This window comes from Ensifer sp. ENS07, assembly GCF_014852185.1.
Taxonomy (GTDB): domain Bacteria; phylum Pseudomonadota; class Alphaproteobacteria; order Rhizobiales; family Rhizobiaceae; genus Ensifer; species Ensifer adhaerens.
In genome coordinates, this window is record NZ_JACVBE010000005.1 from 170728 (window position 1) to 226900 (window position 56173).

The 56173-nt window shown below is 63.0% G+C and carries 53 protein-coding genes and 1 tRNA gene (2 of these 54 running past the window's edge); 23 read left to right on the forward strand and 31 right to left on the reverse strand.

Going from position 1 to position 56173, the window contains the following annotated elements:
* From IB277_RS18075 to IB277_RS18090, 4 genes are all read left to right on the forward strand, one after another.
* Positions 1–166, forward strand: partial view of a hypothetical protein gene (locus IB277_RS18075; protein ID WP_034786821.1) — the end only. Its footprint begins 326 nt before the window's first position; 166 of the gene's 492 nt are visible here — the last part of the coding sequence; its start codon lies beyond the left edge, outside the window; its stop codon occupies positions 164–166.
* A gap of 11 nt (positions 167–177) precedes the next feature.
* A complete protein-coding gene (gene dapA, locus IB277_RS18080; RefSeq protein WP_034786819.1) occupies positions 178–1116 on the forward strand; it encodes a 4-hydroxy-tetrahydrodipicolinate synthase in 939 nt (312 codons plus the stop codon).
* Between the two features lie 85 nt (positions 1117–1201).
* Positions 1202–1393, forward strand: coding sequence for a hypothetical protein (locus IB277_RS18085; RefSeq protein WP_060517608.1), 192 nt, complete (start codon positions 1202–1204; stop codon positions 1391–1393).
* Between the two features lie 33 nt (positions 1394–1426).
* Positions 1427–1702, forward strand: a complete 276-nt coding sequence (locus tag IB277_RS18090) for a hypothetical protein (RefSeq protein ID WP_051659088.1) — start codon at positions 1427–1429, stop codon at positions 1700–1702.
* Positions 1703–1793: 91 nt separating this feature from the next.
* On the opposite strand, the gene IB277_RS18095 is transcribed toward IB277_RS18090, so the two are convergent.
* From IB277_RS18095 to cpdR1, 3 genes are all read right to left on the reverse strand, one after another.
* A complete protein-coding gene (locus IB277_RS18095; RefSeq protein ID WP_090297888.1) occupies positions 1794–2486 on the reverse strand; it encodes an alpha/beta fold hydrolase in 693 nt (230 codons plus the stop codon).
* A 576-nt stretch (positions 2487–3062) separates the two neighbouring features.
* Positions 3063–3137, reverse strand: a tRNA-Val gene (locus IB277_RS18100).
* Between the two features lie 260 nt (positions 3138–3397).
* Positions 3398–3763, reverse strand: coding sequence for a response regulator CpdR1 (cpdR1, locus tag IB277_RS18105; protein WP_034786813.1), 366 nt, complete (start codon positions 3761–3763; stop codon positions 3398–3400).
* A 200-nt stretch (positions 3764–3963) separates the two neighbouring features.
* Between cpdR1 and IB277_RS18110 the strand changes: the two genes are divergently transcribed.
* A complete protein-coding gene (locus IB277_RS18110; protein WP_060517614.1) occupies positions 3964–4845 on the forward strand; it encodes an N-formylglutamate amidohydrolase in 882 nt (293 codons plus the stop codon).
* Between the two features lie 439 nt (positions 4846–5284).
* The gene (hisN, locus tag IB277_RS18115) at positions 5285–6058 is read left to right on the forward strand and encodes a histidinol-phosphatase (RefSeq protein ID WP_060581316.1); all 774 of its coding nucleotides are present in this window, start codon (positions 5285–5287) and stop codon (positions 6056–6058) included.
* A gap of 110 nt (positions 6059–6168) precedes the next feature.
* Here hisN and IB277_RS18120 read toward each other — a convergent pair whose 3' ends face one another.
* Positions 6169–7134 (reverse strand): alpha/beta fold hydrolase, encoded by a 966-nt coding sequence (locus IB277_RS18120; RefSeq protein ID WP_090297884.1) that lies wholly within the window; start codon positions 7132–7134, stop codon positions 6169–6171.
* 389 nt (positions 7135–7523) lie between these two features.
* Between IB277_RS18120 and IB277_RS18125 the strand changes: the two genes are divergently transcribed.
* Complete coding sequence (locus IB277_RS18125; protein WP_034786801.1) at positions 7524–7985, forward strand: Hsp20 family protein; 462 nt, start codon at positions 7524–7526, stop codon at positions 7983–7985.
* Positions 7986–8069: 84 nt separating this feature from the next.
* Here the strand turns inward: IB277_RS18125 and IB277_RS18130 are convergent, their stop codons facing one another.
* Positions 8070–9062 carry a bile acid:sodium symporter family protein gene (locus IB277_RS18130; RefSeq protein ID WP_090297881.1) on the reverse strand — a complete coding sequence of 331 codons (993 nt, stop codon included), beginning with the start codon at positions 9060–9062 and terminating at the stop codon, positions 8070–8072.
* Positions 9063–9157: 95 nt separating this feature from the next.
* On the opposite strand from IB277_RS18130, the gene IB277_RS18135 reads away from it, so the two are divergent.
* On the forward strand, positions 9158–10015 hold the full coding sequence (locus tag IB277_RS18135) for a LysR family transcriptional regulator (protein ID WP_034786796.1): 858 nt from the start codon (positions 9158–9160) through the stop codon (positions 10013–10015).
* Positions 10016–10039: 24 nt separating this feature from the next.
* Here the strand turns inward: IB277_RS18135 and IB277_RS18140 are convergent, their stop codons facing one another.
* Positions 10040–11086 (reverse strand): low specificity L-threonine aldolase, encoded by a 1047-nt coding sequence (locus IB277_RS18140; RefSeq protein WP_090297876.1) that lies wholly within the window; start codon positions 11084–11086, stop codon positions 10040–10042.
* 554 nt (positions 11087–11640) lie between these two features.
* Here IB277_RS18140 and gltB point away from each other — a divergent pair.
* The gene (gene gltB, locus IB277_RS18145) at positions 11641–16365 is read left to right on the forward strand and encodes a glutamate synthase large subunit (RefSeq protein WP_090297873.1); all 4725 of its coding nucleotides are present in this window, start codon (positions 11641–11643) and stop codon (positions 16363–16365) included.
* 108 nt (positions 16366–16473) lie between these two features.
* The gene (locus IB277_RS18150) at positions 16474–17931 is read left to right on the forward strand and encodes a glutamate synthase subunit beta (RefSeq protein ID WP_034786787.1); all 1458 of its coding nucleotides are present in this window, start codon (positions 16474–16476) and stop codon (positions 17929–17931) included.
* Positions 17932–18018: 87 nt separating this feature from the next.
* Here the strand turns inward: IB277_RS18150 and IB277_RS18155 are convergent, their stop codons facing one another.
* Together IB277_RS18155 and IB277_RS18160 are read right to left on the reverse strand one after the other, a co-directional pair.
* Positions 18019–19269, reverse strand: coding sequence for a DUF459 domain-containing protein (locus tag IB277_RS18155; RefSeq protein WP_090297870.1), 1251 nt, complete (start codon positions 19267–19269; stop codon positions 18019–18021).
* Positions 19270–19403: 134 nt separating this feature from the next.
* Positions 19404–20624, reverse strand: coding sequence for a lytic murein transglycosylase (locus IB277_RS18160; protein ID WP_060581304.1), 1221 nt, complete (start codon positions 20622–20624; stop codon positions 19404–19406).
* A 398-nt stretch (positions 20625–21022) separates the two neighbouring features.
* Here IB277_RS18160 and galU point away from each other — a divergent pair, with 398 nt between their 5' ends.
* Positions 21023–21910 carry a UTP--glucose-1-phosphate uridylyltransferase GalU gene (gene galU / locus IB277_RS18165; protein ID WP_034786782.1) on the forward strand — a complete coding sequence of 296 codons (888 nt, stop codon included), beginning with the start codon at positions 21023–21025 and terminating at the stop codon, positions 21908–21910.
* A gap of 78 nt (positions 21911–21988) precedes the next feature.
* Here the strand turns inward: galU and IB277_RS18170 are convergent, their stop codons facing one another.
* From IB277_RS18170 to IB277_RS18205, 8 genes are all read right to left on the reverse strand, one after another.
* Positions 21989–23452, reverse strand: coding sequence for an outer membrane beta-barrel protein (locus IB277_RS18170; protein WP_089044971.1), 1464 nt, complete (start codon positions 23450–23452; stop codon positions 21989–21991).
* A 94-nt stretch (positions 23453–23546) separates the two neighbouring features.
* Positions 23547–24017, reverse strand: a complete 471-nt coding sequence (locus IB277_RS18175; RefSeq protein ID WP_060581306.1) for an NfeD family protein — start codon at positions 24015–24017, stop codon at positions 23547–23549.
* Between the two features lie 3 nt (positions 24018–24020).
* Positions 24021–25019: an SPFH domain-containing protein gene (locus IB277_RS18180; protein ID WP_089044972.1), complete on the reverse strand. Its 999-nt coding sequence runs from the start codon at positions 25017–25019 to the stop codon at positions 24021–24023.
* Positions 25020–25213: 194 nt separating this feature from the next.
* Complete coding sequence (hemH, locus tag IB277_RS18185; protein WP_192371330.1) at positions 25214–26251, reverse strand: ferrochelatase; 1038 nt, start codon at positions 26249–26251, stop codon at positions 25214–25216.
* Between the two features lie 122 nt (positions 26252–26373).
* A complete protein-coding gene (locus tag IB277_RS18190) occupies positions 26374–28248 on the reverse strand; it encodes a 5'-nucleotidase C-terminal domain-containing protein (protein WP_110819203.1) in 1875 nt (624 codons plus the stop codon).
* Between the two features lie 230 nt (positions 28249–28478).
* Entirely contained in the window at positions 28479–28850 is a 372-nt protein-coding gene (gene omp10 / locus IB277_RS18195) for an outer membrane lipoprotein Omp10 (protein ID WP_090299699.1), read from the reverse strand.
* A gap of 173 nt (positions 28851–29023) precedes the next feature.
* A complete protein-coding gene (locus IB277_RS18200) occupies positions 29024–30475 on the reverse strand; it encodes a homospermidine synthase (RefSeq protein ID WP_090299701.1) in 1452 nt (483 codons plus the stop codon).
* Between the two features lie 191 nt (positions 30476–30666).
* Positions 30667–31545, reverse strand: coding sequence for a DUF3445 domain-containing protein (locus IB277_RS18205; protein WP_060581091.1), 879 nt, complete (start codon positions 31543–31545; stop codon positions 30667–30669).
* Positions 31546–31693: 148 nt separating this feature from the next.
* Here IB277_RS18205 and IB277_RS18210 point away from each other — a divergent pair, with 148 nt between their 5' ends.
* Entirely contained in the window at positions 31694–32644 is a 951-nt protein-coding gene (locus tag IB277_RS18210) for a sensor domain-containing diguanylate cyclase (protein ID WP_034806098.1), read from the forward strand.
* Here the strand turns inward: IB277_RS18210 and IB277_RS18215 are convergent.
* The 3 genes from IB277_RS18215 to IB277_RS18225 are packed head-to-tail and all read right to left on the reverse strand — an operon-like array spanning position 32609 to position 36342.
* Complete coding sequence (locus IB277_RS18215; protein ID WP_060518639.1) at positions 32609–33241, reverse strand: aminotransferase class IV family protein; 633 nt, start codon at positions 33239–33241, stop codon at positions 32609–32611. The genes IB277_RS18210 and IB277_RS18215 overlap by 36 nt on opposite strands.
* Positions 33238–34437, reverse strand: a complete 1200-nt coding sequence (locus IB277_RS18220; RefSeq protein ID WP_110819204.1) for an aminodeoxychorismate synthase component I — start codon at positions 34435–34437, stop codon at positions 33238–33240. Before IB277_RS18220 ends, IB277_RS18215 begins: the two co-directional genes overlap by 4 nt.
* Positions 34438–34482: 45 nt before the next feature.
* Positions 34483–36342, reverse strand: coding sequence for a M3 family oligoendopeptidase (locus tag IB277_RS18225; RefSeq protein WP_192371331.1), 1860 nt, complete (start codon positions 36340–36342; stop codon positions 34483–34485).
* 187 nt (positions 36343–36529) lie between these two features.
* On the opposite strand from IB277_RS18225, the gene IB277_RS18230 reads away from it, so the two are divergent.
* A complete protein-coding gene (locus IB277_RS18230) occupies positions 36530–38074 on the forward strand; it encodes a sigma-54 dependent transcriptional regulator (RefSeq protein ID WP_034806104.1) in 1545 nt (514 codons plus the stop codon).
* A gap of 180 nt (positions 38075–38254) precedes the next feature.
* The gene (locus tag IB277_RS18235) at positions 38255–40111 is read left to right on the forward strand and encodes a DUF882 domain-containing protein (protein ID WP_090299705.1); all 1857 of its coding nucleotides are present in this window, start codon (positions 38255–38257) and stop codon (positions 40109–40111) included.
* Between the two features lie 168 nt (positions 40112–40279).
* Here IB277_RS18235 and IB277_RS18240 read toward each other — a convergent pair whose 3' ends face one another.
* From IB277_RS18240 to IB277_RS18250, 3 genes are all read right to left on the reverse strand, one after another.
* Positions 40280–40543, reverse strand: coding sequence for a DUF2312 domain-containing protein (locus tag IB277_RS18240; RefSeq protein ID WP_034806111.1), 264 nt, complete (start codon positions 40541–40543; stop codon positions 40280–40282).
* 231 nt (positions 40544–40774) lie between these two features.
* Complete coding sequence (locus tag IB277_RS18245; protein ID WP_090299706.1) at positions 40775–41083, reverse strand: DUF1244 domain-containing protein; 309 nt, start codon at positions 41081–41083, stop codon at positions 40775–40777.
* Complete coding sequence (locus tag IB277_RS18250; RefSeq protein ID WP_090299708.1) at positions 41080–41889, reverse strand: N-formylglutamate amidohydrolase; 810 nt, start codon at positions 41887–41889, stop codon at positions 41080–41082. Before IB277_RS18250 ends, IB277_RS18245 begins: the two co-directional genes overlap by 4 nt.
* Before the next feature lie 192 nt (positions 41890–42081).
* Here IB277_RS18250 and IB277_RS18255 point away from each other — a divergent pair, with 192 nt between their 5' ends.
* Positions 42082–42558, forward strand: coding sequence for a DUF1036 domain-containing protein (locus IB277_RS18255; protein WP_051659725.1), 477 nt, complete (start codon positions 42082–42084; stop codon positions 42556–42558).
* Complete coding sequence (gene pyk / locus IB277_RS18260; RefSeq protein ID WP_060518631.1) at positions 42558–43997, forward strand: pyruvate kinase; 1440 nt, start codon at positions 42558–42560, stop codon at positions 43995–43997. The genes IB277_RS18255 and pyk overlap by 1 nt, the downstream gene beginning before the upstream one ends.
* A gap of 154 nt (positions 43998–44151) precedes the next feature.
* On the opposite strand, the gene IB277_RS18265 is transcribed toward pyk, so the two are convergent.
* The 7 genes from IB277_RS18265 to IB277_RS18295 form a co-directional block, all read right to left on the reverse strand.
* Complete coding sequence (locus IB277_RS18265) at positions 44152–45156, reverse strand: alpha/beta fold hydrolase (RefSeq protein WP_090299710.1); 1005 nt, start codon at positions 45154–45156, stop codon at positions 44152–44154.
* A gap of 30 nt (positions 45157–45186) precedes the next feature.
* Complete coding sequence (locus IB277_RS18270) at positions 45187–45522, reverse strand: hypothetical protein (protein ID WP_143034267.1); 336 nt, start codon at positions 45520–45522, stop codon at positions 45187–45189.
* Positions 45523–45721: 199 nt separating this feature from the next.
* Positions 45722–46336 (reverse strand): tetratricopeptide repeat protein, encoded by a 615-nt coding sequence (locus IB277_RS18275; RefSeq protein WP_034806119.1) that lies wholly within the window; start codon positions 46334–46336, stop codon positions 45722–45724.
* Positions 46337–46414: 78 nt separating this feature from the next.
* Entirely contained in the window at positions 46415–46540 is a 126-nt protein-coding gene (ykgO, locus tag IB277_RS18280) for a type B 50S ribosomal protein L36 (protein WP_034806120.1), read from the reverse strand.
* 171 nt (positions 46541–46711) lie between these two features.
* Positions 46712–47767 carry a 5-(carboxyamino)imidazole ribonucleotide synthase gene (locus IB277_RS18285; RefSeq protein ID WP_090299712.1) on the reverse strand — a complete coding sequence of 352 codons (1056 nt, stop codon included), beginning with the start codon at positions 47765–47767 and terminating at the stop codon, positions 46712–46714.
* Positions 47764–48228: a 5-(carboxyamino)imidazole ribonucleotide mutase gene (purE, locus tag IB277_RS18290; RefSeq protein WP_034806641.1), complete on the reverse strand. Its 465-nt coding sequence runs from the start codon at positions 48226–48228 to the stop codon at positions 47764–47766. Before purE ends, IB277_RS18285 begins: the two co-directional genes overlap by 4 nt.
* Before the next feature lie 54 nt (positions 48229–48282).
* On the reverse strand, positions 48283–48486 hold the full coding sequence (locus tag IB277_RS18295) for a YdcH family protein (RefSeq protein WP_034806122.1): 204 nt from the start codon (positions 48484–48486) through the stop codon (positions 48283–48285).
* Between the two features lie 213 nt (positions 48487–48699).
* Here IB277_RS18295 and IB277_RS18300 point away from each other — a divergent pair, with 213 nt between their 5' ends.
* Entirely contained in the window at positions 48700–48873 is a 174-nt protein-coding gene (locus tag IB277_RS18300) for a YdcH family protein (RefSeq protein WP_034806123.1), read from the forward strand.
* Between the two features lie 156 nt (positions 48874–49029).
* Here the strand turns inward: IB277_RS18300 and IB277_RS18305 are convergent, their stop codons facing one another.
* The gene (locus IB277_RS18305; RefSeq protein WP_090299717.1) at positions 49030–49290 is read right to left on the reverse strand and encodes a helix-turn-helix transcriptional regulator; all 261 of its coding nucleotides are present in this window, start codon (positions 49288–49290) and stop codon (positions 49030–49032) included.
* Between the two features lie 100 nt (positions 49291–49390).
* Positions 49391–50170: a sulfite exporter TauE/SafE family protein gene (locus IB277_RS18310; RefSeq protein ID WP_034806126.1), complete on the reverse strand. Its 780-nt coding sequence runs from the start codon at positions 50168–50170 to the stop codon at positions 49391–49393.
* 106 nt (positions 50171–50276) lie between these two features.
* Between IB277_RS18310 and IB277_RS18315 the strand changes: the two genes are divergently transcribed.
* The 6 genes from IB277_RS18315 to IB277_RS18340 all read left to right on the forward strand — a co-directional run.
* A complete protein-coding gene (locus IB277_RS18315) occupies positions 50277–50924 on the forward strand; it encodes a thiamine phosphate synthase (RefSeq protein WP_060605949.1) in 648 nt (215 codons plus the stop codon).
* A 9-nt stretch (positions 50925–50933) separates the two neighbouring features.
* Positions 50934–52073 carry a tetratricopeptide repeat protein gene (locus tag IB277_RS18320; RefSeq protein WP_034806130.1) on the forward strand — a complete coding sequence of 380 codons (1140 nt, stop codon included), beginning with the start codon at positions 50934–50936 and terminating at the stop codon, positions 52071–52073.
* A gap of 271 nt (positions 52074–52344) precedes the next feature.
* A complete protein-coding gene (locus IB277_RS18325) occupies positions 52345–53145 on the forward strand; it encodes an inositol monophosphatase family protein (RefSeq protein ID WP_034806132.1) in 801 nt (266 codons plus the stop codon).
* 253 nt (positions 53146–53398) lie between these two features.
* Positions 53399–54496: a MotA/TolQ/ExbB proton channel family protein gene (locus IB277_RS18330; protein WP_034806134.1), complete on the forward strand. Its 1098-nt coding sequence runs from the start codon at positions 53399–53401 to the stop codon at positions 54494–54496.
* A gap of 3 nt (positions 54497–54499) precedes the next feature.
* The gene (locus IB277_RS18335) at positions 54500–55531 is read left to right on the forward strand and encodes a peptidoglycan -binding protein (protein ID WP_034806136.1); all 1032 of its coding nucleotides are present in this window, start codon (positions 54500–54502) and stop codon (positions 55529–55531) included.
* A 159-nt stretch (positions 55532–55690) separates the two neighbouring features.
* On the forward strand, positions 55691–56173 hold the 5' end (the start) of the coding sequence (locus tag IB277_RS18340) for an FAD-binding dehydrogenase (protein WP_034806137.1). 1164 nt of this gene lie beyond the right edge of the window; the window shows 483 of its 1647 coding nt (coding positions 1–483); it begins with the start codon at positions 55691–55693; the stop codon falls past the right edge of the window.

The window sequence follows — 56173 nt, forward strand, 5'->3', positions numbered from 1 at the left end:
CGGGCTGTGGACCTGCGCGCTGCGCTATCAACCAACCGGAGCCGGCCGCATCACCTTCAAGGCACGGCATGCCGACCTTGCCGCGGCGATCCTTGGCGCCTTCCTGCGCTCCTGCCGCGGCCATCAGCTTGCGGCTGCTGCCGGCCGTGGCCAACTTCCCACCTGAAGGATATTTCCATGAACATGCATTCGCTGCGCCTCGAAGGCGCGATCACGGCGCTCGTCACGCCGTTCCGGGACGGCAAGGTTGATGTCGTCGGCCTGATGTCGCTCGTGGAATGGCAGATCCGACACGGCATTTCCGGCGTCGTCGCCTGCGGCACCACCGGCGAGGCGCCGACGCTGTCGCGGGCGGAACGGGCCATGGTGATCGAACGCTGCGTCGAGGTGGCGGAACGCAAGATCCCGGTTATCGCCGGAACCGGCACCAACAGTACTGCGACGACGATCGAACTGACGGCGGAAGCCAGAACGCTCGGCGCCGACGCGGCGCTCGTCGTTGCGCCCTATTACAGCAAGCCGTCGCAGGAGGGGCTTTATCGCCACTTCGAGGCGGTCGCCCGGGCGGTGGATCTTCCCGTCATCATCTACAATGTGCCCTCGCGCACTGGGGTCGATCTCGCCGCGCGGACGATCGAGCGGCTGGCGGAGCTTCAAAATGTCGTCGGCATCAAGGACGCCACCGGCGACGTCGGTCGCTTCCTGTCTTCGTCGCCAGCCCTCAAGGCCAGGCTCATGCAGCTCTCGGGTCACGACCAGACGGCGCTGCCGTTCAATCTCTGCGGCGGTCACGGCACCATCTCGGTGGCGTCCAATGTCGTGCCGCGGCTGGTGGTCGCCATGCACCAGGCTGTCACGACCGGAAATGTCGCAGCGGCGCTCGCCCTTCATGAGCGGCTCCGCCCGCTGCTCACGGCGCTCGAGCGCGAGACCAATCCGGGGCCGGTGAAATACGCGTTGCACCTGGTGCGGGCGCTCAGCCCGGAGGTGCGTCTGCCGCTGACGCAGGTGGCGCCGGAGACGGCGGCCGAGATCCGCGCGGCGCTCGAACCGCTGACCGAGCTTCCAGCCTCCACTCAGATCGGCCGCGGGGTGCGCATCGCGCTTGCTGGCTGACGGTTCGTCATCGCACGGATCTGTCGTGCCCGATTGCCGCGGCGGTTCCCGCCGTCCGCATCCATCTCACCCGAAAGGAAAGACCATGTCCCGTTTCCCCCATCTTGCCGCGCGCGCCGCTGAGCGCCGGCGCATCGAAAGCAGCGAGCGCGCCGAGCGCATTCCGCCCAGGGACAGCGCCGTTCGCGATGCCTTTCTCGGCATCGGCATCAGGCTCGCCGTCGTCCTCGGCCTTGCCTACGGCATCCAGGCCGCACTTCCGTGGATTGCCGGCTAAGGCTTCGCTTTCGTCAACAAGGATTGTTCGATCATGGGCAGTATGCAGCAGATCCGTCGTGGTTTCCTGGCGCGCGCGCGTTTCGTCGTCGGCCGCGACCGGCACGGCTGGTGGGTCGTATCCGACCGCAAGGGTCTCGTCGGCGGCCTCTTTACCAATGAGAGCGCCGCAATCCATTTCGCCGTCGAAGCGAGCGACCGGCATCCGGAGGAGGTGTGTCGCGCGCCGGAAGGGGCGGCCATCGATCTTGATACGTTTTCGCGCCGGCCGAGGGCCATGCGACAGCGCCGGCGCGGCGCCTATGCCTGACGCCGCATCCTGATGCAGGCGTAAGGAAGAAACCCCACCAGCTCGGCGCTGGCGGGGTTTTCTCTTGTCGGGGTGCTGCGCTGGCGGACGCTCAGCCGAGCGAAGCGATCGCCTCGTCGATCAGCGCCACGATCTCCTTGGCGTGCGAGGCAAGGGAGGCGTGGCTGGCATCGAGCGTGATGATCTTCTTCGCCTTGATGCGCTCGGCCATCCATTGTTCGGTTTCCGGCGGGATCATGTGGTCGTGGCGCGAGACCTGGTACCAACTGGGCTTCGTCTTCCAGGCGGGAGCCCCGGCCCTGTCCTCGAAGCAACGCCCGGCGATCGGTTTCTGTGCGACCGCCATGACCAATGCTTCGGTCTCGCTCAGGTCCTGGCCGAAACTCTCACGGAACGTATCCTGCGCCAGCCAGAGGAAGCCGTCCTTGTCGGGACGGATGCTGGCGGCGCCGGATGGCGGCTCGCGCCTTGCAAAGATGCTGCCGAGGCTGTCGCCTTCATCCGGCGCGAAGGCCGCGACATAGACGAGCCCGACGACGTTGGCCGCATGACCGGCGCCGCTGATAACAGCACCACCATAGGAGTGGCCGACGAGCAGGGTCGGGCCCTCGAGCGATTCGGCCAGCTTGCGGGTGCGCTCGACGTCGTCGGCAAGCGAGGTCAGCGGGTTCTGAACCGCGGCAATTCTGTAGCCCTTGGCGTGGAGCGGCGGAATGACATGGCGCCAATGGGAGGCATCGCCCCAGGCGCCGTGCACAAGCACGATGTTCTTGACTGCCGGCATGATCAGTTCCTTTCGCTCGAATGGAGAGGTGCTCGGTTCGGCATCACACCCGCTCGTGGTGAGGCGAGGCATACTGCCCGTCGTCGGTTTTGGTGGGTTCCCTTGCTTTGCGCCTGGCGCGTGGCAAGGCGTTGAGATTGCAGACGTAAATTAGGGCGGGAAGGCGTGCGTTCCATGACGCAAACCACAAATTTTCGTGACGGAAGACCAACCCGGCGCGTCCCCGCAGGCGGTGGCCGCGATAGCAGGCCGATGGCGACAGGATGAGGAGGAGACGGGGTCCCAGAGCGGCGTATTGGGGCTACGGGGCATCGCTCTGGGACCGGTTGCGCCCAGGAGGCGGGCTGTGCTTCCGGGCGCATCGGCATCAAGCCACCGCGAAGCCGATTCGACAATGCGCCCCGGACCTTTGCCGGCCCCCGTCGGACCAAAGTCTGAGCGTTGGCTGTGGGCAACTTGGCGCACAGCGTTTTGATCAAGGCCGCGGCGAGCGGGCCGTTCGTCTGTTGCTGCCAGGAAGAAATCGAGGGAAACGAAAAAGGCCTTTCAATTTCTCGAAAGGCCTTTGAATTCGAATGGTGGGCGTGACAAGGATCGAACTTGTGACCCCTACGATGTCAACGTAGTGCTCTCCCGCTGAGCTACACGCCCATCCGATGTGGCGCATAGACCACAAAAGCCGTTGTCGCGTCAATAGGGTTTTCGAAGGTTTTTTGACAGAAATTTAGAGGCGGTGATTTTCCCCATGGGGGCGGCGTCGATGAGACACCGGCAAGACGCCGGATTTGCTGGGTTTCTGCTAAGGTATTGAAACGAAAAGACCGCCGGAGATCCCTGTGGATCGCGGCGGTCGGTTCTAAGTCGCATTCTTTACAGTCGCGGGACGTCGCGCCTGTGGAAAACTGCCTTGATCAGGCAGCAGCCAGCATCTTGTTGACCTCGTCGACGAGGTCACGCAGGTGGAAGGGCTTGGACAGCACCTTGGCATCCTTCGGCGCCTTGCTGTCGGGGTTGAGCGCAACGGCGGCAAAGCCGGTGATGAACATGACCTTGAGGTCCGGGTCGAGTTCCGTCGCGCGCCGCGCCAGTTCGATGCCGTCCATCTCAGGCATGACGATGTCGGTCAAAAGGAGCGAGAACGGTTCTTCGCGAAGCCGGTCGTAAGCGCTGGCGCCGTTGTCATAGGACATGACCTTGTAGCCGGCCTTTTCCAGCGCCTTCACCAGGAACCGGCGCATGTCGTTGTCGTCTTCGGCAAGAAGGATTTTCGCAGTCATGAATTGGGCCGTGCTTCTCTTTATTCAGTTCATTGCGCGTAGATTGCGGCGTTTTATCCAAACCGCAACGCGGTAAATATCTCGTGAACGCGGGACGTCAATTCCCCGGGATGCTGTGATTGGCCACTATGGACACAGAGCGGGCCAACTGGCAACATGATGACAATTGCAAGTACCGCATATGGTAAAAAAGGGTTCAGATGGGGGAAATTGCGGAGAGGGAACTGTTCGAGGTCCTTGAACCTCCAATCCAGCGCATTCCCTTTGTGTTCAATTCGCCGCACAGCGGCCGCTCCTATCCCCAGAGTTTTCTCGACCAGTCCAGGCTCGACGCGCTTTCGATTCGCCGGTCGGAAGACCACTATGTCGATGAGCTGTTCCAGAACGCGACGTTCCTCGGCGCGCCGATGCTGCTTGCGCATTTCCCGCGCGCCTTCCTCGACGTCAACCGCGAGCCATACGAACTCGATCCGCGCATGTTCGACGGGCCGCTACCGCCGCATGCCAACATCAGCTCGATGCGCGTCGCAGGCGGGCTCGGAACGATCCCGCGGCTGGTGGCCGAGAACATGGAAATCTATCGTGGACGGTTCCCGGTCGAGGACGCGCTGACGCGGATCGAGACGATCTACAAGCCCTATCACGCCACCTTGCGCAAGCTGATCGCGCGCACACACGTGCAGTTCGGCCTCTCGGTGCTGATCGACTGCCATTCGATGCCGGGCAACGTGCATTTGCCGGGCAGCGCCCAGCGGCCCGACTTCATCATCGGCGATCGTTACGGTACCAGTGCTGCCGGTGAGCTTTCGCGCGCTGCGGTCGATCTGCTGCAGCAGCTCGGCTACAGCGTCGTGCGCAACAAGCCCTATGCCGGCGGCTTCATCACCGAGCACTACGGCCGGCCGACGCGCGGGCTGCATGCGCTGCAGATCGAGATCAACCGGGCGCTCTATGTCGACGAGGCGACGCTGGTGCGCAAACCTGGCTTCGGTGCGCTGGTTGCCGATCTCACGACCTTCATCGGCTCGCTTGCCCGCCACGTCGAGGACTACGGCGCTTACCTGCCGCTGGCGGCCGAGTAGCCTTTCCCAAAAATCAGGAAGAACCGGCAAAGCGGGATGGCGTCCAGCAAGGTACTGGCGACGCTTGGTATTTTGCTGTCGGGGAGGTTCAAAAAAAACCGCGCCAACGGCGCGGTCAAGTCTAGGGAGGAAACACCCAAGGAGGGTATTTACAGTCACAGGTGACTGTAGGAAAACCATAATATTGCACTGCACAAATGTCAAGTTTGCCGGTGAAAACTTTTGCGTCGCGTCAAAAGTTTTTCAGCCGGAAATGGCGAATCAACCGATTGAATTCTCCAAAGTCGCGTTTGAAGTGCGAAGCGGTCGTGGTGCAGTGCGAAATGCTTCGGCCCTGACGCCGACGACGCCCGCAGGTGGGCGTGCTCGGTCGTTTGCCTTTCGACAAATTTCGTCTATGCAGGACGTACCTTCCTCCATGTTTTCCTGAGAGATCGCCATGTTGCCTGACCGCGCCTTCTTCGATCGTCTTGCAGATGCCGCCAAGGCGGAAACCCTGCCGCGCTTTCGGATCGGGACCAGCGTGGTCAACAAGCTGGAGAGCGGCTTCGATCCGGTAACGGAAGCGGACCAATCGGCGGAAGCGGCGATCCGCGCGCTGATCGAGGCGCATTTCCCGGACCATGGCATTCTTGGCGAAGAGCACGGCAATATCGGCCTCGACCGCGAGTATGTCTGGGTCATCGACCCGATCGACGGCACGCGCGCCTTCATTTCCGGCTTGCCGGTCTGGGGCACGCTGGTCGGCCTCTATCGCAATGGCGAGGCGGTCATGGGCCTGATGGACCAGCCTTTCACCGGCGAGCGCTATTTCGCCGACGGCACGAAATCGGTCTACCGCGGGCCGGGTGGCGAGCAGGTGCTTTCGACGCGCGCCTGCAGATCGCTTGACGACGCGGTGCTTTTCACCACCTCGCCGCATCTCTATTCCGGCGATCTCAAGACCCGCTATGAGACGGTGCAAAGCAAGGTGCGGCTGTTCCGCTACGGCTGCGATTGCTACGCATTCGCGCTTCTGGCCGCCGGCCATGTCGATCTGGTAATCGAATGCGGGCTGAAGCCCTATGATGTCGGCGGGCTCATCCCTCTGATCGAGCAGGCCGGCGGCATCGTCACCAACTGGCAGGGCGGTCCGGCGGAAATGGGCGGCGAAGTTATTGCTGCCGGCAATGCCGAACTGCACGCGCAGGCGCTGGAAATCCTGAAGGGCTGATCCGCCCTGCGCCTCGCGCGGCAGGTGCAGATATCCGTAAAATCAACGTGTTACAGTGACCTTTGCGCGTCTGATAGGACGTGCGGCGCTGTCGCGAGCGATCGCTTGCTTCAGGCGGCGCTGGTTTCGCGCGCGTCGCCTTCTTCGGGGATGACGAAGGCGAGGATCGCTGCCATCGCCTGGGCGCGGTAGCGGTCCGCCTCGTGCAGCAGCTCGTGTCGGGCGCCGTCGATCGGGATCATCTGGGCGGCGCGGAAATTGCGCGCCAGCCATTCGACGGCGATATGGGGTACCAGCCGATCGGCCGTCGGTGCCAGGATGATCGTCGGCAGGGTGATGCGGGTCAGATGCTCGCGGCGGATGACCCGGCGCATGGCGTGGAAAGCCTCGCTCAGCCAGCGCGCCGTCGGGGGCCCGAGCCTAAGTTCCGGATGCGCATCGGTTAGCGTGATGTTGCGGGCGTAGCGGCGGCGATCGGCCGTCAGCACGTTGTTTTCGAAGGGGCGGTTGCCCTTGTCGGGGTGTGCCGGCAGGGCGCCGAGGCCGACCAGCCGCATGAAGGTCGCAACCGTCGCGATGCTCTTTTCGCCGAGCGCCTGGCCGCCAAGGCCGACGAAGGGTGCGAGCACTACAAGCCGATCGATGCGGCTTGCCAGCATCGGGGCGAGGGAGAGGGCAACGAGAGCGCCCATGGAATGGGCGACGATCGAGAAGGGCAGGCGGGTATCGGGCAGCACGATCTGTTCGAGGAAGGTGCTGAGGTCGCGCTCATAGTCGGAAAAGTGGTCGACATAACCGCGTCCGGGGTGCGCCAGCAGCCGCTCGGAGCCGGCCTGGCCGCGCCAGTCGAAGGTGGCGACCCAGAGGCCGGCCGCAGTCAGATCGGCAATCGTCTCGAAGTACTTCTCGATCGATTCGTTGCGGCCCTGCAGCAGAACGACCGTGCCGCGCGCCACCGGCTGCTTCGTCTTGAAGATCGCATAGCGGATCTTGCGGCCGCCGATGCCATCGAAAAAGCCAGCGACATGATTGTCCGGGATCGGATTGTCCGGTGTCGCGTGGAGGATCGAGGTCATGGGGTCGTGGCCGGAGGTGAAAGCGTGTTGATCGGTAGCATCAAGGGATAGGCGGCAGGGTCTTCGCCGTCAAAGAAAAAAGCCGGAAACGGTGGGTGAAATCCGGACGATCACCGTTTCCGGCCGCTGAAGGGGAAGGGACATGTCGCTTCAGCCTGGGCGTTGCGGCCCAGGATTTTGTTTTAGTCCCGTCGGGCTGAACGGAAGCCGAAGCCGGCGTTCATGTCGGGTTCACGGAAAAATCGTCGGCGGGGGCGTCTTGAAGTCGTCAAATCGCCTCCCCAAATCAGGGTCACGGGCGCCGAAGACGGGTCCGTTCACCGGTCCTGCCACTGCCAGAATGGGGTGGCCGACCAGACATCGCAAAAAGTTGCTCCAAGGAGGACACCATGCGTCACTTCGATTTCTCTCCCCTTTACCGCTCCACCGTCGGATTCGACCGCCTGTTCACCATGCTCGACAGCCTCGGCCAGCCGGGTGAAGCCCAGACCTATCCGCCCTACAACATCGAGCGCACCGGCGAAAACGCCTACCGCATTACCATGGCCGTTGCCGGTTTCGACGAGAGCGAGCTTTCGATCGAGGCGCGTGAACACACGCTGACGGTCAAGGGCGAAAAGGCCGAGGACAAGGGCGAAGAAAGCCAGTTTCTCCATCGCGGCATTGCCAAGCGCGCCTTCGAGCGCCGCTTCCAGCTCGCCGATCACGTGGAGATCAAGTCCGCTTCGCTGAAGAATGGCTTGCTGCACATCGATCTTACCCGCGAGATCCCGGAAGCCGCCAAGCCCCGCCGGATCGAGATCGCGTCGGTCGCATCGCAGCCGAAGCAGATCGAGGCTCAGACCCTCTGAACATCACGCCCGAACAGGGCATGAAACAGACCTCCCACAAAGAACGGCGTCCTCTACGGGCGCCGTTTTTTGTTGCCGGATCAATCAGGGCTGGGCCGGTACCGGCATGGCGGAAGCCGCCGCTTTCCTTGCTGCATAACGCTGGGCAATCACCGCGCAGGCCATCAGCTGGATCTGGTGGAACAGCATGACGGGCAGCACGATCGCGCCGATGTTCTGGCCGGCGAAGATGGCGCTTGCCATCGGGACGCCGCTCGCAAGGCTCTTCTTCGAGCCGCAGAAGGTGATGGCGATCTCGTCGGCCTTGTCGAAACCGAGCAGGCGGCTGCCGTACATGGTGACAGCAAGCACGAGTGCCAGCATGACGATTTCGATGACGACGAGCACGCCGAGATCGGTCAGAGAAAACGTCTGCCACAGGCCGGAGGTGACCGCCTGGCTGAAGGCGAGGTAGACGACCATCAGGATCGAGCCGCGATCGACCGGCGCCAACAGTCCCTTGCGGGCGCGGATCCAGTTGCCGATCACGGGCTGCAGCATCTGGCCGACGACGAAGGGGGCAAGCAACTGCAGCAGGATCTGCTTGACCGCATCGAGCGTGACGGTGCCATGGCCGCCGGCGGAAAACAGCAACCCGACGAGCAGCGGCGTCAGGAACATGCCGAAAATGTTGGAGGCCGACGCGGAGCAGATCGCGGCCGGCACATTGCCACCGGCCATGGAGGTGAATGCGATCGACGACTGCACCGTCGAGGGCAGCACGCAGAGGAAGAGGATGCCGGTATAGAGCGATTGCGGCAGGATCGAATCCGGCACGAAGCCGACCGCAAGGCCGATGAGCGGGAAGAGCACGAAGGTCGAGGCAAGGATGGTCAGGTGCAGGCGCCAATGCAGGATGCCGGCGATCACCACGTCGCGCGACAGGCGCGCCCCGTGCAGGAAGAAGACCATTCCGACAGCCACCTTCGTCGCCAATCCGAACCATTCGGTTGCCTCGCCATGGATCGGCAGGACGGATGCAAGCAGCACCGTCGCCAGAAGCAGGATCGTGAAGGTATCGGGAAGGTAGCGGCGCATATCAGCTCACTTGCTCGTTATCGAACGTCTTGCGGGGATCGCTCATTGTGAAGCAGGATGCAAGGAATAACAGTTATCACGAAATGAGATGAGCTATGTTGGATCTCGTGCAGTTGCGCAGTTTCGTCGCCCTCGAACAGATGGGCAGCTTCACGCTTGCAGCGGAAAAACTATCGCTCGGGCAATCGACGGTCAGCCAGCATATCCAGCGGCTCGAAGCCTCGCTCGGACGCACGCTCGTCGACCGCGATACGCACCGCGTTTCGCTGACGGCAGACGGGCAGGCGCTGCTTGCCCACGCGCGCTCGATGCTGGCGATCGACGGCGAGGTCCGGGCGCTGTTTGCCGAAAGCAGTTTGCGCGGTCGTCTCCGCCTCGGGGTCTCCGAGGACTTCGTCATGAGCCGGCTGCCGGCGGTGCTGGAAGACTTCGTCCGCGCCCATCCGTCGGTCGATCTGGAACTCACGGTGGCCTTGAGCGGCGTGCTCTACCAGATGCAGGACAATGGCGAGATCGATCTGGTGCTTGCCAAGCGCAGGCTCGGCGACCTCAGAGGCGAGCTCGTCTATCGCGAACCGCTGGTTTGGCTGGCGCGCGATCCCGAGAGGATCAAGCGCGACAAGGTGCTGCCGCTGATCGCCTTTCCGCCGCCGAGCATCACCCGCAGCGTCGCGCTCGAAGTGCTCGACCGCCACCGCCTGCCGTGGCGGATCGTATGCACCTGTGGCAGCCTCAGCGGCCTGACGGCGGCGGCCCGTGCCGGCATGGGCGTGCTCGTGCAGCCGCGCAGCATGGTGCCCTCGGGGCTGAAGGAAATCCCGGCCGGGCTCCTGCCGCCGCTCGAAGACGTGGAATTCGTGCTGGTGCCGAGCAAGGGCGTCGACCGAAAGCTGAGTGCGGCGCTCTCGGTCGAAATCCTCGCCAATCTGAGGACCCTGCAAGGGCAGTCTTGAAGGCAGGGCTGATACCGATACCGCTCAGCAGCCGGCGACGAAGCGGTCGACGTCCTCGGCCTTGGTCGCAAAGCTGGTGACGAGGCGATAGAGGCCCTCGTTCTCAGCAAGCTTGCCCTCGAGGTCGTGCGGCACTGGCCAGTCGTAGAAGACGGCGCCATCCTGCCTGAGCTTCGTCGCCACATCCTTGCTGATGATGGCGAAGACCTCGTTGGCATCGGCCTGCCAGGCAAGCCGGCTCGTCTTTGCGGCGGCAATGCCCTCGGCCAGGCGTGTGGCCATGGCGTTGGCGTGACGGGCGAGGTTCAGCCAGAGATCGCCGGCGAAATAGGCGTCGAACTGCGCCGAGACGAAACGCGACTTGGAGAAAAGCTGGGCGGAGCGCTTGCGCAGGAAGTGCATCTCGTGGGCCTTGGAGAGGTCGAACAGCACCAGCGCCTCGGCGCACCAGCAGCCGTTCTTGGTGCCGCCGAAGGAGACGAGGTCGACGCCGCGCTTCCAGGTCATTTCGGCGGGCGTTACGTCGAGGCTGACCAGCGCGTTGGCGAAGCGCGCACCATCCATGTGCAGCGGCAGCTTGTGTCCCTTGGCGACGGCCGCGATCGCTTCGATTTCGGCGAGCGAATAGACCGTGCCGCTTTCCGTCGCCTGCGTCAGCGATACCGCACTGGGCTGGCCGCCATGGACGTTATCGAGCGGGAAGCGCCGGATCTCGGCTTCAAGGCGGGAGGCCTCCATCTTGCCCCGCGGTCCGTCGACGGGTTTCAGTCGGGCGCCATGCGAAAAGAATTCGGGCGCGCCGCATTCGTCGGCGATGACATGGGCCTCGCGATGGCAGAAGGCGACGCCGCCGGCGCGGTTGGCTGTTGCCAGTGCCAGCGAATTGGCGGCTGTTCCGGTGCCGACGAAGAAGACGGCGACGTCCCTTTCGAAGATGTCCGCGAACTTCTTTTCCACCTTCCGGTCAAGCTCGCTGGTGCCATAGGCCGACGCGTAGCCGCCGGCATGGGCCATCAGGCTTTCGGCAATCGCGGGATGGGCGCCAGCCCAGTTATCAGACGAAAAAATCATCACTTCTCACCCTGTTTCACCGTCAATTCGACGGCTTTTTCCGACCTTAGCCGAGTTTATAGCCGGATCAATCACGGTCAGCGGGCGAAAGGCCAACAGGAGACCAGTTTGAAACCAAAATGAAGAAAACGACGATATGTCGTAATTAAATTATAAAAGCCGGAAATTTCCGGCAATGTTCGGCAAAATCTTCTCCATTATTTGCTGATATGCCTCTTGCAGAGGGGGGTGGTTTCTGGCATAGAGCACATGAAATAGGACAGGTTTGCTGTCCTATTTCGGTCTAGGGACCGGAACAATCGCCGTGAGTGCCTAAAAAAGTGGCATCCGGCGTGCGAAGCGGGAGGATTGGCCGGATTTCATCCGGTTGTTATCGCCTGCCGTCAGGATGGTCGCAGACATCAGTGCCTGATGATGCCGTGCTTATTTGCGACCTGATCAGGATCATGAGACGATGAGTGCCCCGGCTTTTCGGCGTGTCTTTGCACGCAACGAAGAGTCATGCGCGGGCGGTGCCATGCCCGGCGGTGCCGGGTTCAACAGGAGGGAAAACGATGACGGATCATTCGCCATCACAGCAATCTGGGCTCAACCTCGCACACAGCGTTGCGACGGCTGAAAAAACGCCCGCATTCCCGACTGGCCTGCCGCGAAAACAGGGGCTCTACGATCCGCGCAACGAACATGACGCCTGCGGTGTCGGCTTCGTCGCCCATATGAAGGGTCAGAAGTCGCACCAGATCGTGCGCGATGGTCTCTTCATGCTCGAAAACCTGACGCACCGTGGTGCCGTCGGCGCCGACCCGCTGATGGGAGATGGCGCGGGCATCCTCGTGCAGATTCCCGACCGTTTCTTCCGGGAGGAGATGGCCAAGCAGGGCATCACCCTGCCGAAGGCGGGCGAATATGCCGTCGGCCACATCTTCATGCCGCAGGACGATGCGCTCGTCGAACACTTCAAGCAGGTGATCAAGGACGTCGTCACCGAAGAGGGCCAGGTGCTCATCGGCTACCGCGACGTGCCCGTCGACAACGCGTCGCTGTCGAAGGCGCCGGAAATCGCCGCGACCGAGCCGCGCCATGTCCAGATCTTCATCGGTGCCGGCCGTGACGCCGCCACGAACCCGGAGTTCGAGCGCCGTCTCTTCACGCTGCGCAAGGTGATCTCCAACCGTATCTATGACGAATACAAGGGCGAGGAGAGCAACTTCTACCCCGTGTCGCTGTCGTCCTCGACGATCGTCTACAAGGGCATGTTCCTCGCTTACCAGGTCGGCGCCTATTACAAGGATCTGTCCGACCCGCGCTTCGAAAGTGCGGTGGCGCTCGTTCACCAGCGCTTCTCGACCAACACGTTTCCGTCGTGGAAGCTCGCCCATCCCTACCGCATGGTCGCCCATAACGGCGAAATCAACACGCTGCGCGGCAACGTCAACTGGATGGCGGCGCGCCAGGCGTCGGTTTCCTCGCCGCTCTTCGGCGACGACATCTCCAAGCTCTGGCCGATCTCCTACGAAGGCCAGTCGGACACCGCCTGCTTCGACAACGCACTCGAGTTCCTGGTGCAGGGCGGCTATTCGCTGTCGCACGCCGTCATGATGCTGATCCCCGAGGCGTGGGCCGGCAACCAGTTGATGTCGCCTGAGCGAAAGGCGTTCTACGAATACCACGCAGCGCTGATGGAGCCGTGGGACGGTCCGGCAGCTGTCGCCTTTACCGACGGTCGCCAGGTCGGCGCGACGCTCGACCGCAACGGTTTGCGTCCGGCCCGCTACATCGTCACCTCGGACGATCGCGTCATTCTCGCGTCGGAAGCCGGCGTGCTGCCGGTCGACGAAGACAAGATCGTCAAGAAGTGGCGCCTGCAGCCGGGCAAGATGCTCCTGATCGATATGGAACAAGGCCGCATCATCTCCGACGAGGAGGTGAAGTCCTCGCTCGCGCAAAAGCACCCCTACAGCAAGTGGCTCGAAGACACGCAGCTCATCCTTGAAGAGTTGAAGCCGGTGGAGCCGCGTGCGCTCCGTCGCGACGTTTCCCTGATCGATCGTCAGCAGGCCTTTGGCTACACGCTCGAAGACACCAAGATCCTGATGTCGCCGATGGCGACGACCGGCCAGGAAGCGATCGGCTCGATGGGCACCGACACGCCGATCTCGGCGATGTCGGACAAGCGCAAGCTGCTTTACACCTATTTCAAGCAGAACTTTGCGCAAGTCACCAACCCGCCGATCGACCCGATCCGCGAAGAGCTGGTGATGAGCCTCGTCTCCTTCATCGGTCCGCGTCCGAACATCCTCGACCACGAGGGCATGGCGCATGCCAAGCGGCTCGAGGTGCGCCAGCCGATCCTGACCAACGGCGATCTCGAAAAGATCCGCTCGATCGGTCACACCGAGGATCGTTTCGACACCAAGACGCTCGACTTTACCTATGACATTTCGCGCGGCGCCGAAGGCATGCCCGAAATGCTCGATCGGCTCTGCGAGCGTGCCGAAGCGGCGGTAAAGGGTGGCTACAACATCATCGTGCTCTCCGACCGTCAGGTTGGTCCGGACCGCGTGGCGATCCCGGCGCTGCTCGCGACCGCCGCCGTGCACCACCACCTGATCCGCAAGGGTCTGCGCACGTCGGTCGGCATCGTGCTTGAATCCGGCGAACCGCGCGAAGTGCATCAGTTCTGCCTGCTCGCCGGCTACGGCGCCGAGGCGATCAACCCCTATCTCGCCTTCGATACGCTCACCGACATGCACAAGCGTGGCGAGTTCCCCAAGGAAGTCGACGGCAGCGAAGTGGTCTACCGCTACATCAAGGCCGTCGGTAAGGGCATCCTCAAGGTCATGTCCAAGATGGGCATCTCGACCTACCAGTCCTATTGTGGCGCGCAGATCTTCGACGCCGTCGGCCTGTCGTCGAAGCTTGTCGACCAGTTCTTCTTCGGCACGGCGACGACGATCGAAGGCATCGGCCTCGAAGAGATCGCCGCCGAAACCGTCGCCCGCCACAAGGCGGCCTTCGGCGCCGACCCGGTTCTCGCCAACTCGCTCGATATCGGTGGCGAATATGCCTTCCGCATGCGCGGCGAAAGCCATGCCTGGACGCCGGACGCAATCGCCTCGCTGCAGCACGCAGTTCGTGGCAACGCAGAGGACCGCTACCGCGAGTTCGCTGAGATGGTGAACAACTCGGCGCTGCGCATGAACACCATCCGTGGCCTGTTCACGATCAAGAGCGCCGACGCCCTTGGCCGCAAGCCGATCTCGGTCGACGAGGTCGAACCGGCCGTCGATATCGTCAAGCGCTTCTCGACCGGGGCCATGTCCTTCGGCTCGATCAGCCGCGAGGCGCATACGACGCTGGCGATTGCCATGAACCGGATCGGCGGTAAGTCGAACACCGGCGAAGGGGGCGAGGAAAGCGATCGCTACCTGCCGCTGCCCGATGGTTCGATGAACCCGGAACGTTCGGCGATCAAGCAGATCGCGTCCGGCCGCTTCGGCGTGACCACCGAGTACCTGGTCAATGCCGACATGCTGCAGATCAAGGTGGCGCAAGGGGCCAAGCCCGGCGAAGGCGGGCAGCTGCCCGGCCACAAGGTCGATGCAACGGTTGCCAAGACCAGGCATTCGACCCCGGGCGTCGGCCTGATTTCGCCGCCGCCGCACCATGACATCTACTCGATCGAAGACTTGGCGCAGCTGATCTACGATCTGAAGAACGTCAATCCGGAAGCCGACGTTTCGGTCAAACTCGTCTCGGAAGTTGGCGTCGGCACGGTTGCCGCCGGCGTTGCCAAGGCGCGTGCCGACCATATCACTGTCGCCGGCTTCGACGGCGGTACCGGCGCTTCGCCACTCACCTCGCTGAAGCACGCCGGCAGCCCTTGGGAAATCGGTCTGGCCGAGACCCAGCAGACGCTGGTGCTGAACGGCCTGCGTTCGCGCGTCGCCCTTCAGGTCGATGGTGGTCTGAAGACCGGTCGCGACGTCATCATCGGCGCGCTGCTCGGTGCCGACGAATTCGGCTTCGCCACCGCACCGCTGATCGCCGCCGGCTGCATCATGATGCGCAAGTGCCACCTCAACACCTGTCCCGTCGGCGTTGCGACCCAGGATCCGGTGCTGCGCAAGCGCTTCAAGGGCACGGCCGAGCACGTCATCAACTACTTCTTCTTCGTGGCCGAAGAAGTGCGCGAGATCCTGGCGTCGCTCGGCGTCAGGAAGCTCAACGACATCGTCGGCGCTTCGGAACTGCTCGAAAAGGACAGTGCGCTTGCGCACTGGAAGGCCAACGGCCTCGACTTCTCGAAGATCTTCCACAAGGTGGAAGCCAAGAAGGAAGAGACCTACTGGACCACGCGCCAGCAGCACCCGATCGACGATGTTCTCGATCGCAAGCTGATCAAGGAAGCGGCGGTCGCGCTCGAAACCAAGGCTCCGGTCAAGATCGAAGCCGAGATCAAGAACGTCGACCGTTCGGCCGGCGCGATGCTTGCCGGTGCTCTTGCCAAGCGCTGGGGCCACAAGGGCCTGAAGGACGACACCATCCACGTGACCCTCAAGGGCACGGCTGGCCAGTCCTTCGGCGCGTTCCTCGCACGCGGCATCACCTTCGATCTCGTGGGTGACGGTAACGACTATGTCGGCAAGGGTCTTTCGGGCGGTCGCATCATTGTCCGGCCGCCGGAAAATGCGACGATCGTTCCGCAAGAATCGATCATCGTCGGCAACACCGTGCTTTACGGCGCGATCTCGGGCGAGTGCTACTTCAACGGCGTTGCCGGCGAACGTTTCGCCGTGCGCAACTCCGGCGCGGTCGCGGTCGTCGAGGGCGTGGGTGACCACGGCTGCGAATACATGACCGGCGGCGTCGTCGTCGTGCTCGGCGGAACGGGGCGCAACTTTGCGGCCGGCATGTCGGGCGGTGTCGCCTATGTGCTCGACGAGGAAGGCGATTTCGCCCGTCGCTGCAACATGGCGATGGTCGAGCTGCAACCGGTTCCGGAAGAGGACGACATGCTGGAGAAGCTGCACCACCACGGCGGCGACATCATGCACAAGGGCATGGTCGACGTGTCGGGCGACATGACGCGCCACGACGAGGAGCGGCTTTATCAGCTCATCTCCAACCACCTTCACCACACGGGTTCGCCCCGGGCGAAGGAGATCCTCGATCACTGGACGGATTATCGGCCGAAGTTCCGCAAGGTCATGCCGGTCGAGTACCGCCGTGCGCTCGAGGATATGGAACGCATGAAAATGGCAGAGGCGGCCGAATAGGAGGCCCCGGTGACCAAGGCTCCCGGTTCATCACAGATCGGTTCGGGGGCCCCTCACGCGCGCTCGCAAAAAGCGCCTGTTCAGACGCACAGCTTTCAGGATGAAACGATGGGTAAGGTAACTGGATTTCTCGAGATCGACCGGCAAGTGGCAAAGTACCAGCCGGCGTCCGACCGCATCCGCCATTTTCGCGAATTCACCATTCCGATGTCAGAACCGGAAGTGCAGAAGCAGGCTGCTCGCTGCATGGACTGTGGCATCCCCTATTGCCACGGCCCGACCGGCTGCCCGGTGCACAACCAGATCCCGGACTGGAACGATCTCGTCTACAACGGCAACTGGGACGAGGCGATCCGCAACCTGCATTCGACCAACAACTTCCCGGAATTCACCGGCCGCGTCTGCCCGGCGCCGTGCGAGGAAGCCTGCACGTTGAACCTCGAAGACACCCCGGTCGCGATCAAGACCGTCGAACAGGCGATCGCCGACAAGGCCTATGAAATGGGCTATATCGTGCCGCAGCCGGCCGTCACCAAGACCGGCAAGAAGGTCGCGATCATCGGCTCGGGACCTGCCGGTATGGCCGCGGCCCAGCAGCTTGCCCGCGCCGGCCACGAGGTGCACGTCTACGAGCGCGAAACCAAGCCCGGCGGCCTGCTGCGCTACGGCATCCCGGACTTCAAGATGGAGAAGAACTTCATCGATCGCCGCGTCGACCAGATGCGCGGCGAAGGCGTCACTTTCCACTGCGGCATCAATGTCGGCGTCGACGTTCCGATGCAGCGCCTGCTCGACGAGCATGACGCCGTGCTCTACTGCGGCGGCTCCGAGACCCCGCGCGACGCGGGAATCCCCGGCGTCCAGTTCGCCGGCGTGCATGACGCGATGCCCTATCTCGTCCAGCAGAACCGCCGCGTCGGCCGCGAGAACATCGACAGCGTCGGCTGGCCGTCGCAGCCGATCCTTGCCGGCGGCAAGCATATCGTCGTCGTCGGCGGTGGTGATACCGCGTCCGACTGTGTCGGCACCGCTTTCCGCCAGGGCGCCGTCAAGGTGACCCAGCTCGACATCCGTCCGCAGCCGCCGGAAAAGGAAGACAAGCTTGCCGTCTGGCCGTTTTGGGCGACGAAGATGCGCACCTCTTCGAGCCAGGCCGAAGGCGCCATCCGCGAGTTCCAGGTGGCGACCCTTGAGTTCATCGGCGACGAGGACGGCAACCTGACCGGCGTGAAGTGCTGCCAGGTGGATGATCGCCGCAAGCCGGTCGCCGGCACGGAGTTCATCATCAAGGCGGATCTTGCCTTCATCGCCATCGGTTTCAGTGGTCCCTTCACCAACAGCGTGATCAAGGACCTCGGCGACAAGCTGACGCTCAACACCGACCGCCGCGGCTCGACCAACGTCGTCGCCAACGAGCGCGACTACAAGACCTCGGTCGACAAGCTCTGGACGGCCGGCGACGTGCGCCGCGGCCAGTCGCTCGTCGTCTGGGCGATCCGCGAAGGCCGCCAGGCGGCGCGTGCGATCGACGAGGCGCTGATGGGTTCGACCACGCTGCCGCGCTAAGGCATTACTCCCAAGCATGAAAAAAGCCCCGCAGCGATGCGGGGCTTTTTTCATGGTGTGCCAGAAGGCTGAATGGGGATCGTCGGCCTAGTTGCGGATCACCGGGTTGCTGATGACCGTGTTTGGCTTCGAGAGGCGGAAGTCATCGACGCGGCCGGCCGGAGCGGCGGCGACGTCACCCTTGCCAACCAGCAGGTCGCGTGGGCTCTTGCCGTTGCCCTTGTCCGGTGCGGCGCTGCCGAGCAGGGACGCGGCGCCATCCAGCGCCGGATCGGTCAGCCCGATCGGCTGGGTCTTGACGATATCCTCGTTGCCGAGCGGTGCGGTCACCACCAGGTCCTTGAGCTCGTCGGCGCCCGGCACGTTCTTGTCGGTGGCGGCGGCATCGCCGAGCAGCCGACGGATGTCCTTCTCGACGTAGAAGGCAAGCTTGCGCTTGCCGGCCTTGGTGAGGTTGACGCCGTCGGCGCCGCGCAGGCGCACCTGCTGGCCGTTGATATCGGAGCCGGTCAGAACGAACTTGCCGCCCTCATCGACGAAGCCGTCCCAGATGTCGACGAACTGTCCGCCGACCTTCTCGATCTCCTCGCGATAGATGCCGTTGAAGGTGACCATGTCGGCGGTCATCGCGGCCGACTGGAACGGCGGCATGCCGACCCAGAGAACCGGCAGCTTTTCCTTGCGCGCAAGGGCTGCCAGCGCGTTGACACGCTTGCGATATTCTTCCGTCCAAAGGTCGGAGCGGAACTTCTCCTTGGTGCTGCCGATCTGCATCTGCTGGCGATCGTTGGCGCCGAGGCTGATGATGATGACCGACGGCTTCACGTCGCCGACATAGCCCGGCAGCGTGCCCGGCCAATTGAAATAGTCTTCGCGCACGAGACCGGACGAACCGTTCGCCCGCGTCTCGATGGTGATGCCGGGCGTCATCTCGAAGGCCGTCTTCAGGCCGTCGCCAAGGCTTCCGGCCATGAAGTCGCCGACGACGAGCACCTTCTTGGCATCCGGCGCCTTCTCCACCACTATCGGCGCCGGGGCAGGGGTGTCGGCAACCTTTGGCTTCTGCTTCTGCTGCCCCTGGCCCTTCTGCCGCTGTTGCGGCTGGCGCTGGCGCTTCGGGCGCGGCTGTTCGGGATAATAGTCGCGATCCTGGTAGGTCGGCCGTTCGCGGGTCAAGCCGCCGAAGAGCATCTGAAACAAGGTGCGGCGTTGAACGCGCTCCTGCGCCTCGGCAAAGCTCGCAAAAAGGCTGACGGTGAGCATCGCCACAACGGCAATGCAGATCGTCGCAATCCCGAACGGCGTACGGCTATCGTGCCTGCGGCGCCTGCTGATCATCTGCTTTCTGCCCCGTTCATCGCGTATTCGGGCGGCCTTGCCGCACCAAAGTTTCAGCGCGCCGCACGGGGGTGCAGCGCGCTTGCCCTATTGTATCTCACGGATACTCAGATCGTGAAACCGTTTCGAACCTGCTAGTTGCGGAGCGCCCGCAGCAGCATCTGCGTCGGCTCACCATCCGGCGCCAGTCCGTTCTTCGACTGGAATGCCTGGATCGCGGCCTTGGAGCCGGAGCCGAAGTTGCCGTCGACTTCGCCACTGTAGTAGCCAAGCTCCTTCAGCCGGTTCTGCAGCTCGAACTTCTCGCTGATGTCAAGCGAACCGTCCGGACGCGGCCAGCGCTGCTGCATGCCCTGGTAGCCGGCGATCTGGTCTGCGAGCAGGCCGACGCCGAGCGCGTAGCTGTCCGACGCGTTGTAGCGCTTGATGACGAAGAAGTTCTTGGTCATCAGGAAGCCGGGGCCGTTGCCACCGCTCGGCAGCTTGAGCTCGGCGCGCGTGCTGCCGTTGCGGAAGCCCTTGCCGTTCGGCCGGGCAAAACCGAGCGACGCCCATTCCTTGAGCGTCTTCGTCTGGCCCGAATACTTCGCGGCGTTGGCCGGCGGGGCGACTTCGTAGCCCCAGGTCTCGCCCGGCTGCCAGCCATTTTTCTTCAGAAGGTTGGCGGCGGTCGCCAGCGCGTCTGGCACCGAGTTCCAGATGTCGCGGTGACCGTTTCCGTCTGCGTCGACCGCATAGAGCAGGTAGCTCGTGGGGATGAACTGGGTGTGGCCCATGGCGCCCGCCCAGGAGCCCGTCAGCTCACGTGGGGTGATATCGCCCTTCTGCAGGATTTTCAGCGCGGCGATTAGCTGCTTCTTGGCATAGTTCGACCGCTTCGGATCCGCGTAGGCAAGGGTTGCGAGCGCGCGCGGGACGTAGTGCAGGCGGTCATCCTTCTCCAGCACGGCGCCGTAGTTGGACTCCATCGACCAGATGGCCAGCAGGATGGTCTTGTCGACGCCGAAGTGTTTCTCCAGCGCGTTCAGCGTGCGGGCGTGCTTGGTCGCCATCTCCTGGCCGACGCGCTTGGTGTAGGGGTTCACGCGGGAATCGATATATTCCCAGATCTTGTGCTTGAACTCCGGCTGGTAGTTGGCCTTGTCGATCACCGTCTGGTCGGGCGACTTCACGCCGGCAAAGGCCTGGCGATAGGTTGCCTTGGTGATGCCGGCCTGGGCGGCGGTCGCGTAAAACTCGTTGATCCAGTTCTGGAACCCGGTATCGGCGCGCGCGGGGGAGGTGCCGAGCGTGGCGGCGGATAGGACGAGGGCGGCTGCGATATGACGGAAAAACGTCCTGCGGTTTCTGATCATCAGCTGTCGGTTCCGTTTCTCTGCGGAGCTTCGGCCGTCATGGCCCGAATCACTCCGCAAGGTGGCAGTCTGGGGCCAGCCTGGACGGTGGGGGCAGTCGTCGGCGGCTCCTGTTTCGGATCCGGCCGCGCTTGTTGCATTGCCGGATTGCAACGAATCTACAGAAACGTGGTCAACAAACCCTTTACCATGAAAATGTGGTGGCGTCTTCGGCCACAGAAAATGTCAAGCCTTGGTCGTGGAGTTCGCATATGCATTTGTTTCGTCGGTTCATGCTGTGTTCAGCTGACGGCATAGAGATTGCGGCTCCATTACGGAGCGCTGTATGGTTAGGGACGGATTGACGTCCAGGACCATTCGGCAAGAGTTATGAGTGAAATCCTTTCAAGGAGGTATCGATGACCGACAAGCGTAAAGTCCGCAAAGCCGTGTTCCCGGTCGCAGGACTGGGCACCCGTTTCCTGCCGGCGACCAAGGCCGTGCCGAAGGAAATGCTGACGGTGGTGGACAAGCCGGTCATTCAATATGTGGTCGACGAAGCGCTGGAAGCCGGTATCGAGCATCTGATCTTCGTGACCGGCCGCAGCAAGGCTGTCATCGAGGACTATTTCGACATTCAGGTCGAGCTCGACCAGACGCTGCGCGAGCGCAACAAGAAGGCCGAGATCGCGCTGCTCGACGGCATCCTGCCGAAGGCCGGCACCACCAGCTTCACCCGCCAGCAGGCGCCGCTCGGCCTTGGCCACGCGGTCTGGTGCGCCCGTGAACTCGTCGGCAACGAGCCCTTCGCGCTGCTCCTGCCCGACATGATCATGAAGGGTGAGAAGGGCTGCCTGAAGGGCATGGTGGAGCTCTATGAGCAGAGCGGCGGCAACGTCATCGCGGTTGAGGAATGCGCGCCGGACCAGGCGCACAAATACGGCATCGTCGGCGTCGGCGACAAGGTCGGCGAAGGTTTCAAGATCACCAAGATGGTCGAGAAGCCAGCACCGGGCACTGCCCCCTCCAACTTCTTCATCAACGGCCGCTACATCCTGCAGCCGGAGATCTTCCCGATTCTCGAAAAGCAGGAGCGCGGCGCCGGCAACGAGATCCAGCTGACCGACGGCATGCTCAAGCTTTCCGACAACCAGCAGTTCGCCGCTTACCACTTCCGTGGCGATACCTATGACTGTGGCGCCAAGGACGGCTTCATTCTGGCCAACGTCGCCTTCGCGCTCGAGCGTGGCGATATCCGTCCGACCGTCGAAGGCCCGCTGAAGAGCCTGCTCGGCAGCCTGAAGTAATCGGCCTTCTCTTCTCGAAGGCAAGAAAGGCCGCGTCCATCGGGCGCGGCCTTTTTTAATCTGGATGATGGGATTGCCTCAGCGGCGCAGCGTCAACCCGACGCCGACGCGGGTGATGTCGGTGGTGTCGCCCTGATCGCGGGTGGTGCGCTCGTAGCTGACGTCGCCCGTCAGCGCCAGGTAGCGGTTGATGTCGTAGGTGAGGCCGGCGCCGGTGCGCCAGGTGGTCTCGTCCGACGAGCGGGCGTTCGAGGGGTAGTTGCGCAGCGTCAGGCTGTTCGTCAGCCGCGCGACCAGATCCGAGCGCATCTGGTGGGTGATGATGTTGGTGAGGTTGTAATCGATCGAACCAGCGTCGCCGGGCGTCGTCGACGGGTTGAGGTCGGTCGACACGGCGAAGAGCACGTCGGTGCCGCGTTGCGGCGACCAGTTGAGGCGGCCATCGACCGACAGGCCGCGGAGTTCGCCAAGCCGGTCATCCTCGAAATTGTAGGTTTCGTAGCCGAGGCCGAGCTCGCCATAGAGCTTCTCGCCGAGGTCGAGCTCGATACCGCCGCGTGCGGCATAGGTCTGATAGGAGCGTTCGAAGCCGAGCGGATCTTCGCGCAGATCGTAGAGCGACTTGCCGACGGAGGCTTCGAGGAACGGGATCAATGCCGGCGACAGTTCGTAGCCGACGCGGGCCGTGAGCACACCGGTGTTGCGGTTTCGATACTTGACCGAAAGGTTCGTGCCGTTTTCGAGTTCGACATCACCATAGGTGCGCCGGTCGAAATCGATGCCGACCGAGCCGCGGATCAGACCGAAATCACGCTCAACGGCCGCGCCGAGGCGGTAGGTGTTGACCGCGGACTGGTTTTTGGCGTTGGAGATCGCGTTCGGGTCGTCGGCGTCCTCGCGCTCGAAACTGTAGCCGGCGCGCAGACGGGCGATCGTTTCGTCCCAGAGATCGAGCCGCAGTTCCGCATCGACATTGGCGCGGGGCTCTTCCTCGCCCTCGCCGGAGATGTTGTTCTGCAACACGCCTTCGCCGGTGACGGTCAGCTGATGCCGCGACCAGTCCGAGGTCAAGGTGCCGCGGATTCCGGTTTCGAGATAGCCGCGGCTGGTCTTGGTGTCGCCGTCCTTGCGCCATTCGTGGTTGATGGTCTCGCTGACGCTGGGGCGCAGCGTGAAGGTGCCGATTCGGATGCCCGGGGCGCGATCGTATTCGGGGTTATCGGTCCGCAACCGCAGACCGTCGATCGTTGGCTCGCGCTGGTTCAGGCGAAGGTAATCCTCGTTAGAGGCCGGGGTCAGGTCGTCAGCGCTGACGGCGCCGGTGGTCTGCGGATCGGTGATTGCGGGCGTCGCGGCCGGAACGGCTGAAGGCGCTGTGCCCGCGCCATAGGTGGTCGTCGTCGGAGCGGTGGCGGGAGCGGTCGTGGCGGTCTGGGCGTTCAAGGATGCGGGGGCAAGCATCGCCGTGCCGGCCAGCAGCAACGCCAGCGACGTCGAACGCCGCGCGCCTCCTTTGATCGAGCGAGATGAGCCTGGCACCATATGCCGTTTGTCCACGAGCCTGATTGCAATCCTTTCGCAACCGTAAAGCGACGTGGTTAATCAATCGTTTCCAAACGGAAAAAACGTCGTGGCATCAGCCGCTTGCGGTTACGCTTTCGACGGTCAGGTTGCGGCCGTGGGTGGAAACGACGCGCACCCTTGTACCGGCCGGCAGGTCCGGTCCCTCAACGACCCAGAACGTGTCGTCGAGCCGGATGCGCCCTCGGCCTTCGGCGATCGGTTTTTCCAGGACCGCGGTGCGACCGACGAGGCTTTCGGCGCGCTGGTTCAAAAGCGGCTCGTCGGTGGTCTCGGATGTGGAGAGAACGAAGCGGCGGCCAAGGAGAACGGCCGCCACCGAGAGCAGCGCGAACAGCACGAGCTGGACCTGCCACGTCCAGAAGCCGACCTCCCAAAGCATGAGGGAGAGGATGCCGACTGCCAAGGCGGCGACACCGATCCAGATCAGGAACACGCCGGGGGCGACGAGCTCGGCGGCGAGAAGCACGAAGCCCAGAACCCACCAGCTCCAGGGCCCGAGTTCTTGAATGGCGCGTTCGATCATCGTCTACTTCCCTTGCGCGGGATCGGTCGGGAAAGCTGGTGTGGTGCGCGGCGTCGACTGGCGCGGGCGGGTCGCTGGCGCCGTCTGGCTGTCGCCAAAGACTTCCTTGGCGATGGCGCCGATGCCACCGAGCGAACCGATCAGCGCGGAAGCTTCCATCGGCATCAACACGATCTTCTGGTTGTTGGCGGTGCCGATCGAGGCGAGTGCTTCGGTGTACTTCTGGGCAACGAAGTAGTTGATCGCCTGCACGTCGCCGGCCGCAATGGCCTCGGAGACCATCTTGGTTGCCTTCGCCTCTGCCTCGGCCAGGCGCTCGCGCGCTTCGGCGTCACGAAACGCCGCTTCGCGCTGGCCCTCGGCCTGCAGGATCGCCGACTGCTTGGCGCCTTCGGCGCGCAGGATCTGGGCGTTTCTGGCGCCTTCGGCTTCGAGCACCTGCGCGCGTTTCTCGCGCTCGGCCTTCATCTGGCGCGCCATGGCATCGACGAGATCCTTCGGCGGGGCGATATCCTTGATCTCGATGCGGGTGATCTTGATGCCCCAGGGGCTGGCAGCTTCGTCGACGACGTGCAGCAGCCTGTCGTTGATCGTATCACGGTTGGAGAGCAGTTCGTCGAGGTCCATCGAACCCATGACCGAGCGGATGTTGGTCATCGTCAGGTTGAGGATGGCGTTTTCCAGATGCGCGACCTGGTAGGCGGCCTGCGCCGCATTCAGGATCTGATAGAAGGCGACGGCATCGGCCGAAACGCTGGCATTGTCCTTGGTGATGACTTCCTGGGTCGGAACGTCGAGCACCTGTTCCATCACGTTCATCTTGGCGCCGATGCGGTCGATGAACGGCACGATCAGATTGAGGCCCGGCTCCAGCGTTTTGGTGTAGCGACCGAAGCGCTCGATCGTATAGCGGTAGCCCTGCGGCACCGTCTTGATCCCCATGAAGAGGACCAGGATGATGAGCACCACGAAGCCAATGACGACGATATCCATTCCGCCCAAGACTTACCCCCTTAAATTGCAATCTCGACCTGTGGCTGCAGTCTAGCGTATTCCGTTTCCCTTCGGAATCGGTTTTCCGCGGATTGCGCGTAAATTCAAAATGTTAGATTGCCGCACTCGCCGGTGGGGAAGAGCGCGGCTCCTTCATCCTGAGCTGGCGGCCAGCGCGCCGTTCAAGTGGGGTGATGGGACGCTTAAAGCCAGCCGGCAAGCTCCCGGCGCACGACGTGTTCGAGCACGGCCATGCCTTCGGCGCTGTCGTTCAGACAGGGGATGTGGGTGAACTTCTCGCCGCCATTGTGATGGAAGCTTTCGGCCGCCTGCTCGGCGATCTCTTCCAACGTTTCCAGACAGTCGGAGACGAAGCCCGGGTTGAGGACGGCAATGCGCTTGACACCGTCCTGCGCAAGTTTTTCGACCGTCTTGTCGGTATAGGGCTGCAGCCATTCCTCAGGCCCGAAGCGCGACTGGAAGGTGACCTGCAGCTTCTCCTTCGACCAGCCGAGCTTTTCGCGCAAAAGCCGCGCGGTCTTCTGGCACTGGCAGTAGTAGGGATCGCCCTTGTCGAAATAGCTCTTCGGAATGCCGTGGAAGGAGGTCAGAACCACCTCCGGCACCCAGTCGAGCGTCGCCAGGTGACGCTCGATCGAGGTTGCCAGAGCGTCGATGTAGACGGGATCGTCGTGGTAGGGCGGAACGGTGCGCAGTGCCGGCTGCCAGCGCATCTTCAGAAGCGCCTCGAAGGCCTTGTCATTAACGGTGGCGGTGGTGGCGGCGGCATATTGCGGATAGAGCGGGAAGACGAGAATGCGTTCGCAGCCGGCCTTCTGCAGTGCGTCCATGCGCGAGGCGATCGACGGCTGGCCGTAGCGCATGCCCCAGTCGACGATGACGTTAGGCTGGTCGGCGAAGGACTTCGCCATCAGTTCGGACTGGTTGCGGGTGTAGGTCCGGAGGTAGCTTTCGTTCAAGTCCTTGTTCCAGATCGTCTCATAGGCCTTGCCGACCTTGCCGGGGCGGGTGTTGAGCACGATGCCGAACAGGATCGGGTACCAGAACAGTCGCGACCACTCGATCACCCGGCGGTCGGTCAGAAACTCCTTCAGGTAGCGGCGCATCGAGGTGTAGTCGGTGCCATCAGGCGTGCCGAGATTGACCAGCAGGATACCGACCTTTCCGGATTTGACGGACGGGTGGCTGGCAGGGGTGGTCACGGCAAGCTGATCGGTCATCTTCATCCTCGTCGGGTCCCCGTATCGGGACGCCGCTTTCGTTCCTTCGGTTTCCAGTCCTTCTAAAAAGAAAAGCCGGCGCGGGGAAGCCGCGCCGGCTCTGAAAGTAGAGGCAAATTGTCTTACTTTGCCGGAATCTCCAGTTCCTTGCCGACATGCAGGTGGCGCGGCGCCGGCTTGCCGTTGGCGTCGGAGATCTTCTTCCAGAGCGCGCCTTCGCCGTAGAAGGCCTTGGCGAGATCCCAGAGCGTGTCGCCCTTGGTGATCACGTGCTTCTGCGGGCCGCTCGCTGCCGCCGTGCCGCTGGCCGTTGCCGCCGGCTGGGCTGCCGTGGCGTCGGCAGCAGGCTTTGCGTCCGCCGCCGGCTCGGCCGTTGCCGCACCGGCCGCCGAAGCGACCTCGGTGATGCGGCCGTCGGTATAGGGCTTGAACGGCTGGTGGGCGGCAAGGTAGTCGGCAAGCACGGTTTCGAGGCCCGGACCGTAGTCGTAGGCGTTTTCACCCTTCTCCTTGAAGACGTCGTAGCCGTCGCCGCCATTGCGCATGTAGTTGTTGGTGACGAGCGAATAGGTCTTGGCCGGATCGAGCGGGACGTAGGCCTCGCCTTCCTTCACCTCGACCGAGACGACGCGGCTGCCGACCGGCTTCGACTTGTCGAAGGAGAACTTCATGCCGGCCACCTGCGGGAAACGGCCGCCGCCTTCCTCAAGCTTGCTGAGACCGTTTTCCAGGGCTTCACGAATGCCGTCGCCCTTCATCTGGAAGGTCGCAACCGTGTTCTGGAACGGCAGGACCGTAATGGCTTCGCCCATCGAAACGTCGCCGGCATCGATGGAGGCGCGCAGACCGCCGCCGTTGGTGATGGCGATGGTCACACCCTGGCCCTTGACGCGGTCGAGCATGGCGTCGGTGAGCAGGCTGCCCATTTCGCACTCTTTGGTGCGGCAATTCTCGCGCGAGCCGTCGATCGGCGCCTCGGTCTTGGCGATGATCTTCGAGCGCAGCTCTTCGATCGGCTTGCCGAGTTCGGCGACGCGGGCAAGCACCGCCTCATCCGGCTTGACCGAGCTGTCGACCAGGATCGGGTCGCCCTTGGCGGCCTTGACCACGCCCTTGTCGTCGAAGGTAACGACGAGATCGCCGAGATATTTGGTGTAGGAGCCGGCCTGGACGACCGGAACCTTGTAGCCGCCTGGGTTGTCGACCATCGTCGGGTAAGGACCCTCGGCTTTTGCATCGGTGTTGGAGAGCAGGCTGTGCGAGTGGCCGCCGACGACGACGTCGACATCCGGGATCTTGGCGATGGCCGCGAGGTCGCGCGGATAGCCGACATGGGTGAGCGCTATGATCTTGTCGACGCCCTGCTTCTTCAGTTCCTCGACGGCTGCCGTGGTGGTGGCGACGTCGTCGCCGATCAGGATGTCCGGGCCGGGGGAAGAGAGTTCAGGCGTGTCGTTGGCAACCGCGCCGACGATGCCGACCTTCTGGCCACCGACATCGAGCACGATCGACGGCTTGATGCGGTCGCCGATCTTCGACTTCTGGCTCGGCAGCACGTTGGCGGTGACGACCGGGAAGGCGATCTTGTCGAGGAAGCCGGCAAGGCCGTCCTCGCTCTCGTCGAACTCATGGTTGCCGACGGTCATCGCGTCGAACTTCATCAGGTTGAGGAATTCGGCTTCCGCGAGGCCCTTGTAGGTGGTGAAGAACAGCGAACCCTGGAAGTTGTCGCCGGCGTTGAGCAGCAGCACGTTCTTGCCCGAGAGGTCCTGGCGCTTCTGGTCGATCAAGGCCTTGAGGCGCGCGACGCCGCCGAAGCACTCGTTCTTGCCCTCCTCTTCCGCCGAGCAGGTGGAATCGAACTTGTTGATCGATTCGATGCGGGAATGGAGGTCGTTGATATGCAGGATGTTCAATTCATAATCGGCGAAGGCTGCGCCCGAGGAGAGGGCAAGAATGGACGCGGTCATCAGGCCGGTCCGCACGTGTCTGATCATGATGTTCTCCTGTTTTGCCGGTTGTCGCCCGACCGCATCCGGTCCGCCGAAACGGATCCGGTCCCCACGGTCGGGGTGGCTTTGCCGGGCCGGATGTTTTCATCACTTGAAGGCGACTTCAAGCGTTAAAACCATGCCCTGGTTGTCGGGTTTACCGTTAAGGTTAAGTCGTGGCCCGCAAACGAAAAAAGCCTCCGGACGGAGGCTTTTGCAATTTCGTGTTTTCTGTTTTAGCCGCGACGCGCGAGCGAGAACTGTGCCCCGGCGTCGGTGGTGCAGTTGAGCTGGTTCTGCGTGACCAGAGCGCAAGCGACCTTCGACTGGGTGTTGCGCACCAGCGAGGTCATATTGATCTCGACAAGCGTCGGGCTCGTCTTGACGTAGTTGCCCGAGGCGAGCAACTGGTTGGTGTCGGTCGTGCGCGTGGAGAAGGTACCGCCGGCAAATGTCGAGACGATACCGTTCGGGTCTACCCAGGAGCCCTCGACGCCCGCAGCCTGGCGTGCCGGCTGCCCACCCTCATCGATGATCCGTGGCGACGACTGGCAGGAGGCAAGCGCGGCCGCGGTTGCGATTAGGGTCAGAACGGCGAATGGCTTCATAGGCGATTTCCCCCGCGTTTGGGTCGAGCGGATTGTTTCATTCCGGCAGACCATGCCGCGATCATGAGTTGAAAGCAAGAGCGGCAGGCCGCGGCCTCGGGCTTTTCCGCCAGAGATGAAAAGGCCCGGGGCACGTTCGTGTCCCGGGCCGGATGCGCTTACGTCTCAGCAGCTTAGCGAACGAGGATGTTCTTGAACTGCCACGGATCCTTGGTGTCGATGTCTTCCGGGAACAGGCCCGGGCGACCGTCGAGCGGGGTCCAGTCGGTGTAGTGACCTTCGACCGGGCCGAGGTAGGGCAGTTGGACTTCGAGGCAACGCTTGTAGTCCATCTCGTCGGCTTCGACGATGCCGGCCTTCGGGTTCTCGAGAGCCCAGACCATGCCGGCGAGAACGGCCGAAGTGACCTGCAGACCGGTCGCGTTCTGGTAAGGCGCGATGCGGCGGGTTTCTTCGAGCGACAGGCGCGAGCCGAACCAGTAGGCGTTCTTGTCGTGGCCGTAGAGCAGCACGCCGAGTTCGTCGACGCCGTCGACCAGTTCCTTTTCGTCAAGGACGTGGTGCACCGGCTGGGCGTTGCCGCCGTTGCCGAACATTTCGTGCAGCGACAGAACGGCGTCGTTGGCCGGATGGTAGGCGTAGTGGCAGGTCGGGCGATAGGTGACTTCGCCTTCCTTATCGCGAACCGTGAAGAAGTCGGCGATCGAGATCGCCTCGTTGTGGGTCACGAGGTAGCCATACTGCGGGCCGGGGGTCGGGCACCAGCTGCGCACGCGGGTGTTGGCGCCCGGCTGCTCCAGATAGATCGCTGCCTTGCAACCCTTCTTGTGCTTCTTGGCGTTCTTCGGCATCCAGTTTTCATGTGTGCCCCAGCCGAGTTCGGCCGGCTGCAGGCCTTCCGAGATGAAGCCTTCGACCGACCAGGTGTTCCAGAAGGTGTTGAACGGCTTCGGGTTCTTGGTGCGCTGGGTGTCGCGCTCGGCGATGTGCACGCCCTTGACGCCGACCTTCTTCATCAGCTTGGCCCAGCCTTCGCGGTCGTCCTGATGCGGCTCTTCGAACTTCACGCCAAGGTCGTTGGCGAGGTTGAGGAGGCCCTGCTTGACGAACCAGGAGACCATGCCGGGGTTGGCGCCGCAGGTGGAAACCGCGGTTGTGCCGCCCGGGTTCTTTTCCTTTTCCTTGCGCACGGTTTCGCGCAGCGCATAGTTGGTGCGCTCGGAATTGTCCATTTCGGCGTCGAAGTAGAAGCCGAGCCACGGCTCGACGACCGTGTCGACGTAGAGCACGTCGAGCTTGCGGCACATCTTCATCAGGTCGAGCGAGCCGGTGTCGACCGACAGGTTGACGCAGAAGCCCTGGCCTTCGCCTTCGGTCAGAAGCGGCTTCAGCAGTTCCTTGTAGTTGTCCTTGGTCACATGCGCGCGAACGTGACGAACGCCATGGCGTTCGAAGATCTCGTTGTCGGCAGCATCCTCACGGGGCTCGACCACGATCAACCGGTTCTTGTCGTATTTGAAGTGGCGCTCGATCAGCGGCAAGGTGCCGCGACCGATCGAACCGAAACCGATCATCACGATCGGACCGGTGATCTCGCCATAAACCGGATAGGTGGTATCTGCCATTTTTGTCTTACTCCTGAGAAAACTTTCCCTGTGGCGGTGGGTGACTAAGCATGAGGAAGCGGCTGTGGCCGCTGTTCTGGCTCGTATGAATGTGCCGACGGCCGCGATGCCCGTGGGGCACGCGGCGCTGTAGAGCATAGATTGCTGTCACAATAAAGAGCCGGCGGGTCAACCGCTATTTGCGTCTGTGCTTAACCGGCGATCGTGAGAAGTGCTTCAATCAGCCCGTCCCGCTTGCTGACAAGCCCCTTGTAGGCGGCCTGCGGCAAGGTCAGGGCGCGCAGCTGCTCGACGAAGGACGCGGCCAGGGCTGCGGCATCCGGCCGCTTGCGCAGCATCGTCAGCGGGTCCGAATAGATGCGGATAGTGAAGACGAGCGCACCGGTCTCAGGCAGCTTGCGCAGCGTCTGCCGTTCGATGCGGATGAAGGTCCGCTCCTCGGTCATCTCGATCGCACCGGCGGCGATGCCTTCGGATTTCGATTTCGGCAGGTGCAGCGCGCCGTCGACATTGACCGCCCAGTTGAAGCGCTCGACGAAGCGACCCGGCGGCAGGTTGTCGAACATGCGGGCAATCAGTTCGGCATTGCGGGTGCCATGCTCGAAACCCGGGACGGGGCCATGGATCTCGTTCATGGTGCGGCCGTATTTTTCGGCGAGCGACCAGGACGAGGGAAAGGCGACATAGGCAGCGTTCAGACGCCAGCCGTCTCCGGTCTTTTGCATGATGGCGAGATCGTCCTGGACAAGCGATCCCGAAACGGCCAGTGGATCATCGCCGTCGAGTGGCACGGGCTCGCCGCCGACGATCATGCTGTCGCCGTCGCGGCGGTAGATCTCTGGGTAGGCGGCCGGCAGGTAGTCGACCAGAATGCCCAGCAGTTCGCGCTGGGCGTCCTGCGTACCGTCGGCTGCGGCAAACACGGTACCGCGCGCTTGCGCAAGCAGCAGCTTCTTTTCGGAGAGATAGTGCTGCAGCTGGTCGTCCGGCTCAATCCAGCGATCGGGGTCGAGCTGGGCAAGGCCGATGGTGAAGGGTTTTGAAGAACCGTCGTAAGGCGTATGCTTCATGCGGAGCGACCGGTCGAGGTTGCGATTTAACCATATTCCCTATCGTTTCGCACGGTGAAACGCTTGTCACAAGCGGTTCGTGCTATAGCTACGGTAGAAGCATCCGCTTCGCGCCATAATTGATTAGTTCCCGGAGGCGTGACAGACCGTGACCGGTAGTCATCTCAAGGCTCTTGCGGCCCTACAGAGTAAAACACCCGTGCTGATCGCACTTTATGATCAGCACGATCGACTGCGCTTCGCCAATCCGGCGTTTCGCGCGGCCTACCATGTCGGTCCGGACGAGAGCCCGACCTGGGAAGAGATCATGCGTCGGAACCATGCCGCCGGACAGGGCACCATCCTGAAGTCGGAAGATATCGATGCCTGGATCGCCTCGACATTGCACCGGCGCGGCAAGGTGCCGTTCCGCGCCATGGAAACAGACCTGCACGACGGTCGCTGGCTGTGGATGACGGAGACGGTGGATGCGGATGGCTGCATGCTGTGCATCGCCGTCGACGTCACGACGATCCATGCCGAAGAACGGGAACTGCGCCAGGACCGCGACTTTGCGCTTCGGGCCGCCCAGGTCGACGAGCTGACGAGCGTGCCCAACCGCCGCTACACGATGGGGCGTCTCACCGAGTTCATCGCCAACTGCGCCGAGAACCCGCATATGTGGGGCTGTGTCGCGATCATCGATATCGATTACTTCAAGGCGATCAATGACCGCCACGGGCACCAGCGCGGCGACGAGGTTTTACTCGACTTTGCGCGCCAGATGCAGGAGTTCGTGCGCCGTTCGGACTGCTTCGGCCGGATTGGCGGCGAGGAATTCATGCTCATCCTGCCTGATACCACCATCAGCGAGGGCCACCGCATTCTCGATCGTCTGCTCGAACGGGTGCGCAATTCCCGCCCGCTCGAGAACATCCCGGAGTTCTTCTACACCTGTTCGGTCGGGGTTGCGGAGTATCGCGACGGGGACACGGTCAGCGACCTCTATGCACGCGCCGATCAGGCGCTCTATCTCGCCAAGCGCGATGGACGGGACCAGGTCAGGCGCCACACGCTTCCCGGCTCAGACCAGGAGGTTCACCCGGATCAGGCCCCGTAGCGAGTTGCCGAGATAAAGGTCGCCGCGGGCGAGGTCGTTAAGCGAAAGTCGCGCAACTCGCGCGCGGCGCTGGCAGATGAGCTCGGTACGCAGCACGCCGGCAAGCAGGCCGCAGGCGATCGGCGGCGTCTTGAGGATGCCGCTGCCGTCGTCGAGGAAGACGGAGGTGATCGTGCCTTCGCAGACCTCATCCTTCTCGTTCAGAAGCAGAACTTCGTCGGCCTCGCTCGGGCCGAACTCGCCGCGGGCTGCCTCATAGGCGGCGCGGCGACTGGTCTTGTAGCGCAGCAGCGGATCGCCCGACTTGAGCCGGGTGCTGGCAACCCGTACCCGCCAGACCGTATCTTGGGGGAGCGGCGCGAAGGGGGCGGTCTTCACCTCGATATGGCCGTCCGGGAAGAGCTCGAGGCGAACGCGAAGCGCGGCGCCGCCATCTCCGGCCTTGACCGCTGCAAGCAGCGCGGCCTGCGCGCCATCGGCGCCCGAAATGCCGAGACGGCGGGCGGATCGGACCAGCCGGGCGAGGTGCAGACGCAGGCGGATGAAACCGGCTTCGGGCTCGTAGCGCAGGGTTTCGATCAACGAGAAATCCGTCATCGGACGACCGCGTCATCGGCGGGCGCGACATCGCCTTCGCCGAGCGCGATCCTGTCGTCGCCAACGGCAAAGCGGGCCTTCAGGAGGCACTCTTCGTATTCGGACTGGGCGGTGCTGTCGAAGACGATGCCGCCGCCGACATTAAAGACGGCATCGCCATTTTCGAAGAGCGATATCGTCCGGATCGCGACGCTGAACCGCATCACGCCGTTCGGGGCGATGAAACCGATGGCGCCGCAATAGGCGTCGCGGGGACCGTCTTCCAGGTCGTGCAGGATTTCCATGGCGCGCATCTTCGGCGCCCCGGTGATCGAGCCGCAGGGGAAGAGCGCCGTGAAAATATCCTTGAGGCTGATCTCGGGCAGGAGCTTTGCTCGGACGTGGCTCACCATCTGGTGCACGGTCGGGTAGGTCTCGATGTCGAAGAGCTTGGGGACATCAAGCGTGCCGACCTCGGTGATGCGCGAGATGTCATTGCGCAGGAGATCGACGATCATCCGGTTTTCGGCCTGGGTCTTTTCGTCGGTGCGCATGGCGGCGATGATCTCGGCGTCTTCCGCGGCCGACGCGCCGCGCTTGGCCGTGCCCTTCATCGGGTGGGTCTCGATCCAGCCGTCCGCATCGACACGGAAGAAAAGCTCCGGCGAGCGCGACAGGAGCACTGGCCCGTCGAGCGCGACGAGCGCGCCGTACTTGACCGGCTGCCGGTCGATCAGCGACCAGAAGGCTGCGCGCGGGTCGCCGGACCAGCGGGCGCGGATCGGCATCGTCAGGTTTGCCTGGTAACAATCGCCCTTTCGCAAATGCAGGTGCAGGCGGTCGAAACGTTCGCGGTAGGTATCGAAATCCCAGCCGGCGCGCGGTTCGCTCAAGAAGGGTTCGTTCTCGGTTCGCCGCTGCGGCTCGGCGAGGGGATGATCCTCGCTCGGCGCATCGAAGATGCCGAATGACATCAGCGGCGTCTTGCGATTTTCCTCGGCAAAGCCTTCGAGCTTCTCCTCGAAGAGATGGCCGGCCTCATAGGACATGAAGCCGGCAATCCATTTGCCTGATTTGTGCGCGCGTTCAAGCTCGGCAAGGCCGCGGACAAATTCGGCCTTCGTGCGGGCCGTTATGACGCGCGAAGGCGCTGCGAAAACCGTGGTGCGGCTTTCGCTGTCGTCCCGGAACAGCACATAGGGTGCAGTGTCGTTCATAAAGTCGTCTTGTCGATCGCGCAGCGATCCGGACCCTTGTCCGGATCAGGCCTTATCAAGCGCTTCGAGTTCGTCGATGAGCCCTTCGATCATCGACAGTCCCTGTGCCCAGAACGACGGATCGGTGGCATCGAGGCCGAAGGGGGCGAGCAGTTCGGAATGGTGCTTGGTGCCGCCGGCCTTCAGAAGCTCGAAGTACTTGTCCTGGAAGCCCTGTTCGGCGTTCTGGTAGACCGCGTAAAGCGAGTTCACCAGGCAGTCGCCGAAGGCATAGGCATAGACGTAGAAGGGCGAATGGATGAAGTGCGGGATATAGGCCCAGTAGGTCTCGTAGCCTTCGGAAATCCGGATGGCCGGGCCAAGGCTCTCGTTCTGCACCGACAGCCACAGCTTACCGATATCGTCGGCCGTCAGCTCGCCTTCCTTCCGCGCGGTGTGCACCTTGCGCTCGAACTCGTAGAAGGCGATCTGGCGCACGACCGTGTTGATCATGTCCTCGACCTTCTGGGAGAGCATGGCCTTGCGCTCGCGCTTGTCCTTCGTCTGGTCGAGCAGTGCGCGGAAGGTCAGCATCTCGCCGAAGACAGACGCGGTTTCGGCGAGCGTCAGCGGCGTCGAGGCCATCAACGCGCCCTGTCCGCCGGCAAGCACCTGGTGCACGCCGTGGCCGAGCTCGTGGGCGAGCGTCATCACGTCGCGCGGCTTGCCCATGTAGTTGACGAGCACATAGGGGTGAGCCGACGGCACCGTCGGGTGGGCGAAGGCGCCCGGCGCCTTGCCGGGCCGCACCGGCGCGTCGATCCAGCGCTCGTCGAAGAAACGGCGGGCGATATCAGCCATTTCCGGCGCGAAGGCATTATAGGCGGAGAGCACCGTGTCCTTGGCCTCGTCCCAGGAGATCAGCGCGTTCGGCGTTTCCGGCAGCGGCGCGTTGCGGTCCCAGAAATCCATCTGCTCCATGCCGAGCCACTTTGCCTTCAGCGAATAGTAGCGGTGCGACAGGCGCGGATAGGCGGACTTGACCGCTTCGGCGAGTGCATCGACGACCTCGCGCTCGACGCGGTTGGCCAGATGCCGGCTGTCGGCAATATCCTTGAAGCCGCGCCAGCGGTCGGAGATTTCCTTGTCCTTGGCGAGCGTGTTGGTGATCAGCGTGAAGGTGCGGATATTGGCCTTGAAGGTTTCCGCCAGCGCCATCGCCGCCTTCTTGCGAACGTCGCTCGACGGGTCCTGCAGCAGGTTCAGGGTGACCTCGAGCGGCAGCGCTTCACCGTCGACAGTGAAGGTGAGGCTTGCCATAGTCTCGTCGAACAGCCGGTTGAAGGGGGCGGCACCGGTCATCGATTTTTCCAGGAAAAGCTGCTCCAGCTTGTCGTCGAGCTGATAGGGCTTGTCCATGCGCAGGTCGGTCAGCCAGGGCTTGTAATGGGCGGCGAGCGCGTCTGTTTCGAGTGCCTTGTCGAGGATCGCGTCGTCGATGCGGTTCAGCTCCAGGGAGAAGAACAGGAGATGCGCCGACATGTCGGTGAGCTTCGACTGCACATCGCCGTAAAGCTTGCCATTCTCCGGCTTGGACGTGTCCGAAAAATAGGTGAGGCCGGCAAACGACGCGATGCGGCCCATGATGTCTTCGAGCGCTTCGAATTCCCGCACGGCAGCGCCGATGCCGGCTTCGCCGCTCTGCGTCGCCGCTTCGGCCAGCTTGCCCTTCCACTTGGTCTCGAAGGCGATCGCGTCGGCATCGGCCTTCTTCATATCGTTGCGAAACGCATCCGAGGAAGCGGAGGCATAAAGATCCTCCAGCCGCCAGGAGGGCAGGTCACCGAGGTCGGCAGCGGCGCCATGGGTCTGGCCGGCGGCGGCGCGGACAACAAATTGCTCGGGGGCGAAGGGGCGGAAGGTCATCGTCGGATTTCTCTCGTTCGTGACAGGAAGAGGCAGCGATATGGCCCCCATTGCTATCGCCGGCAATGGATAAAATGCAAGCATTTCTCAAAACATGATGTTCAGCCCTTTATGGCACAGATGCCTGACGTGATTTGGCACATGAGGTTGGCCAAAGAGTACCGCGTGTCCAGAGCAGGAGGCTTCCGTGACATCACACATTCTGGTCATTGATGACGATCCGGTGCAGCGCCGGTTGCTGACGAACATGATCGAGCGTCTCGGTCATGTGGCGCATCTCGCCGATAACGGCCGCAGCGGTCTGGAACTGCTGGAGCGCAAGGGCGGCATGATCAATGTCATCCTTCTCGATCTCCTGATGCCGGAAATGAACGGCCACGGCTTCCTCGAAGCGCTGGCCGAGCGCGGCGTCGACACGCCGGTCATCGTCCAGACCGGACAGGGCGGCATCGAGACCGTGGTGCACGCGATGCAGGCCGGCGCCTTCGACTTCCTGGTCAAGCCGGTCTCTCCGGAACGGCTGTCCGTGGCCATCAGCAATGCGCTGAAAATGGCAAGCCGTGACGGCAAGGTCAAAACCTCGCGCCGTCCGCGCGGTGGCGCCGTCGGCTTCGACGATATCGTCTCGGCAAGCCCCGCGATGATCCGGGTGATCGACCTTGCGCGCCGCGCCGCGCAGTCCAACATCCCGATCGTGCTCGAGGGCGAATCTGGCGTCGGCAAGGAAATGGTGGCGCGCGCCATCCAGTCGGCAAGCGACAGGGTCGGCAAGCCCTTCATCACCGTTAACTGTGGCGCCATCCCGCACAATCTGGTCGAGAGCATTCTCTTCGGTCACGAAAAGGGTGCCTTTACCGGCGCGACCGAAAAGCACACCGGCAAGTTCGTCGATGCGGACGGAGGAACGCTGTTCCTCGACGAGATTGGCGACTTGCCGCTCGAGGTTCAGGTGAAGCTGCTGCGCGCGGTTCAGCAGGGTGAGGTCGAGACGATCGGCGCGCGCCATCCGCAGAAGGTGAACGTGCGGCTGATCTCGGCCACCAACAAGGACCTGATCAACGAAGTGCGCGAAGGGCGGTTCCGCGAGGATCTCTACTACCGCCTCAATGTTTTCCCGATCACCATTCCGGCGCTTCGCCGACGCAAGGAAGATATCCCGGTGCTGGTGCGCTCCTTCGTCGAGCGCTTCGCCGCCGAGCAGCGGCTGAACCAGCCGCTGACGGTATCGAGCGGTGCGCTCGCGCTTCTGACCGCCTATGATTGGCCGGGCAACATTCGCCAGCTCGAGAACGCGATCTTCCGCGCCGTCGTGCTGGCCGAGGGCAACGAACTGACGGTGAAGGATTTCCCGCAGATCGCCACTCAGATACCCGGCTACGTGGTTTCCGATCGTTCGGGCTTCTCCTGGGGCGAGGGCGGACCGGAGCGGGCGCCGGCTGGCGGCGAGACGGCATCAAGCGTCTATCCCGACTTCGCGAGTGCGGCGAAGTCCATGGAGGCGGAAGCCTCCAGCGACCCGCGCATGGAGAATGCGATCGCCAGCGTCGACGAGGGCGGAGACGTGCGCAAGCTTGCCGAAGTCGAGGAGGAATTGATTCGTTTTGCGCTGAAATTCTACCGCGGCCAGATGAGCCAGGTGGCCCGAAAGCTCGGTATCGGCCGGTCTACCCTCTACCGCAAGCTGAAGGATTATGGCATCGATCCCGATAACCCTTTGAGAGAGGCGGCATAAAATCGACGCATTCACGATTCATTAGCCGTGCTATTCAGTCACCGCCGTTTAGACCTTGTTAGTGAAGTATTCACTATATTATAAGGGGCGGTGACGACTGTGGCAAATTTGCCATGCTGTCACCTTATTTGACAGTCATCTGAGACAGCGAAGCACGGTTGTCCGTCGGACGGGGATTGAATGCCAAATTTGTTCGGTTTTAAGAAGCCGCTCGGCTCCTTAGCGAGAGTCTGCGCGGCGGTCACCCGCCGGGTGCCGCAGGTTCTGACATCCGTTGCTCTTGCGGCTGCCCTCGTTACGCCTGGTTTTGCTCCTCCCGTGGAGGCCGCAGGCCAGACCCGGACACTGAAGCTCTATTTCATTCATACTCAGGAAAAGGCGCAGATCACCTTCAAGCGCAATGGCCGCTACGACGCCAAGGGTCTGCAGGAAATCAACCGTTTCCTGCGCGACTGGCGTCGCAACGAGCCGACGAAGATGGACCCGCGCCTGCTCGATCTCGTCTGGGAAGTCTATCAGAAGAGCGGATCGCGCGATTACATCCACGTCGTTTCGGCCTATCGTTCGCCGGCGACCAACGGCATGCTGCGTTCGCGTTCGAAGGGCGTCGCCAAGAAGAGCCAGCACATGCTCGGCAAGGCGATGGACTTCTATCTGCCTGATGTGAAGCTGAAGACGCTGCGTGAAATCGGCGTGAAATTCCAGGTGGGCGGCGTCGGTTACTACCCGACTTCCGGCTCGCCTTTCGTCCATATGGATGTCGGTGGCGTTCGCGCCTGGCCGCGCATGAGCCGTGCCGAATTGGCGCGCCTCTTCCCCGACGGCAAGACCATGCATCTGCCGTCCGACGGCAAGCCGCTTCCGGGTTATGACCAGGCGGTTGCCGACTACAAGCGTCGCGTCGGCGCGTCGGCGATCCAGGTCGCCGGTGGCGGCGATACGGGCCCGGGCGATACGGCGAGCGGCAAGCGCCGCGGCAACCTGTTCGCCATGCTCTTTGGCGGCGGCGGTGACGAGGATGAAGAACCCTCGGCAATCGCAGCCGGCCCCGGTGCCGACGATGAAGGTGGCGCAGCTCCTGCTGCCAAGGTGCAGACGGCTGCCGCGCCCGCCGCTCAGGAAGCGCTGCCCGGCGTCGCCGGTTCTGTCGCCGCCGAGCCGACGGTTGCTGCCGAACAGAACATCAATGCGCCGGTCCCGGCGGTGCGGCCTGCCTTCAAGCAAGCGCCTGCCGATGGTGGCGTAGCCGTAGCCCTGGTGGCGCCGGAGAAGAGCCCCGCGCAGGAAGCCCTTGCTGCCGCCCTGCCGCCAACCTCGGAAATGCCGAGCGAGTTTGCCGACCTCGGCTCGATGAAGGTTCCTGTACCGCAAATGCTTGACCGCCGCGACATGAACACGCTCGTCGCATCCGCCGATGCCGAACCGGACATGCAGGCGCTCGGTTTCGTGCCGGTTCCGGCCGTGCGGCCCGCGGGTGACGCGGCGCTTGCCGCCGTTGCCGATGCACAGGTCGTGATCCCCTCCTTCGCGGAGCGCCCGGTCGTGGCATCCGCCGAACCGCCGCGCGACGTGGCGGCCGAAGCCAAGACCCGTGTCGCGCTTGCCCAGCCGACGCCAGCTGAACGTCAGCCGGTTGCCCAGCCGCAGCCGATCGAGATGGCAGCCTATGCGCCGCAGTCGGGTACGAATGCGCGCGCCGCGATCTTCGACAGCGCCTTCGACACGCAGGCGGAAGCTCCGGCCAAGGGCGGCCGACCGAAGAAGAACGACGCCGATGCCGCGACCCGCTCGTCGGTGCGCGCCGAGCCGAAGCTGACCCAGAAGATTATTTCCGAATGGGCGCTTTCGACCGGCCGCGTCGCAACGCTGTCCAAGCCGGTGAAGGCGCCGCGCTTCGTCAGCAAGTCTCTGCGTACTGCTCCGACGACGGTCTATGCCGCCGGCTTCTCCAGCAGCGCTGGACCAAACGTCGACACGGCCCGGTTCAGCGGCAATGCCGTCAACTTCATGGAAGTGAAGAAGTTCAGCACCAACTGAGCTTCCACCAAACCCTAGACACGAAAAAGCCCGCCGATCTGGCGGGCTTTTTCGTGTCTGTATTCTGCCTTCGCCTTATGTCGGCTCCCGGCTGCATTGAGAGCCTCTGCTGCCGGGTTCACGCGCGGAAGGCGAAGGCCGCCTGTCGGCGGCCTTCAAAAGGCTTGCTTATTCCTCGTCGGCTGCCGGCACCATGCCGAGCGCCTGGAGGTAGGTGTCGAGGATCGCTTCCTGTTCCATGCGCTCGTCGTGGTCCTGCTTGCGGATCGAAATGACCTTGCGCAGGATCTTGGCGTCGAAACCTGTGGACTTGGCTTCGCCATAGACGTCCTTGATGTCGTCGGCGATGGTCTTCTTTTCTTCTTCCAGGCGTTCGATCCGTTCGATGAAAGCACGAAGCTGATCGCGTGCGACGCCGTGAGCATCCGACATGGTCTTCTCCTTGATAGGGGGAATGGAATTTCTTGGGTGCCGTGACGTGCCGCGAACGGCCGCCAAGGTCAAGGGTGATTGCGCAACAACGCGGTCATTTCCGTGGCAGAGGCGGGCGAAACGGCCCTATTCCTTTGATCACGACGGTTTGCGTCGGCTCGATCCAGCCATCATTTTGAAGCGGCTTACGAGTTAGAGCGGAATGCCGCGGAAACCCGCATACGCCTTTCCTCACTCAGCTTTGGGCCGGTTGAACTCGAACGCCGCCTTTTGTTCTGCGGATGCTTCCCTCTGGTTGCGCTCGCGCCATTCCTCGTAGGGCATGCCGTAGATGATCTCGCGCGATTCCTCCTTGGCAAGCGGAACGCCAGCCTGTTCGGCGGCTTCGCGATACCAGTTGGACAGGCAGTTGCGGCAGAAGCCGGCGAGGTTCATCAGGTCGATGTTCTGGACATCGCTGTGCTCGCGCAGATGGTTGACCAGCCGGCGAAAGGCGGCGGCCTCGAAGGCGATCTGTTGCTCCGGGGTCAGTTCGGTCATGGTCGCTCGTCCTCTTCATCATAGGCGCCGGTGCGCGAGATGTGCCGCTCGTACCGATGCAGTTCGGGCATGGCGTTGAGGCTTGCCAGGATCGGCGCCAGCCGCTCGGCCCAGGCGGCAACGCCTTCAGAGTCGGCGATCAGATCCTGCCGCACCTCGATCAGGGCATGCGCAATGCCCGGCACCATGCAGTGCCGGAACATGGTATCGCCGCGCAACGCGCCGTCATAGGGTTCATTGTTGCCGACGACGATATCGCCCGGTGCCTCGAGCCTGTCGATCAGTGGCCGAACGGCGCGGCCGTCGCTGTCCCAGAGGACGGCGGCGTGCCAGGGACGGGCGACGCCCTTCCAGGCCGGCGTGTAGGAATGGATGGAGATGACCAGCGGTGCTGCGCCATGCGCCTCGGCGCTTCGGCCGATGGTCTCGGAGACGGCGCGGTGATAGGGACGATGGAACCGGTTCAGCCGGTTCTCCCACTCCTTCTCGGTGATGGGATGGTTTCCCGGAATGATCGCTCCGTCGGAAATCCGCATGATCAGCGTCGGGTCGTCCTCGCCGCGATTGGGATCGATCAGCAAGCGCGAGAAGCAGCCGAGAACGGCCGGCGCATCGAGCATCGCAGACAGGCGCCGCACGAGCGCTTCGACACCGATATCATAGGCGATGTGCCGCTCGAAGGCCGCGGCGGGAAGGCCGAGACTGCCATACTCGGCAGGTAGCCGGTTCATCGCGTGATCGGCAAGGAGCACGAGCCCGGTTGTGGGCTTGGCTTCGATAATCTCATAGGGAGAATAGTGTTGCATGCCGTTCCAGTCCGTTTCAGCGCCCCGTCTCGCTGATCGCACGCGAGGGCGTCAATCGCAAGAAAAACGCAACTGTTTATCGAAATCCGAAAGCAATTTACCGATTGTAATCGATTAGAGTTACGTTGACTTTCGGGGCTGCCCGTCGCAAGAAAGTGCCACGCAAATCAAAACGGAGTTCCATCGGAAACCGTGTCCAGATATCCTTTTTCCAAAGCGAAGCCGGGGCTGACGACACTGGGAGGCATCCTCCTGTTTCTCCTGGCAACATCAAGCTCATTTCTTTTCGCCAGCGACGCACGCGCCGACTTCCGCGTGTGCAACGGCACCCAGACACTGGTCGGCGTAGCCATCGGCTACCGAGCCAAGGACGGCTGGATGACGGAAGGCTGGTGGCAGGTGCCTGCCAACACCTGCGCGACCCTGATCGAGGGCGAGCTACAGTCACGATATTATTATCTTTACGCGGAAGATGCGGCCCGTGGCGGCCGCTGGACCGGTGACGTCAACATGTGCGTTGCCGAGAACGAATTCAAAATCACGGGCGTGCAGGACTGCTTCGCCCGCGGCTTCCAGCGCATGGGATTCAAAGAGTACGACACGGGACGGCAGGGAAGCTGGATGGTTCAGCTTTCGGATCCGTCCGGCACGCAGGAAAGCCAGAATTGATGAAGCGGAACAGAAAAGTCAAAATCCTCGCAACGCTCGGACCGGCGTCTTCGGACGAGCAGATGATCCAGAAGCTGCACGAGGCCGGGGCCGATCTGTTCCGCATCAACATGAGCCATGCGAGCCACGACGTGATGCGCACGCTGGTGCAGCGCATCCGCGCAGTCGAGGCGCGCTGTGGCCGGCCGATCGGCATCCTCGGCGACCTGCAGGGACCGAAGCTGCGCGTCGGCAAGTTCGCGGAAGGCAAGGTGGACCTGAAGGTCGGCCAGACCTTCACGCTCGACAACAAGGACGAGCCTGGCGACAACACCCGCGTCTATCTGCCCCATCCGGAGATCCTCGAAGCGGTCAAGCCCGGCCATCGGCTGCTGATCGACGACGGCAAGCTGCACCTGAAGGCTGAAAAGACCGATGGCAAGAGCATCGTCACGACGGTCGTCGCCGGCACGAAGATCTCCGACCGCAAGGGCGTCAGCCTGCCCGATACGCTGCTTGCCGTCGGCGTACTGACCGACAAGGATCGTGCCGACCTCGACGCCGTTCTGGCGACCGGCGAATTCGACTGGGTGGCGCTCTCCTTCGTGCAGCGTCCGGAAGACCTGGCAGAGGTTCGCAAGATCGCCCGCGGCCGCGTCGGCCTGATGTCGAAGATCGAAAAGCCGCAGGCGCTCGACCGCATCGACGAGATCATCGAGCTCTCCGACGCACTGATGGTTGCCCGCGGTGACCTCGGCGTCGAGATGCCGCTGGAATCGGTGCCGGGCCTGCAGAAGCAGCTGACGCGCGCATGTCGCCGCGCCGGCAAGCCGGTAGTGGTCGCCACGCAGATGCTGGAATCGATGATTTCGGCTCCGGTCCCGACGCGTGCCGAAGTCTCCGACGTCGCGACGGCCGTCTTCGAAGGTGCGGACGCCGTCATGCTTTCGGCAGAATCGGCCTCGGGCGAATATCCGGTGGAAGCCGTTTCGACCATGGCGTCGATCGCCAGCAACGTCGAGCGCGACCCGCATTATTCCAGCATCATCTACGCGCAGCGCACGCCGCCGGAAGCCACCGGTGCCGACGCGATTTCGCTTGCGGCCCACCAGATCGCCGAGACGCTGCGGCTCTCTGCCATCGTCTGCTACACCTCGTCGGGTACGACGGGTCTGCGCGCCGCCCGCGAGCGGCCGCAGGTGCCGATCATCGCGCTGTCGCCGATCGTGCAGACGGCGCGCCGCCTCTCGGTCGTCTGGGGCCTGCATTGCGTGGTCACCGAGGATGCGACAGACCTCGACGACATGGTCAACCGCGCATGCCGCATCGTTGCCTCGGAAGGCTTCGGCAAGCCGGGCGAACGCATCATCATTTCGGCCGGCGTGCCGCTCGGTACCCCGGGCGCGACCAACATGCTGCGTATCGCCTATATCGGCTCGGACGGCATGAGCGGCGTCTGACGCCCGCTCTCTTTCTCGGACTGCAACGAAACCCCAGGAGCGCTGATCCGCTCCTGGGGTTTCGTGTTTTGTTGATGATGGCAGCTAGCGGGATAACGGGCGCGCCGAGAAAGGCTGCCAGATGAGGTGCGGCCCAACGGATGGCCTGGCACGATCAGGGTGTCTTGGCGGCGGCAAGCCTTTCTTCGGCGCGCTTTACTGCCGCATCCAGATCCCCGGGCTTGCCGGCCAGCTTCTCCACCGCGGCGACGATGACATCGGTGACCACATAGTCGGGCTTATGGCCGAGATTGCCGATCCAGAGCAACTCGGCGCCGGGGATATCGCGCGCCAGCCCGCGTGAGTGGATATCGGCCAGCACGATGCCATCGCTGTCGCCGGTGATGATCACCGTCGGTGCGGCGATCTCCCGGTAGCGCGGCGCGGTCGCGGTCAGATAGGCGTGCAGGTTGGCGATGTCGCGGGCATTGCTGAGGAAGGTCGAGGGACGCAGCACGAGATGCGGGCCAGTCTTGTCGATGTAGTCGGCCGGCCGTGGATTGGGCGAAAAGATCGAGTGTGTGCCGCCCTCGATGCGCCGCTGCCCGAGCGGCGTCACCAGCGTGTGGGCGAAGAGCCAGCCGACGAAGGGCAGGGCCGTCAGGCGGTAATACCAGTCGATGCCGCCGGGCCAGGGATGGGTCGCCGGCGCCAGCAGGACGAGGCCGGCGGTCTTGTCCGGGTGGTTAAGGGCGAAGCTCGCTGCAATCGCGCCGCCGAAGGAGTGGCCGACGATCACGGCGCGACGAATGCCGCGCTTGTCCATCAGCTTTGCGGTCGCATCCGCCTGACCGTCCGGCAAGTCGTTTTCCGGCCCGCCGCGCTCCGAGTAGCCGTGGCCCGGGCGATCGACGAACAGCATCTCGGCGCGGCCGTCAAGGGCCGGTGCGAAGGCATGCAGCTGGTCGAGCAGGTTGCCGCTGGCGCCATGGATGAAGACGACGGGCAAGAGGTCGGCTTGTCCGCCGGCGGGCAGGTGTACGCTGTTCATGCGGTAGCCGCCGATGTCGATCAGTTCGCCGACATTGGGAAAGCGCCGGGCGAAGCTACGCGCGTGCCAGAGGCTGTAGGCGACGCCGGCGAGTATCAGTGCAAGGGACAGGAGCGCAACTGGGAACATAGTCTCTATTTGTCTTCCGGCGCCCGGCTTTCAAGGCGTAAGCGAACCCTTGGGGCCACCGGCACTTATCCTTTGCCATTGCGGCCAGATGTCGTCCACGGCGCGCCGGCGGGCCAGCACGAACTCTGGCAGCGCCCCATCCCGGTTGCCTTTGTTGTAGCGGTTGTCCGTGCGATCGACAACGAGGACCGGAGGCGCGCCGAATTGATCGGCTGTGATGTCGACGATGAAATCGCCGCATTCGACCCAGGCATGGCTTTGCCAGCTCTTCCCGCAGTTGAAGCCGAACGGTCCGATTTCAGGCTCCAACGGCCCGCTGCGCGGCGTTCCGCAGACCCAGTCGGCGCTGAAGCCTTGGGTGCTCAAGACGCGCTGCAGGAACAGGCTCGTGCGGCCGCAGGTGCCTTGCGAGGCGATCGTGGGGCGGTCCGCGCCGGCGTGACGATGCCATTCGATCCAGATCGGTTCGATGAAATGGCGCGCGGCTGTCGCGATCTTCAGAAGCGATGTCCTGTCGGAGAGGATGGGCGGTGGCGGGCTTGGCAATCGACTGGAACACGCGTTGTCAGGTCTTGCTGCCGGCGAGTTTTTCGGCAAGTTCGCCCAGTTGTTCCTGCGCCTTGCGATCGGCGGGATAAATGTCCAGGAACTGTTCCCAGGCACGCATGGCAAGCTCATCCTTGCCGGAGGCGCCGAGGATCGCCGCCATGCCGGCAAGCGCGCCAAAGTGGCGGGGCTCGATCGACAGCACGCGATTGATGTCCGACATGGATTTCCGGTAGTTGCCCATCGCGTAATGCAGTGTCGCGCGGCGGTTCCAGCCTTCGACATAATTGGGTGCAAGGGCGATAACCTGGTCGAGGATATCGAGAGCGGCCGGCTGCTTGTTGTCGGTGATCGCCTTGTCGGCCCATTGCATCAGCAGGTTGACGGTGGCGCTGCCGGAATCCTGCCACTCGATGCGGATCTGGTTGGAGAGCTCGCGTGCCTTGTCGGGGTCGCGTTCCTTTTTCAGGTCGGCGAACAGGGTGTCGAGGCGCTGCTTCGGGGTGGTGAGGCTGGTTGCTTCCGGTTGGGTCGAGGCTTCCGCCGCGAAGGAAACATTGCCAGCTCCCGTGGAGGTGGCGAGCAGGGCGGAACACGCCAGAATCAAGGGTATAAAAACTCGCATGGCGAGCATGTTAGCTCGCCACGGAATAACTTCAAAATCAATTCTGGGACATCGCTTGAGCGCTGTCCCCAAGTCCCCTGTCGGGTCTCAGCCCTGACGAGCCTTGAAGCGCGGGTTGGACTTGTTGATGATGTAGATGCGGCCCTTGCGACGAACCAGACGGTTTTCGCGGTGGCGGGTCTTGAGCGACTTGAGCGAATTCTTGATCTTCATTTTCCTGATCCGCAGGTTTCGGGGAATGAAAATTCGCCCGGTATCTCTAACAATCAAAAGCGCGCCCGTGAGCGCGCTCCTTTAAGGTGGGATGGCAAATACCGTGTCACCCCTGGTGTGTCAACCACAAGACGCCCCATTTTGGTGTCTTGCCCCGCATTTCTATGGTCCTCAGCCGCGGACGAGCCGCGTGACGTGGCCCATTTTGCGGCCGGCGCGGGCCTCGGTCTTGCCGTAGAGGTGCACCAGCACGTCATCCTCGGCAAGCCATCCGGGGACCGTGTCGAGGTCGTCGCCGATCAGGTTCTGCATGACGCAGTCCGAATGGCGACGCGGATTGCCGAGCGGCAGTCCGGCGACGGCACGGATATGCTGCTCGAACTGCGAGACGACGCAGGCAGCTTCCGTCCAGTGGCCGGAATTGTGCACGCGGGGCGCCATCTCGTTGACGATCAGGCTGCCGTCGGCGAGCACGAAGAACTCGACGCCGATGACGCCGACATAGCCGAGCGCATCGAGGATCGCCTTGGCGGCAACCCGTGCCGCTTCGCCGGCCGCAGCACCGATCTCTGCCGGGACCGTCGAGGTATGGAGGATGCCGTTGCGATGCACGTTTTCCGCCGGATCGAAACAGGCAACGGCGCCATCGGGCGCGCGGGCGGCGATGATCGAGATTTCGCGCTCGAAGGGCACGAAGCTTTCGAGGATCAGCGGTACGCCGCCGAGTGCTGCGAAAGCGCCCGCTGGGCTGTCTGCCGTCGAGCGGAAGACGCGCTGTCCCTTGCCGTCATAGCCGAGGCGACGGGTTTTCAGCACGCCGGTCCCGCCGAAATCCGCAAGGGCCGCTTCAAGGTCGGCCTGGCTGTCGACGGCATGGAAGCGCGCCGTGGCAATGCCGCAGCCGTTGATGAAGCGCTTCTCGGTGAGGCGGTCCTGCGCGACTTCCAGCGCTTTCGGTGGCGGGAAGACGGGGCGTTTTGCCGCCAGTCGCTCGGCAGCCGCGACCGGAACGTTCTCGAATTCATAGGTTATGATGTCGCTGACTTCAGCAAGCTTTCCGAGCGCGGCTTCGTCGTCATAGGCAGCGACGATCTGGTCGTTTGCGACCTGGGCAGCCGGACAGTCGACCTGCGGCTCGAGGATGACCGTGCGGAAGTTCAGTCGGGCGGCTGCCATCGCCAGCATGCGGCCGAGCTGGCCGCCGCCGATAATGCCGATGGTGGTCATGCCTCGTCCACCGGATACTCGGCAACGGCAATGGTCTGCTGTTCGCGCCAGTCGTCGAGCCGGTCGGCGAGGTCCTCGTCGCCAAGCGCAAGGACGGCTGCGGCAAGGAGGGCTGCGTTGACGGCACCGGCACGGCCGATCGCCAGCGTTCCGACCGGGATGCCGGCCGGCATCTGGACGATCGACAGCAGGCTGTCCTGGCCGGACAGTGCCTTCGACTGCACGGGGACGCCGAAGACCGGCAGCGGCGTCATCGAGGCACACATGCCGGGCAGGTGCGCAGCACCTCCGGCACCGGCGATGATGACCTTGAAGCCCTCGTCGCGGGCGCCCTTGGCGAAGCTGACCAGCCGATCGGGCGTGCGATGGGCCGAAACGATGCGTGCCTCATAGGGAATGTCGAGCGCGTCGAGCGTATCGGCGGCGTTCTTCATCGTCTCCCAGTCCGACTGGCTTCCCATGATGATGGCGACGGGTGGGGTCGTGGTGTCGATCACGTCTGTCCTGTTCCGCGTTCAGGCGATGATATCGGGAATGATCTGGTCTTCGATCTTGCTGATCTTGTCCTTGATCGCCAGCTTCTTCTTCTTCATGCGCTGCACTCTGAGCGCGTCGCAGCCGGTCTCGATCATGGCGTTGATGGCAGCATCATAGTCTTCATGTTCCTGCCTCAGCCGCGCGGCGGTCAGTCTGAGTTCGGCCTGGTCCTGGTCCGGCATGCAAAGCGATCCCCATCAGCCCGGTTGCGAAGTCCTCCTCGAACCGGAATTTCATGCGCCGCTCTATCACATCTTGGGCGGTAACGGGAAGTTATCCCTCGTCATCATTTCGCCTTCGACAAATGAAAAATGGCATGGCACAGTAGTAAGGTTACAACCATGAAACATCCGGCATTTGCGTGCCGGATGCAAGCAAAAGGAAGGGACTGCCAAATGACTGTTGAGGCTCATCTTGCAACGCTTGAGAAAAAACATGGCGCCCTGGAGCAGGAGCTCCACGTAGCGATGAATCAGCCGTCCGTGGAAGACGAACTGATTACCGATATCAAGCGAAGGAAGCTGCGCATCAAGGACGAAATCGAAAGGCTTCGCTCCTCGACTCACTGATTATCAACGGTATTTCCCAGAACCATCGGGAAGCGCCATCTCCCCTCTGAGTAGGCGCAACAAGGTTTAGAACCAATCCCCCACAGTGGAATATATGGAATTTCGGGCCGGGCTTGACGCCCGGTCCTCTTGTTTTCCGGGTCGTCGCTTCCAAGCTCAAGACCAGAACTGGTCGAGCCAGAGGTTGAGGCGGTCAAACCCCGGCCGGTTGATCGCATAGATCCGCCGCGTGCCGCTCGCCGAGACCGAGACCAAATTGCAGTCCAGCAAGGCTTTCAGGTGCTGCGATACGGCCGGACGGCTGATCGGCAAGCCTTCGGCCAGCTCGTTCACGGTTTTCGGCGCGCGCCGCAATTCCTCCAGCAGGTAGCGCCGGTTCGGGTCCGCAATGGCATCGAAAGGGTCCGCGATCGTCATGGGCGGACGTTAGGCGAATTTTTGCAAGGCAGCAAGAATTTTGTGCGGTGCGAAACGCTAATTTTGCTTTGCAATATTTCCGTAATACTTGGGTGGCGGCTCAGCCGCCCGCAGCGAGGCCGACGATACCGTCCCAGAGCAGCTTCGAGCCCGCGATGAAGGCCATGCTATACATGAAGGGGTAGAAGATCTGCGGCTTCATGCGGCGAACGATAAAGGCGCCGCACACGGTCGCGACGATCGCGAGCGGAAAGAGCGTCGCCGAGATTTTCAGGTTGCTGAGGTCGAGTTGCCCGAGTGCGAAATAGGGAATGAGCTTCACCGCGTTCAGGATCGCGAAGAAGCGCACGATCGTGCCGGTATATTCGCGCGGGTCGAGCTGCAGTGGCAGCGCGTAGATCTGGAAGGGCGGGCCGCCGGCATGCGCAACGAAGCTGCCATAGCCGGCGAACGAGCCCCAAAGCGCCGCCGGCCCGGCCCGCTGCGTCTTCGGCGCGATGGTGATGCCGAGGCGCATGCGCCAGATGTTGTAGACGTAGCGAAGCACGAAGAGCACGGTGATCAGGCCGATGATCAGGCGGAGCAGGTCACGCGAGACATAGGCGGAGGTTGCCCAGCCGATGACGATGCCGGCAATGGCGCCGGGCAAAAGCATGAAAAGGGTCTTGCGGTCGCCATGCTTGCGCCACATCCAGAGCGATACAAGATCCATCGCGATCAGGATCGGCAGGAGAAGGGCGGCGGCCTGGACGGGCGACACCGCCATCGACAAGATCGGTACACCCATGAGCGAAAGTGCTTCCCCCATGCCGCCCTTGCTGAGGCCGACAAGCAGAACGGCCGGGATGGCGATAAGGTAGAAGTCGAGATCCGGAAGCATGGGTGGCTGTTGATCCTTTTGCAGTCTCCGTCTATCGGTTTTCGGAAATGAAATCGAGCGCTGGTTTCGCGGCTTACGCGGCACAGCCGGAAATGGATATCTGAGCATGACAACAGAACGCTGCCGCCTGGTGCTGATCGCGCCCGACATGCCCGATGCGGCGGAACGTGCCAAGGTGCTCGCCGACGCGCTCAAGGGTGGCGACGTCGCCTCGGTGATCGTGCCGCAATACGGGCTCGACGATAGCGAGTTCCAGAAGCATGCCGAGCGCCTGGTGCCGGTCATCCAGGAGGCGGGCGCCGCAGCGCTGATCGCGGGCGACTCGCGCGTTGCCGGCCGCGCCAAGGCGGATGGCCTGCATGTTTCCGGCAATGCCGAAGTGCTCGGTGAGGCGGTCGAGAAGCACACGCCGAAGCTGATCGTCGGCGGCGGCAACGCGGCCGACCGCCACCATGCGCTGGAGATCGGCGAAGTGCGCCCGGACTACGTGTTCTTCGGCAGGACCGACGGCGACATCAAGCCGGAGGCGCATTCGAAGAACCTCGCGCTTGCCGAATGGTGGGCGTCGATGATCGAGATCCCGTGCATCGTCATGGGCGGCACCGATCCGCAATCGGCGCTTGCAGTGGCGGAGACCGGTGCCGAGTTCGTGGCGCTTCGTCTGGCCGTCTTCGGTGAGCCAGGACAGGCGCCCTCCGTCGTTGCCGCGGTCAACGCGTTGCTTGACGAAAAAGCGCCACGGTTTGAAGATTAAGACGTTTCGATGTTGAACCGTCCGTCTTCCAGATTGAGTCGAGGTCTTTCCCTTGTCGCCCTGGCCGTTGCCCTGGCGCTGCCGGCGCATGCGCAGGAGAAGCCGTCCGCAAGCGACGATGCCGGCGTCGAAAAGCGTGGCCGCATCACGCCCTTCAACGGCGCTGCGATGCCCGAAGGAGCCGAGACTGGCGACAAGTCGAACGCGGCTTCGGACAAGAAGCCGGCGGACGGCACGGCGCCATCTGGAGGCGTGGGTGTCTTTGATCGCATGGGCGCCGAATTGCCGGCGCTGCCGGCCGAAAAACCCTTCGCCGGCAAGGTCGACGACGCCTACGGCGCGTTTCAGCGCGGCTATTACCTGACCGCGATGGATCTGGCGCTGCCACGGGCGCAGCTCGGCGATCCTGCGGCACAGACGCTGATTGCCGAAATCTTGCAGCAGGGGCTTGGCGTCGTGCGCAACCCGCAGCAGGCTGCCTTCTGGTATGGCCAGGCGGCGGAAAAAGGCGACCCGGCGGCGATGTTCAAATATGCCCTGATCCTGATGGAGGGGCGCTACGCCAAGCGTGACCGGAAAAAGTCCGAAGAGCTGATGAAGAAGGCGGCCGATCTCGGCAATGGCTCGGCACAGTTCAATTACGGCCAGACGCTCGTTGCCGACAATCCCGGACCGAAGGGATTGAAGCTGGCGATGCCCTATTACGAGAAGTCGGCCGAACAGGGCATTGCCGACGCGCAATATGCGTTGTCGCAGATCCTGGTCAATGTCGACGGCATCGAGGAAAGCAAGCGGGCGCGTGCCCGCGAATGGCTGATCCGTGCGGCGCGGGCGGGCTTCGATACCGCCCAGTTGGACATCGCGATCTGGATGATCGAAGGCATTGCCGGTGATCGGAACCTGGAGGACGGCTTCGGCTGGATGCGCCGGGCGGCCGAGGGCGGCAACGTGGTGGCGCAGAACCGTCTCTCGCATCTCTATGTCAATGCCATCGGCACGAGGCCCAACCCGGTCGAGGCGGCGAAATGGTATGTGCTGTCACGCCGTGCCGGTCTCAAGGACGATGCGCTCGAGGACTTCTACCTCGGTCTCAATGAAGAGCAGCAGAAGCAGGCGCTGAGTGCGGCCAACAGGTATCGCCGGAGCTGAGCGAGGCGGAATCCCGTCGCCGCCGGCCGGCAAAAATGCTATTTCGCTTGAACTCGCGGGGCTTTTGTGGTTCTGAGGCCGCGGTTTTGCTCGTGGCGCCATGACAGTGGCAGCAATGCGCGAGCGGAGTGAGACTTCACTCGGTTTTTTGACGACGGAACACGGTTTGCAGCTTGCCCTTGGGGCCGGCAATGCGCCTATGTTTCGTCAAGCAGGTTCAACGTCCGATCGAACGCGTTCGATCGGCCTTCGTTTTTCAAGGGATCGCCAGATGGCCCGTTCAGCACTTCTCAATGTCATGGTTCAGGCCGCCTTCAAGGCGGGCAAGTCGTTGTCCCGCGATTTCGGCGAAGTCCAGAACCTGCAGGTCTCGCTCAAGGGACCGGGCGACTATGTTTCGCAGGCCGATCGTAAGGCCGAAAAGCTCATTCGCGAAGAACTCCTGAAGGCTCGCCCGACCTATGGCTTCCTCGGCGAGGAAGGCGAAGAGATCATCGGCACCGACGGTGCGCACCGCTGGATCGTCGATCCGCTCGACGGCACCACCAACTTCCTGCACGGCATTCCGCATTTCGCAGTTTCGATCGCACTGGAGCGCCAGGGCGAGATCGTCGGCGCTGTCGTCTTCAACCCGGCAACCGATGAACTCTACACGGCCGAGCGCGGCGGTGGCGCCTTCCTCAACGACCGTCGTTTGCGCGTCGCTGCACGCAAGCATCTTTCCGATGCCGTCATCGCCACCGGCACGCCGCATCTTGGCCGCGGCAACCACGGCAAGTACCTGATCGAACTGCGCCATGTGATGGGCGAAGTTGCAGGTATCCGCCGCATGGGCTCGGCTGCGCTCGATCTTGCCTATGTCGCTGCCGGCCGTTTCGACGGCTACTGGGAGCGCGACCTTGCCGCTTGGGATATTGCCGCCGGTGTGCTTCTCATTCGCGAAGCCGGTGGTTGGACGCACGATATCAACGGCGGCGCCCGCCCGGTCGATGACGGTTCGGTCATCTGCGGCAACGAATACATCGTCAAGGCGCTGACGGAAGTCGTTCACCGCCCGGTGCCGACGAAGTAAGTCGCAATCCCGTTCGTTCCGAAGCCTCCGATGCGCACCCCGCATCGGAGGCTTTGTTTTTGGCACGAAGCTGGGCGGTGCAACACGACACCGCCACAGGCCTGTGCCTAACTGGCGACCTGCAGGCCGTGGCGTGATCCCGGCTGCATACACAAATTGGCCCTTGAATCGATTTCGGTTTCAGGAATTATGCGATAGGCTCCGGGCCGGCGCGGCGCCGTTCCGTCAAGTGAAGCGGGAGATACTCATACCCATGACGAAACTGCATCTGTCCGGGTGGAACGGTCGGGAAGGTATGGAAGACGGCTACAACCCGCACAAGCTCTCGAGCCCCATGCACTATTTCTGGACGATGGTGGTCTTTCTGATCATCGTCGGCTTCGTGGGTGCAATCCTCTTCCGTCAGGCCCAAAACGCCTTTCTCGCCAATCCGGGCCTCAACGGCCTGATCCTCGGTGTCCTTCTGATCGGCATCCTGCTCGTCTTCAACCACGTGCTGGGCTTGCGCCCCGAGGTGCGCTGGTTCAACTCGTTTCGTGCCGCCGGCAGCGCCGACAAGGTCGGGCGCGATCCGGTGCTGCTTGCGCCGATGCGGGCGCTGATCGGCGGTCGCCAGACGGCGATCTCGACCACGGCGCTGCGGTCGATCCTCGATTCCATCGCCACCCGCCTCGACGAATCGCGTGACATTTCGCGTTACCTGACCGGGCTTCTGGTGTTTCTCGGCCTGCTCGGCACCTTCTGGGGCCTTCTTGGAACGATCGGCTCGATCAACACGGTCATCCAGTCTCTGGATGCCGGATCGGGAACGACGGAAGATATCCTCTCGGCGCTGAAGAATGGCCTGTCGGCACCGCTCACCGGCATGGGCACGGCGTTTTCGACGTCGCTTTTCGGCCTTTCCGGTTCGCTGATCCTCGGCTTTCTCGATCTGCAGGCCGGGCGCGCGCAGAACCGCTTCTACACCGAGCTTGAAAACTGGCTCTCCTCCGTGACGGACGTCGGCTCGGAACTTTCGCCGGCGCTCGATCTGCCCGCCGGCGCGCCGGTCGAGGAGCTGAAGAGGCTCACCGACCAGCTCGTCCGCCTCAACCATGAGGGCGGCGCGAACCAGCGCACGACCGCGGCCATGGCAAGCCTCGCCGAAGGCATTCAAGGGCTGGTCAAGAACATGCGCGGCGAACAGCAGATGCTGCGGGATTGGATCGAGGCTCAGCAGGACGAAGCCAAGGCGATGCGCAAGACGCTCGACAAGCTGGCATCGCGGGTCGGCATCTCCGACCGGTCGCCTGCGCATGACAAGCCGGCCGTGTCGGCCAAGGCGCGCGTGGAAGAGGCCGGAGGAGAGTAATCCATGGCGCTTGCCCGAAAAGGCCGCTCTCAGCGCACGATCGACTATTGGCCGGGCTTCGTCGACGCACTGTCGACGCTGCTGCTGTCGATCATGTTCCTGCTGACCGTCTTCGTCCTTGCACAGTTTCTGCTCAGTCGCGAAATCAGCGGCAAGGACGAGGTGCTGACGCGGCTGAACAGCCAGATCAACGAACTCACCCAGCTTCTGGCGCTCGAAAAGAGCGGCAAGCAGGATCTCGAGGATTCGCTTGCCAATCTGCAGGCGTCGCTCGCCACGTCCGAAGGCGAACGCTCACGGCTGCAGGCCCTGCTCGACCAGGGCGCCGGGAGCACGGACGCCGCCAACCAGAAGATCGGCCGTCTCGGCTCTGAGCTTGAGACCGAGCGTGAAGTCAGCGCCCGGGCCATGAGCCAGATCGAGCTGCTGAACCAGCAGATCGCCGCGCTCCGCAGCCAGATCGCCGCCATCGAAGTCGCGCTTCAGGCGTCGGAAGCCAAGGACCAGCAGTCGCAGACCAAGATCGCCGATCTCGGACGCCGGCTGAACGTGGCGCTTGCCCAGCGGGTGCAGGAACTCAACCGCTACCGCTCGGACTTCTTCGGACGCCTCCGGGAAATTCTTTCCGACCGTGAAAACATCCGCATCGTCGGCGACCGCTTCGTCTTCCAGTCGGAGGTGCTGTTTCCCTCTGGTGGCAACGACCTCAATCCGGAAGGGCAGGCGGAAATGGCCAAGCTCGCCACCGCGCTGCTCGACCTCGCCAAGGAAATCCCCGCCGAAATCAACTGGGTGCTGCGCGTCGACGGCCACACGGACAATGTGCAGCTTTCAGGCGCCGGGCGCTTCGCCGACAACTGGGAGCTTTCGTCGGCGCGTGCGACCTCCGTGGTCAAGTTCCTGATCTCGAAGGGCGTGCCAGCAGATCGGCTAGTGGCCGCGGGCTTTGGCGAGTACCAGCCGATTGCACCGGGTGAAACCCCTGAGGCGCGGGCGCAGAACCGCCGCATCGAGCTCAAGCTGACCGAGAAATAGACTTCGCTCTCCGCGTATCCCGTCGTCGGGCGACGCAGCCTGGCGCTTGAATTGACCTTGACGTACGCGTAACAATTCTGCAGCCATTCAGATGGCTGCGGCGGCCTTTGCGTGTCAGAGCGTGGGGGGCCGGATGGGATGCGAGGGGGAGAGCATTTCATGGATTGCGACGTTTTGGTTATCGGCGCGGGGCTTGCCGGCCTTGTCGCCGCAGCGGAGGCGGCGGCACTCGGCCGCAGGGTCATCGTGCTCGACCAGGAAGGGGAACAGAATCTTGGCGGACAGGCCTTCTGGTCGCTTGGCGGCCTGTTCTTTGTCGACAGCCCCGAACAGCGCCGCATGGGCATCCGCGACACCCGCGAGCTTGCCGGGCAGGACTGGGTGGGCTCCTCGCAGTTCGACCGTCCGGAGGATCACTGGCCACGGCTCTGGGCCGAAGCCTATCTCGACTTTGCCGCGGGCGAGAAGCGCTCCTGGCTGCACTCGCTCGGCATGCGCTGGTTTCCCGTGGTCGGCTGGGCGGAGCGCGGCGGTGGGCTCGCCCACGGGCACGGCAATTCGGTGCCGCGCTTTCACGTCACGTGGGGTACCGGCCCGGCGGTGCTCGAACCGTTCATCCGGTTGACGCGCGAGGCGGAAAGT

Excerpts from the sequence above, each read along its gene's own strand:
- dapA (WP_034786819.1), top strand. The coding sequence starts at position 178 with ATGAACATGCATTCGCTGCGCCTCGAAGGCGCGATCACGGCGCTCGTC.
- IB277_RS18085 (WP_060517608.1), top strand. The coding sequence starts at position 1,202 with ATGTCCCGTTTCCCCCATCTTGCCGCGCGCGCCGCTGAGCGCCGGCGC.
- IB277_RS18090 (WP_051659088.1), top strand. The coding sequence starts at position 1,427 with ATGGGCAGTATGCAGCAGATCCGTCGTGGTTTCCTGGCGCGCGCGCGT.
- IB277_RS18095 (WP_090297888.1), bottom strand. The coding sequence starts at position 2,486 with ATGCCGGCAGTCAAGAACATCGTGCTTGTGCACGGCGCCTGGGGCGAT.
- cpdR1 (WP_034786813.1), bottom strand. The coding sequence starts at position 3,763 with ATGACTGCGAAAATCCTTCTTGCCGAAGACGACAACGACATGCGCCGG.
- IB277_RS18110 (WP_060517614.1), top strand. The coding sequence starts at position 3,964 with ATGGGGGAAATTGCGGAGAGGGAACTGTTCGAGGTCCTTGAACCTCCA.
- hisN (WP_060581316.1), top strand. The coding sequence starts at position 5,285 with ATGTTGCCTGACCGCGCCTTCTTCGATCGTCTTGCAGATGCCGCCAAG.
- IB277_RS18120 (WP_090297884.1), bottom strand. The coding sequence starts at position 7,134 with ATGACCTCGATCCTCCACGCGACACCGGACAATCCGATCCCGGACAAT.
- IB277_RS18125 (WP_034786801.1), top strand. The coding sequence starts at position 7,524 with ATGCGTCACTTCGATTTCTCTCCCCTTTACCGCTCCACCGTCGGATTC.
- IB277_RS18130 (WP_090297881.1), bottom strand. The coding sequence starts at position 9,062 with ATGCGCCGCTACCTTCCCGATACCTTCACGATCCTGCTTCTGGCGACG.
- IB277_RS18135 (WP_034786796.1), top strand. The coding sequence starts at position 9,158 with ATGTTGGATCTCGTGCAGTTGCGCAGTTTCGTCGCCCTCGAACAGATG.
- IB277_RS18140 (WP_090297876.1), bottom strand. The coding sequence starts at position 11,086 with ATGATTTTTTCGTCTGATAACTGGGCTGGCGCCCATCCCGCGATTGCC.
- gltB (WP_090297873.1), top strand. The coding sequence starts at position 11,641 with ATGACGGATCATTCGCCATCACAGCAATCTGGGCTCAACCTCGCACAC.
- IB277_RS18150 (WP_034786787.1), top strand. The coding sequence starts at position 16,474 with ATGGGTAAGGTAACTGGATTTCTCGAGATCGACCGGCAAGTGGCAAAG.
- IB277_RS18155 (WP_090297870.1), bottom strand. The coding sequence starts at position 19,269 with ATGATCAGCAGGCGCCGCAGGCACGATAGCCGTACGCCGTTCGGGATT.
- IB277_RS18160 (WP_060581304.1), bottom strand. The coding sequence starts at position 20,624 with ATGATCAGAAACCGCAGGACGTTTTTCCGTCATATCGCAGCCGCCCTC.
- galU (WP_034786782.1), top strand. The coding sequence starts at position 21,023 with ATGACCGACAAGCGTAAAGTCCGCAAAGCCGTGTTCCCGGTCGCAGGA.
- IB277_RS18170 (WP_089044971.1), bottom strand. The coding sequence starts at position 23,452 with ATGGTGCCAGGCTCATCTCGCTCGATCAAAGGAGGCGCGCGGCGTTCG.
- IB277_RS18175 (WP_060581306.1), bottom strand. The coding sequence starts at position 24,017 with ATGATCGAACGCGCCATTCAAGAACTCGGGCCCTGGAGCTGGTGGGTT.
- hemH (WP_192371330.1), bottom strand. The coding sequence starts at position 26,251 with ATGACCGATCAGCTTGCCGTGACCACCCCTGCCAGCCACCCGTCCGTC.
- IB277_RS18190 (WP_110819203.1), bottom strand. The coding sequence starts at position 28,248 with ATGATCAGACACGTGCGGACCGGCCTGATGACCGCGTCCATTCTTGCC.
- omp10 (WP_090299699.1), bottom strand. The coding sequence starts at position 28,850 with ATGAAGCCATTCGCCGTTCTGACCCTAATCGCAACCGCGGCCGCGCTT.
- IB277_RS18200 (WP_090299701.1), bottom strand. The coding sequence starts at position 30,475 with ATGGCAGATACCACCTATCCGGTTTATGGCGAGATCACCGGTCCGATC.
- IB277_RS18205 (WP_060581091.1), bottom strand. The coding sequence starts at position 31,545 with ATGAAGCATACGCCTTACGACGGTTCTTCAAAACCCTTCACCATCGGC.
- IB277_RS18215 (WP_060518639.1), bottom strand. The coding sequence starts at position 33,241 with ATGACGGATTTCTCGTTGATCGAAACCCTGCGCTACGAGCCCGAAGCC.
- IB277_RS18220 (WP_110819204.1), bottom strand. The coding sequence starts at position 34,437 with ATGAACGACACTGCACCCTATGTGCTGTTCCGGGACGACAGCGAAAGC.
- IB277_RS18225 (WP_192371331.1), bottom strand. The coding sequence starts at position 36,342 with ATGACCTTCCGCCCCTTCGCCCCCGAGCAATTTGTTGTCCGCGCCGCC.
- IB277_RS18235 (WP_090299705.1), top strand. The coding sequence starts at position 38,255 with ATGCCAAATTTGTTCGGTTTTAAGAAGCCGCTCGGCTCCTTAGCGAGA.
- IB277_RS18240 (WP_034806111.1), bottom strand. The coding sequence starts at position 40,543 with ATGTCGGATGCTCACGGCGTCGCACGCGATCAGCTTCGTGCTTTCATC.
- IB277_RS18245 (WP_090299706.1), bottom strand. The coding sequence starts at position 41,083 with ATGACCGAACTGACCCCGGAGCAACAGATCGCCTTCGAGGCCGCCGCC.
- IB277_RS18250 (WP_090299708.1), bottom strand. The coding sequence starts at position 41,889 with ATGCAACACTATTCTCCCTATGAGATTATCGAAGCCAAGCCCACAACC.
- pyk (WP_060518631.1), top strand. The coding sequence starts at position 42,558 with ATGAAGCGGAACAGAAAAGTCAAAATCCTCGCAACGCTCGGACCGGCG.
- IB277_RS18265 (WP_090299710.1), bottom strand. The coding sequence starts at position 45,156 with ATGTTCCCAGTTGCGCTCCTGTCCCTTGCACTGATACTCGCCGGCGTC.
- IB277_RS18275 (WP_034806119.1), bottom strand. The coding sequence starts at position 46,336 with ATGCTCGCCATGCGAGTTTTTATACCCTTGATTCTGGCGTGTTCCGCC.
- ykgO (WP_034806120.1), bottom strand. The coding sequence starts at position 46,540 with ATGAAGATCAAGAATTCGCTCAAGTCGCTCAAGACCCGCCACCGCGAA.
- IB277_RS18285 (WP_090299712.1), bottom strand. The coding sequence starts at position 47,767 with ATGACCACCATCGGCATTATCGGCGGCGGCCAGCTCGGCCGCATGCTG.
- purE (WP_034806641.1), bottom strand. The coding sequence starts at position 48,228 with ATGGGAAGCCAGTCGGACTGGGAGACGATGAAGAACGCCGCCGATACG.
- IB277_RS18295 (WP_034806122.1), bottom strand. The coding sequence starts at position 48,486 with ATGCCGGACCAGGACCAGGCCGAACTCAGACTGACCGCCGCGCGGCTG.
- IB277_RS18300 (WP_034806123.1), top strand. The coding sequence starts at position 48,700 with ATGACTGTTGAGGCTCATCTTGCAACGCTTGAGAAAAAACATGGCGCC.
- IB277_RS18305 (WP_090299717.1), bottom strand. The coding sequence starts at position 49,290 with ATGACGATCGCGGACCCTTTCGATGCCATTGCGGACCCGAACCGGCGC.
- IB277_RS18310 (WP_034806126.1), bottom strand. The coding sequence starts at position 50,170 with ATGCTTCCGGATCTCGACTTCTACCTTATCGCCATCCCGGCCGTTCTG.
- IB277_RS18315 (WP_060605949.1), top strand. The coding sequence starts at position 50,277 with ATGACAACAGAACGCTGCCGCCTGGTGCTGATCGCGCCCGACATGCCC.
- IB277_RS18320 (WP_034806130.1), top strand. The coding sequence starts at position 50,934 with ATGTTGAACCGTCCGTCTTCCAGATTGAGTCGAGGTCTTTCCCTTGTC.
- IB277_RS18325 (WP_034806132.1), top strand. The coding sequence starts at position 52,345 with ATGGCCCGTTCAGCACTTCTCAATGTCATGGTTCAGGCCGCCTTCAAG.
- IB277_RS18330 (WP_034806134.1), top strand. The coding sequence starts at position 53,399 with ATGACGAAACTGCATCTGTCCGGGTGGAACGGTCGGGAAGGTATGGAA.
- IB277_RS18335 (WP_034806136.1), top strand. The coding sequence starts at position 54,500 with ATGGCGCTTGCCCGAAAAGGCCGCTCTCAGCGCACGATCGACTATTGG.